Origin of the sequence: Acetomicrobium flavidum, from assembly GCF_900129645.1 — a bacterium.
Classification (GTDB): Bacteria; Synergistota; Synergistia; order Synergistales; family Acetomicrobiaceae; genus Acetomicrobium; species Acetomicrobium flavidum.
In genome coordinates this window covers 1911370-1969040 of sequence record NZ_FSQZ01000001.1, presented here as the reverse complement: position 1 = coordinate 1969040, position 57671 = coordinate 1911370, and the positions used below count along the sequence as shown (strand labels likewise).

The window sequence follows — 57671 nt, the reverse complement described above, 5'->3', positions numbered from 1 at the left end:
GTTTTCACCCTTGATGACACGCCTCAAAAGCGCCTCCAAAGAGCAACGGTAGCTGCTGGGTTTAACGCCCATGTCGCTGTAGATCTTCCGCCAGTTTGCGATCCTCGGATGTTTTGACAGCTCCTCTGTTTTAAATAAGCCATGCTCTTGCACGATTCGCGGCAGATTTTTCTTTAACGCTTCCACATAGTCATTTTTCTCTTCTACTACCACGCAAGCATAAAGCCAACCAATATGGGTGCCGGGATAATTTTCCAATATCTCCGGTGCGATCGTGATCTTCATGATTTCCTCCTGTTAGAAGTTCGTAACTGGGGTCACATCTTTAGTTTTGAATTTTGGCATTTTCGGACACCTCCGTTAGACCTTTAAAGGTATTCAGCCGGGAAATTCAAGGTTAAAGACGTGATCCCAATACAATTTACTGTCCAAGTAGCTTTAAAACTTCATCCTTGGATTTGGCGTCAAGTACAGCTTCGGCCGCGGCATCAAGCTTGGATTCGTCTGTGACGGAGCGTATCATCTTTTCATCAGAAGATGACAGGCCGAATTTGCGGCGCAGTTGTTTTATAAGCAGATCTTGTTTGCCCTGTTTTATCAGCTTCTCTGCCAGAGATGGCATAAGCTCTTCACCTCCAAGTTCTTTTACTATCCGTTGCATGGTGTCTTGGTCTACATCAAGAGTATAATACAAATAAAGAAGAAGTATTATCTTTTCCTCTTTGGACAGTTCTGCTATAACAGCTACACCTTTAATGTTTTCTATATCTCTCATGGCGACAAGCTTCATTAATTGCAGACTTTTATATAAAAAAGGAGTGGTTTTTGCCTTTTCTTCAATTTCCTCGTTAGATAGTTTGGTTAGATCCACTAATACGTAGTTGAACTCAGGGATGTAAGGTTTTATGGATTCGTTTAAGCTGTCGAACTGCCCTTGAAAATGGGTCGTCACGTTCCAATTATTAGAAGTCCGCAGATGAAAGCGGGATCCTTCTTTTAATGGAATCGCTAAGTTTTTGCAACATATGCTGTTTCCCCTTGACGATCAAAAGTAATATGGCTACAATGTTATCACGAACAGGGGGTGTTTGGATTGAGGCGCGTTTGCGATTCGTCAATTAGGGTAAGAATAGACAGCGACACAAAAGAGCGAGCATCAAAAGCGCTGGACAGGATGGGCCTTTCGATCTCTGATGCTGTGCGTTTGCTATTGGTTCGAATAGCCGAAGATGGTCGATTTCCCTTCGATCTAGAGGTACCAAACGCCAGAACGAGAAAGGCAATGGTCGAGCTTGAAGAAGGAGGCGGAATATCTAAAACTTCCATCAAAGATGCGTTTGCAGATTTAGGACTCTAAATGTTAGATATTCGATACTCTTCGCAGTTCAAAAAGGATATTCGTCGTCTAAAAAGGCAGGGCAAAGATTTGGAAAAATTACGAGAGGCGATTTTGCTCCTTGCCAAAGGAGAAGCTTTGCTAGCACATTATTTAGATCACTCTTTACGTGGGCAGTGGAATAAGTATCGAGAAATTCATATTGATAACGATTGGCTTCTTATATACAGAAAAACAGAAAAAGAGCTGCTTTTAGTTTCAACCGGTTCACATTCAGAACTTTTTGATCGATAGGAATAAGATCTTTTATCCTCATTCAGTCGTAGCGAAACAAATAGAACTAACCTATTGTATTAAAATTCAAGATCCGATTCCTAAATCCTGCGATATGAAATGACAATAAAATAATAACCTTAAAGTTTTAAGAATTCATCGACAGAAATGCCGACCTGGCGCAAGATGTTCTTCAAAGTTCCTCGCTTCAACTCTTTATGATCCGGTATAGTTATGGTCATTTTAGAGGGCTTCTCTCTGCGTAATATCATATGACTTCCCGATTGCCTAACGAAGACAAAATCAATCTTCTCCAGCTTTTTCGCTACATCTTTTCCCGAGAGGTTAGGCAGTTTGCTCATCAGAAAGGGATATCTCTACAACATCGACAATAACATCGCTTTGCGGGATTTCATCGCCAAATTGCTCAGAAACTTCTATCCACCCCTTGATGGCTTCCTTCACATTCGCAAGCGCTTCTTCGTAGGTATCGCCTTCGCTAATGCACCCAGGAAGCGAAGGGACATACACAGTATAACCGCCCTCTTCCGCAGGCTCGAAGATAACTTTATAAGCTCGAGTTTTACCCATCGTCTCAATACCTCTCTTCAATCACAGTCACAAGCTTACCCCCCATTTATGGGATAACTGGGGTCACATCTTTAGTTTTGAATCTTGGCATTTTCGGACACCTCCGTTAACCTTTAAAGGTATTCAGCCGGGAAATTCAAGATTAAAGACGCGACCCCAATACATGATCCCAATACAATTTCTAGTTTAATTCCATTACTGTAATATCTTCAAAACTTCGTCTTTGGATTTGGCGTCAAGCACAGCTTCTGCTGCTGCGTCAAGTTTGGATTCGTCGGTAACGGAGCGGATCATCTTTTCTTCTTTGGGCGTTATGTTAAATTTACGGCGAAGGAACTTTATAAGCAGCTCCTGTTTGCCTTCTATTTTGCCCTTTTCTTCGCCTCTTTTTTCCCCTTGTTTTATCAGCTTCTCTGCCAAAGATGGCATGAGCTCTTCACCTCCAAGTTCTTTTACTATCCGTTGCATGGTGTCTTGGTCTACGTCGAGAGTGTAGAATAAATAAAGGATCAGTATTATCCTTTCCTCTTCAGGCAAGTTAATTATAACAGTTATCTTCGTGATTCCTTCTATGTCATGTAAGGCTACAAGCTTCATGATAATTAAGCTTGCCATCAACGAGGAAATGCCATTTCACTTCATGTATAATTATTAATAAGGTGGATATGAGGCCCACATTAACCGCACGACGGGAATATCCGATGGTAATAGTTTATGGTAGATGGAGTAACATTAGATAAGTTCAACTTGTTATCATAAAATTCAAGATCCAAACCCCATTTCGTAAAAGGAAGAGATATCATGTTCACGAATGAAAATAATATTGAAGAAAGAATACAAGAACTTCCAAATGATTTAAAAAAAGAAGTCCTTGATTATGTGGAATTTTTACTCAATCAATATAAAAGTAAGGATATCAAAAAAGCAAATAGTTTCAAAGTTGACTGCGAAGGCGGATTATCTGACCCAAACATAAAAATAAGTTCTGTTGACCTTCAGCATAAAGCTTTAAATTGGAGATAAGATCGATGTTTTTAATAGATACAAATATATTTTGGAAATTCTTTTAGCTCAAGACAAAAATGGATTGTGCAAAAGCTTCCTAACGGACAACATTAGAGATCTACTGATGTGTAGTGGGACCGTTGCCTTTAAATTTCTAAGCGCCTCCACTGAAGATGCCCATAATAAGCGCTGATTTTGGCAACAAAAGTCATTTGGTTAAATAAAATATTAACATTTAATGATAGGGTGACAGTTCCGGATAATTAGGTTAAAATAATAATGGACGGAGGAGTGGCTCATGGTCGGTTGTTCTGTAACGGGAATTGATCCGACCTCAAAATGCCGCCTCCGTCTTTTTATATAAACCCATCGGTGTCAGCTAACCAAAAATTTACCCTTGAGATCATCGCATCCTGACATATCGTGTGTTAAATTGCTGAACTATATTTCAAGATTAAATATTCGACCCCAAATATTTTAACGACAAACAATATGCCATGCTTTAATACTAACGTAACCAAAAATAATTTAATCTTTCTTTAAATGCTATTGAAGATATTTAGACCTGAAGTCAGCAGGAGTTAATATCTCAGGTTTATCAACCTTAATACATGTAAAGTCTTTATCACCAGTAATGAAAATGTCCACATCTTCGACTATCGCAGTATAAAGTACAGGATAATCATTTGCATCACGTATCTCAAATAACGTTTCATCAATTTCATCTGGAGTATATACGTATTCATAGCTCATTTTCATTAAAAGCTCTTCAACTACTTTTATCTTTGACGGGAATTTACGTTTGATAACTTCCTTTAATTCATCTACTATAAAAGACGATAACACTAATTGGTGCTCTGCGAATATATTCTCCATCATTTCATTCATTTGCGGATTAGGAAATAAAAGCAGCGATACAAGCACGTTTGTATCCAACATAATTCTCATACTATTTTTCCTTTCTTTCGCGGCGAAGTTCTTTTATCATGGCGACTACGTCGTTTGTGTCTTTTAATCCAACGCGTTGTGCCTCGCCGGCAAAAGCGGCCTGTGCCTTCCTTAAGGCCTCCATCGATGCATTAAGAATGTATATCTTTCCTTCTTCCTCGACAAATAAGATCTTGTCGCCCTCCTTGACCCCCAATTTGCGGCGTATATCGATAGGAATGGTAACCTGCCCCTTTGAGGTGATCTTTGCGATCTCCATATCTTATCCCTCCCTTCTGATTAATGAAATCCTTACTTTCCTTACATTTGCAGTATACTCAAACTGGAGGGAAATATCAATAGTCCGATCTTATACTTTTCCCACATTAGGCGTCTTAACGTCATTGTTGTAACGATTGCGGGGTTGTGGGGTCACATCTTTAGTTTTGAATTTTGGCATTTTCGGACACCTCTGTTAACCTTTAAGGTATTCTGCCGGAAATTCAAGAATAAAGACCTAACCCCAATGCCGTGACCCCAATGCCGCTTTTGAAGGCATCCAGCCGGGAAATTCAAGATTAAAGATCCGACCCCAAAACTGTTCAGATTAAAGATCCGACCCCAAAACTGACGACCCCAAAACTGACCGCAATATTTCTATGAACCTAGGCACTACCTCGTAAATATCGCCGATGATCCCGATGTCGGCGTACCTGAAAATGGGAGCCGACGGGTCGAGGTTTATGGCGATGATTACCTCGGAGTCCCTCATTCCCGCCAGATGCTGCGGGCTTCCCGAGATACCGCAGGCGATATAAAGTTTTGGCTTGACCGTATTTCCGCTAAAGCCAACCTGATGTTCCTTTCCTATCCATCCTTCGTCCACCAGGGGCCTGCTTGATCCGACGACTCCTCCCAAAAGCTTTGCCAGCTCTTCAAGCATTTTGAAGTCCTCCGGCCTTTTAAGTCCCCTTCCGCCCGATACGATGACCTCGGCGTCGGCAAGGCCTATGCCTTCGATGATATGTTCGCATATCACCCTCCAGGAAGGGACGCTTGAAAGGGGCGTCATGTTGACGACTACGCCCTCCCTATTTTCGTCCCTACTAGCACGCTGCATGACCTTGTATCGCACCGTCGACATGCTGGGAGTGGTCTTGGTCTTTATGTGAGCCAAAATATTTCCCGTGAAGGCCGGCCTTGTCTGGATAAAGGTACCGTCTTCGTCTATGGAAAGGTCCGTGCAATCGGCCGTCAGTCCTGTCTGCAAATCTGCGGCAACTCTAGGGGCAAGGGACCTTCCTATGTGAGTCGATCCAAAGAGGATGGCGTAAGGGTTTATTTTCCTCGCCAGGGCAACCAGGTTTGCCTTATATAAAAACGGGTCGTAATTGTAAAAGGACGGGTCATCAAACAGGTAGACCTTCTTTGCGCCGTAATAGATTAACTCCTGCGCTTCGCCCCTTACATCCCTGCCCAAAAGCACCGCCGAGACCGTAAGGTCGCGGTTACCGCTTAACTCAATGGCCTTGCCCAAAAGCTCAAAGGCGACGGGATGAACCCTGCCCCTGCGCTGCTCGGCAAAGATAAGCATTTCCCTTTTATCGCTAACGGTCATATCAATCCCCTCGATTCAAGAACGGCCATGATCTCCTTTAATCCCCTCTCGGGGTCCTTGTATATTCGACCATTTCTTTGCCCCTCTTCGGGCACTTCTATCTTGTATACCCATGTCGGGGACCCGTTGAAGCCCAAAAGGCCTTCGTCGGCCTCGATCTCCTTGGCATCCATCTTTTTCACCTGGGCCTTTCGGGCATTGAGCTTTTCCCTGAACCCCGGGAGGCGTGGGGAGTTTATGTCCTTGGTGACAGAGACAAGCAATGGAGGGCTTGCCTCCACCTCGTATATCATGTTTTCAAGCTCTACCCTTGCCTTAAATTTTCCATCTTCGTAATCTAACCTTGACGTATAGGGCAGGTAGGGAATCCCAAGTCGCTCCGATACCTCGCCTCCCACCTGTCCCGTGTCGCCGTCTACCGTCTTTTCGCCGCAGATCACTATGTCGAAATCGCCCATGGCTTTTATCGCCTGCGAGAGGGCGTAAGAGGTCGCCAAGGTGTCAGAACCCGCAAACTTCTTGTCGGTGAGCAAAATGGCCTCGTCGACGCCCCTGGCTATGGTGTCCTTGAGGGCCTGCTCCGCGTCGCTCGGGCCCATGGATATGGCGGTCACCCTTCCACCATGGCGCTCTTTAAGCCTCACGGCCTCCTCTATTGCGTTGAGGTCAAATGGGTTGATCTCCTGCGGTGCCGAACTCCTGTCCACCACTCCCCTGGCTGCATCGAACTTCACCCTTTCTATGTCCGGCACGACCTTCGTCAGCACGATTATATTCATTGCTTGTTACCTCCAACTTTTTAACGATTATTGTAAATAATTACATAGTATAGCACAATGTAAAGCCAAGTCCATTTTCCCCCGCCAAAGCTTCAGGCGCTGCCATGGCCGATGCACTTCCAGGCCGATGAGGGCAGCTGCTTTGTGGGGAGGCGCAAAGTATAACTGCTCTGCTGGAAAAAATGACGTTTGTGTATTATGATTGTTGCTAATCACTTTATGATAAAGAAGGGAATTGATGTCATTTGAGCGAAAAGTATAACAAGATCACGCCGGAAATACTTGAAGAGCTTAAAAGCATCGTTGGACCGGATAACATGGCCACGGATGAGTCGGCCATCGAGGCCTATTCCTGCGATGAATCGGGCAAGGTTTACGCCAGGATGCCCGACGTAGTCGTAAAGCCTGAGAGTACACAGCAGGTATCGAACGTGATGAAGCTGGCCAACAGGGAAATGATACCCGTGACGGCAAGGGGTGCGGGAAGCGGAATCGCCGGGGGCGCCATTCCCATAAAAGGCGGAATACTTCTTTCCCTGGAGAGGATGAACAGGGTGCTTGAGATAGACAGGATAAACCGTGTCGCCGTCGTCGAGCCGGGCGTGGTAACAAACGACTTGTGCCAGATGGTCCTCAAGGAAGGCCTCATGTATGCCGGATACCCCATGAGCACGGAGACGAGCTTCATCGGCGGCAACATCGCCACCAATGCCGGCGGGGCCAAGGTCATCAGATACGGAAGCACGAGGCGACACGTCCTCGGGATAGAGGTCGTGCTTCCCACGGGAGACGTCCTGGAGCTGGGCGGCAGGATAAGAAAGCAGACCTGGGGCTACGACCTGCTTCAGATCATCATAGGCTCCGAGGGCACGCTCGGAGTGGTGACCAAGGCCATATTAAACCTTGAGCCGGCACCCGGAGACACCGTCACCTTCCTGGCGCCCTTCCCATCCATCGAGGAGGCCGTCGAGGCGGTCGCTGCGATCTTAAGGGCTGGGGTTGTATTAATGGCCTGCGAGTTCATGGATCAGCTTTCCACGAAGTGCGCCACCAAGTACCACAACACCACGTTTCCCATGCAGGATGAGGCGAAGGCATTCCTCATAATCCAGGTGGAGGGACAGACGCCCGAACAGCTGGACATGTACATAGAAAAGGTGGGCGAGACCTGCATGGAACACGGCGCCATGGAGGTCTTCACCGCCGAAAGCAGCACGGAGTCGCGAAACATCTGGAAGGTCAGGGAGAGCTTCGCCGAGGCCGTACGCGCTGTGGATCCCAACGCCTCCCTCAGCGGAGACATGGTCGTGCCTATGTCAAAGATATCTGAGATGGTGAAGGCCGTGGGAGAGACGGCAAGGAAATACGACATTACAATCGCCCTGGGAGGCCACATCGCTGACGGCAACATCCACCCCCTGTTTTTTAAGCCCGACCGCATCCCCCTTGAGGAATGGCCCGACTTCGTGGAGAACATAGTCGATGAGCTCATAGGCGTGGCCATAAGCTTGGGAGGAGTCGGAAGCGGCGAGCATGGCGTCGGTTTCTTAAAGAAACATACCTTCATGAAGTACGAGGCGAAAAGCAAGCTGGAGGTAATGCGAGGGATAAAAAAGGCCTTCGATCCCAACGGCATCTTAAACCCCGGCAAGCTCTTCGATTAAAGATCATTGGGGTCACATCTTTAGTTTTGAATTTTGGCATTTTCGGAAACCTCCGTTAACCTTTAAAGGTGTTCAGCCGGGAAATTCAAGATTAAAGACGTAACCCTGTGGCTCTTAAAGATCCGACCCTGTGGCCCACAAAGAGTCATGAGCCATATTGATGTATATATCATAATAGGTCATGTAACTTGCTTCTGCTGCTTTCTGCAAAGCACCAAGGTCAACCGAAAAGCCTTTCGGGAAAAGAGCGGCCCATCCGTAGGGCGAAGCATCCGACCAGGTCAACTTCTTGACCGTTTTGAATTTATCAAGGAGGTCAGCAAATGTATCGTCGTAATAGGACGATAAGGTAAGTATCTTTGAAATAGTTAGCGAGACCTTGTTTTCTAGGTCTTTGAAAAGGATATCGCCCGCTTCGAAAAGATTGACGGACAGCGTTAGGGTTGCCATATATAGGGCAAAATAACGCACAAGCCCGTTGAAGGCATCGTCGCGCCATCGGGCCAATGATGCCCTGATCGGCTCATCATCGCCAAAGCAAGGGTATATGTAAATGCCATCTTCAATGCCTTTTTCCCTTAAGTCAAAGGGGACCGATGATGAAGAAATCTTTAACTTAGAAGATAAAACGATGCACTTTTCGCGCATTTCTTGAAGCTCAAAGGCTTCTTCAAGCGAAGGGATGCCCTGTATGTCGCAGATGTTGATAGCGCAGCTCATCTCGGAAGCAGGAAATTTTCCGATGTATACCCTATCTCCTGATTCGCACTCTCCCGACTCACGCTCTTTGATCCACCTGTTCCATGAGTTGATCATTATTCCATCTTTCATCTCGAAATCTTCATTGCAAAGCAAATGCCCTGTGCTGTCGAAGTAATCTGCTAAGCATACATATACTCGGCCATCGATGATGCGCTCCTGCAGCCCGAGCGAATTTATGCGCTCTTCTGCTTCAATAAAGATCGCATACTGCTCATCTTTATTTAAAATTCCAAAATCTTCAACTTTGACAATGACGCCTTGCACAGCCTCTTCGTCTTGCGTCCTTTTATCCAACACGATTGGCCAGGCAACAGGATTTTCTTCCTCGGGCCGAATGATCTCGTAACCCATCTTCAAGATGGTTTGATACCACTCAAGCACAGCAAGGGCCTTTTTGTCTATCCAATTCCCCTCGATCAAAGGTATGGATGACATGAAAAGATTGGGCGGATCTTTCGGACAAAGCGCCCATCCTGCTTCGACGGCGCCGCTGTTTACGAGGGAGCGCACTTCCTCCAGCAAGGATTCTAAAGCAGTTTCAAACTCCTCGTCTCGAACATCAAGCAGGCCGTAATTGAAGTCTCTGCCATGCAAGAAATCGTCTCCGTCTTCGGGCGATTCAAACTTTGAGCATATCGCCGCGATCTTACTTTCCTCTCCTGAATTTACGAGAATTTGACGCATTAAATCCCAACCCCAAGGGATCGCCCTGTTTCCCTGCAACAAAAAATATTCCCTTACCATGGCGGGCAGTTCTGATTCAAGCATCTCATCCCATGTCCTAACAGTCCTTTCGTTTAAACTCAAAAGTAAGTCTGCCATTTCTTCCGAAAGCGGATAAGCTTCACGAGCAAAGGTCGTATCGACAGCCTGGGCAAGGCTTGAAGCCTGCAGGGCCATCAAAAGCCTTTTTAGTCGTTCGGTAAGCCAGTCAACTTCTAATTGCATTTCCCTCTGTCTGTTTCGCAGGTCATCGTTTATGCAATAAAAGAGAGAGGCCAAAAAGTGGACTTGTGGTTTTAATTCGTCAAACTTTTCCTTCACATACTCAAGTCCTTTGTCGCTATATTCCTTTGCTAAGGCTTCGTTCAAGCGTTTATATAAGCTTTTTACCGAATCACGACGAAATTCGGACCTATTTGCGGCCAGAACTTCCTTTACCCATTCTTTTACAGTTTTTTTAACCATGGGAGAAATATTTTTCAGATCAATTGATGATGACTTTAATGTACTCATTGCAATGCTCCTCTCATTTTATAACTTTGGCGTCAGGCGTTTTAGGATCAAAGGGAAAACATCCCCTTCGGCTATGCGGTCCAAAAACATAGACTATAACTGGGGTCACATCTTTAGTTTTGAATTTTGGCATTTTCGGAAAACTCCGTTAACCTTTAAAGGTGTTCAGCCGGGAAATTCAAGATCAAAGACGCGAGCCCCATTCATTACCGAGAATGCAATTTTATTCTATAATTATCAATGAGGTGAAGATAAATGTCCATATTGACTGCCTTCGTGGAAACAGCCATGCATGAGGCAAGGTACAAAATGCTCGAGGATGGCACGTTTTTTGGGGAAATTCCTTTCTGCCCCGGCGTGTGGGCAAACGAAAAGACCTTGGAATTATGCCGCGACGTACTGAGGGAGGTCCTTGAAGAATGGTTAATTTTAAAACTTCGAGACGGGGATTTTATCCCCACAATCGGCGGAATCGACCTTAACGTAATAACAAGTGAAGCATGAACTCGATAAATAGGCGTGAACTGATCAAACGTTTGAAAGCATTAGGTTTTAGCGGTCCATATTCCGGTGGACGTCATTCGTTTATGAAGCGCGGTCCTTTGAAGTTAAGGGTATCAAACCCTCACGTGGGGGATATCAGTATTCCACTGCTTAAAGAAATTTTAAGACAGGCGGGCATTTCTGAAGATGAGTGGGATAATGCAAGATAAGATCAACCTGCAAGATTAAAATTCAAGATCAAAGATGCGACCCCAAATTTGATGCACTGGCACGTGGGCAAACAAAAGACCTTAGAGACGTGTAGCGTTCAAGTCGTAAAATCTCGGCTGCCCAGGGGTAGGCCTTATCTCAATATTTTTAACTTAGCAAGGCTAAAAGTTTCGATATGACTTCGTTAACGAAATTATCATCGGCCCGTTCAATGAATCTTCCATTTCATGTTCGTGCCCGCCAATCTATGTTTCTAACGGCATCGGCAAGAACCACTCCGCTTTTCGGAGAGCGGCACTATATTGAGACAAAATAAAGCACTTTTATAGACGGTTGCATTTCAAGGTTTTCGGCAATCTCCCAGCTAGTTTAATTCCATTACTGTAATATCTTTAAAACTTCGTCCTTGGATTTGGCATCGAGCACGGCTTCAGCTGCGGCGTCAAGCTTGGATTCGTCGGTAACGGAGCGGATCATCTTTTCTTCTTTGGGCGTTATGTTAAATTTACGGCGAAGGAACTTTATAAGCAGCTCTTGTTTGCCCTCTATTTTACCTTCTACTTTTCCCTCTTTTTTGCCTTGTTTTATCAGCTTCTCTGCCAGAGACGGCATGAGCTCTTCACCTCCAAGTTCTTTTGCTATCCGTTGCATGGTGTCTTGGTCTACGTCGAGAGTGTAGAATAAATAAAGGATCAGTATTATCCTTTCCTCTTCAGACAAGCTTATTATAACAGTTATCCTCATGATTCCTTCTATGTCATGTAAGGCTACCAACTTCATTAAGAGTAAGCTTGCCATCAAAAAAGGCGTGTCTTCTGCCTTTTGTTCTATCTCGTCGTTGGGAATTTGAGTCAAGTCTACTAATACGTAGTTAAACTCAGGGATGTAAGGTTTTATGGATTCCCCTATATTTTGAAACTGCCCTTGAAAATGAGTCGTTACGTTCCAGCTCGAAGAGCCGTGATAGATGACCACGGGAATTACAGGTATCAGTGGTACATTTTTCTTTTTCTGCTCGTCCCACGTTACGGTCATATAGCTTAGTATTTGAAGTAAGACTCCGGGGTCAGGGTATGACTTGTGCTCGAATACAAAATAAAGCTGTCCTTTAGTATTTGATATATGGCATTCTACGGCTATATCCATGTAGTACTTGTTGTAGCCTTTGACCTTTTCTGTTGGAATGAGCTTGATTTCCTTTAGGTCTATCTGGCTTGAAATGTCTTTTGGGAGAAATTCCTTTATAAATTTTCTTACGTTTGCTTCGTCTGACATTACCCTTTTAAAAAGCCTGTCGTGGGGGTCTTTGGGCGTAAGGTCGTCTTTTGGCACAAGGGAAGCCTCCTTTGCGTTGAAAGTAAATGACGTAGTTTATTGTACATGAAATAACATAACCTTGAAACTGTTGGCAGGCCTTTAAAATACCCGGCAGGCTTTAAGGCTATAGGACAAGCATTCTATGTATCTGTCGGGCATAAGGATGCTGGTCAACTAATGCGAATAAGTGCTGAACAAACTGCAGAAATGAACCTAAATTCCGCGTTTTTTGCTCACCAAACGACTTCCACCGGATATTGAGAGATTTGAGAGTCAACCATTAGAATGGGCAACTCTTCTAATTGAGCTTGAGAAATTAGCAAGCGGTCAAAAGGATCCCGATGATAGTCAGGAAGGGATATCTTCGGGAAGTGGCGCATCAAAGTCGTTAGCGACAACCAGCTTCCCCTTTGCGCTTCCCGGAATGCGCTGTGCTGTCTGTCTTTCTATCGGCACCAGTCGGGCGACAGGTTTGCCTGCCCTTGCAATGATGACTTCTTTGCCTTCTTCCACTTGGACTAAGAGCTTGGAAAGGTTGGTTTTGGCTTCATGAACATTTACCTTGAGCAACATCAAGACTCACCCCCTTTTAGGAGTATAGATTATAATTGGGGTCACATCTTTAGTTTTGAATTTTGGCATTATCGGACACCTCCGTTAACCTTTAAAGGTGTTCAGCCGGGAAATTCAAGGAAAATTCAAGATTAAAGATCCGACCCTCATTATTACGACCCCCATTCCTACACCAAAAATTCAAGATTAAAGATCCGACCCCCATTATTACGACCCCCATCCCTACGCCAAAAATTCAAAATTAAAGACTTGACCCCGGGGTTACTGGCCCATGCCGAAGTACTTGAAGCCGCGGGATTCCATGTCCTTTTTCTTATATATATTGCGCAGGTCGAAAAAGTAGGGCTGGCGCAGCAGTTCCTTTACCCTGTTTAAATCCAGGCTTCTAAACTGGTTCCATTCCGTGATGATGACCAAGGCGTCGCTTCCTTCCATGGTCTCGTATTCGTTTTGACAATAAATGATCCTGTCTTCAATGTTTTTGAGCCTCCATTTGGCTTCCCTATGGGCTGTCGGGTCGTAGACCTTAAAGGTGGCACCTTTTTGGGCGAGCTCGTTTAGTATGGTTATGGAGGGCGCCTCGCGCATGTCGTCGGTGTTCGGCTTAAAGGCAAGCCCAAGCACTGCCAATTGCTTTCCGGATAAGTCTCCCAAGACGCGCTCTATCTTTTGTGCGGCCAAAAGCTTTTGGCGTTCGTTTGCCTCGACGGTCTGTTCAACCAAGCTTAAAGTCACGCCGAATTTACGCGCCATCTCGGCAAAGGCCCTGGTGTCCTTAGGAAAGCAGCTTCCGCCGTAGCCCGGCCCTGGGTGCAGAAACTTGGGCCCGATGCGGCCGTCCATGCCCATGGCCCTCGCGACGTCCTGCACGTTTGCCCCCACGTGCTCGCAAAGGTTTGCCACCTCGTTTATGAAGGTCACCTTCATCGCCAAAAAGGCGTTTGAGGCGTACTTTATCATCTCGGCCGTCTCTATGTTCGTCTCGACGAAGGGCGTCTCGTTTAAGTACAATACCCTGTAGACCTGCTTCATCACCTCAAGGGCACGCTCGGAGTCCGTGCCGATGACCACCCTGTCGGGGTGGGTGAAGTCGTGCACGGCCGAGCCTTCCCGCAGGAATTCGGGGTTTGAGACGACGTCAAACTCAAAGCTTGCCCCTCTTTTTGCAAGTTCTTCGTTTATCCATTCTTTGACCTTCTTGCCCGTCCCAATGGGCACAGTGCTTTTGTTCACGATGACCTTGTAGCCGTTCATGTAGCGGGCGATGTCGCGAGCGACCTGCTCCACGTACGTGAGGTCCGCGCTTCCGTCGTCTGCGGGAGGCGTTCCCACGGCGATAAATATCACGTCGCAGCTTTCGACGGCCTGCCTTAAGTCGGTGGTAAACTCAAGCCTCTTGTAGTAGACGTTTCTTTCGACTATCGGCTCTAAGCCCGGCTCAAAGATGGGGATCACGCCGCGCTTAAGGCTTTCGATCTTTTCTTCGTCTTTGTCCACGCATATCACATTTAGCCCGAAATCGGACAAACAGCTTCCCGAAACAAGACCAACGTAACCCGTCCCAACGACGGCTATCCTGTTCATAAAGGTCCACTCCTTGCCTTTTAAACTTTATAATATTTCCTGTACCACTCCACGAACTTTGCCAAGCCTTCCTCTATTGGAGTCTCGGGCTTGAAACCGATGGCTTTTTCAAGGTCAGCCACGTCGGCGTAAGTCATTATAACGTCGCCCGGCTGCATGTCCAAGTATATCTTTTGGGCCTCTTTGCCAAGACAATTTTCGAGGGCGGCAATGAACCTTGAAAGCATCACAGGGCTGTTGTTTCCCAGGTTATAAACCTTGTAGGGGGCAAAGCTTTCGCTTATCGGGCCTGCCTTTTCGTTCCAGTCAGGGTTTGGCTTTGGCACAAGGCTAATAAGGCGGTAAAGGGCTTTTACCACGTCGTCTATGTAGGTAAAGTCGCGGCTCATCCTGCCGTGGTTGAAGACTTTAATAGGCTTTCCTGCCAAGATGTCGCGGGTGAAGGAAAAGTAAGCCATATCTGGCCTTCCCCAGGGGCCGTAGACGGTAAAAAGCCGCACCCCCGTCGAGGGGATGCCGTAAAGGTGAGCGTAGGTGTGGGCCATCAATTCGTTTGCCTTTTTCGTGGCGGCATATAAGCTCACGGGGTGGTCCGTGTTGTGTTCCGTCGAAAAGGGGACGGTCTTATTGCCGCCGTAAACGGAGCTTGACGAGGCAAAAAGCAGGTGTTTAACAGGATAACTTCGACAGGCTTCAAGGACGTTTACGAACCCCACCAGGTTTGAATCCACGTAGGCGTAAGGGTTTTCAAGGGAATAGCGCACCCCCGCCTGGGCAGCCAAGTTTACCACGTATTCGGGCCTGCAAGCGGCAAAAATTTCGTCCACGACAGACTTTTCCTTTAAATCAGCGCGGTAAAAGACGAAATTGTTGTACGTGCGCAGTACATCCAGGCGGTCTTCCTTGAGCTTGGGGTCATAGTAGCTGTTTAAGTTGTCTAAGCCAACGACGAAATGTCCCCGCTCAAGCATGAACTTGGCTAGGTGAAAGCCGATAAACCCGGCAGCGCCGGTAATCAAGATTTTTGACTGTATAGGTAAGATGTCGGTCATTTGGTGGTCTCCTTTGGTTAAATCTAAATTAGGCCTTTATGGGGCGCAAAGTTTGCAAAATGGGTATTGCTGTAATGCTTAAGACATAGTGCAGCCACAAAGGGAAATTAGACATCTTTGCCGGCTTCGTTAGCCTGTTAAATTAAAATTCAAGATTCAAGATGCGGCCCCTTATCGCACACTTCATCTAATACTTGCTCGAGCTTATTTGCCAGAACGCTTATAGAATGATATTTCTCCACATATTCCCGCCCACGCTTCCCCATAGCCTGCCGCTCTTCAGGCTGCATCACATAAAGCTTAATTATGGCTTTGGCTAAAGCCTCGGGATCTTCAGGGGGAACAGTAAAGCCACAACTACTAATACTAACAGGATCGTAATCTACTGCTGCAGAGCATACAATCGGCTTGGACGCAGCCATATAGTCGAACAGCTTAAGAATGCTTCCACTGTACTTGCCAAATGTAGAATCCTTTGTTAAGACCAAGACATCCGCTTCTTCTAGCACATCAGCTACTTTATCCTTAGGAACAGGTTGGCGAAACTTCACATTATTCAATTTCATCTCTTCAGCCTGTTGTATTAATTTACCCTTCTCCGGACCATCCCCCACCAGGTGAAAATTAATATTAGCATATCCTTGATCTTGGACAATTTTAGCTGCTTCAAGCAACACGTTTAATGCATTAGTTATACTATGCGCACCTAGGTATATAACTCGAAAATCGTTTCTATCCTTATTATTAACCATGTTGTTATTATATCTGGAAATAACAACACCATTGGGGATCCACACTATTTTCTTTTCATTAATCCCATACCGAGCGATATATTCTTTCATTTGTGTGCCAAGAACGATAACGCGGTCTGATCTAACGTACAAAAACTTTTCAAGTTTTCGCAGCAATTTGACAACGAGATTAGTTTCACTCATGGCACCCATATCAACAAGAACTTGTGGCCACAGGTCTCTAACTTCAAAAATAAACCTGGCTTTATGTTTGCGGGCCAGCCGCCAGCCGGCCAAAGCCGCAAAGGGATGCATGGAAGACCCGATGACCACGTCAGGTTTAGGCAGGCCCCGGTCGCACCTCAATACCCGCCAACCGTAGGAAATCATGTTCACCACTCTGCGCCAGTCGTTTTTGCTGTAGGGCGTGGTATTGATCCACACAAAACGCACCCCGTCATATTCCTCAACCCTGATTTTCTCCTTGGGATCTATTTTCATATACCGGTGAGTATGATGGTCAAAACCGGAGGCAAAAATCGTTACATCGTGTCCTTTTTTAACAAGCTCACTGGCCAAATCAAAATGCCTGGTGCCCCCAGGCATATCTGGGCTAATGGCATAATGGTTCAATATCCAAAGCGTTTTTCCCACTTAGCTGCCTCCTTACAACAAAATCATTTGCCTGTATTTATAAGATAACTTGCGATCTTCACAGCGCTATGTCCATCGCCGTAAGGGTTTTCTTCAGCGCCGCTAAATGACCCCAGCCTTGACATTACGGCATCAGCTATCTCGCCGACAGAAAGGGGAGGAACTACTAAATTCCACCCCAGCTCGACCAATTCCACCCATTCCGTCTCCTCCCGCAAGGTAACGCAGGGCACGTGGTAGAAAAATGCCTCCTTTTGCACGCCGCCGGAATCTGTAGCGATGAGTTGGGCGTTTTTTTCAAGCATCACCATATCAAGATAGCCAACCGGCTCAGTCAGGCAAATGCTTGAAGCCACCTTATCGTACATACCGCTTTTTATCAACGCCTCACGGGTTCGCGGATGTAAAGGTAAGACCACCTTTATTTCACAGGCTATTTCGCATAAAGCGTCAAATATAACCCGAAGCCTTACGGGATCATCCGTGTTTTCGGCGCGGTGCACGGTGGCAAGGATGTATTCCTTAAGCTTTAACCCCAATTTATTTAATATTTTACTTTGCCGCTCGGCCTTTTTGCCATAATAAAGGGCAGCATCATACATCACGTCTCCGACTAATTTAATCCTTTCTTCGGGGATTCCCTCGTGCCGCAAGTTCATAACGGCCGTCTTCGTGGGAGCAAAGAGCAAATCCGAGGCATGATCCGTAAGGACCCTGTTGATCTCCTCAGGCATACGGCGATTAAATGAGCGCAGGCCCGCCTCAACGTGTGCCACCGGAATATGAAGCTTGACGGCCGCCAGCGCACCGGCCAGCGTGGAGTTTGTGTCGCCGTAAACCAGGGCCCAGCCAGGTTTTTCTTCTAGCAAAACTTTTTCGATGGCCTGTAGCATTTTCCCAGTCTGCTCGCCATGCGTGCCGGAACCGATACCCAGGTTGTAATCGGGCCTTGGGATTTCAAGCTCTTCAAAGAACACATCAGACATATTTGCGTCGTAATGCTGACCCGTATGCACCAAGATTTCATTGACGCCTTCTGCTGACTTCAGCACCCGCGATACTGCGGCAGCCTTGATGAACTGCGGGCGGGCACCGACGATTGTAATGATTTTCATTTAATTTCCCCCAATGTTAAAACATTTCCACCAGCTTTTTCACAACAAAATCTATCGCAAATTCTTTTTCAACCTTTTTCCTATCTTTAATCCCTGCATCACTTAGCAACCCGAGATCTTTATACAATCGTTTGATGGCACTTGCTAAAGCTTCATTATTAGCGGCTCTAACTTTATCTAGTCTGCCAAATTTTTTGAAATACCGTTAATTATCTTTATCTTGAAAAACAACCATCGACCATTAAATTCCGTGATCTAACGTTTCATACGGATTACCTTAGCATAAACCTCTTCCATTTGAGATACATTTTTAGACCATTCGTAGTTTTCCTGAACATGCAATCTCCCATTTAAGCCCATCTGCTCTCTTAAATCACGATCCCGAACAAGCTTTATTATCGCTTCGGCCGTGCCCGAAACATCCTCTCGCCATACAATTAAGCCAGTCTTATTTGCCACCACCACTTCCGGCAGACCTCCGACATCTGACACTATTACAGGCAATCCACAAGCCGAAGCTTCAATTATGGCTACTCCGAAGCTTTCGCTTTCATACCTGCTTACTGCAACGTAGATATCCATCGAGTTTAAGTATTTTGGAACCTCTTCATGAGGAACCTTGCCGCAAAAGGTGGTTATATCCGCTATATTAAGCTCTCGTGCGAGATTTTTAAGCTTAGTTTCATCGGGCCCTCCGCCTACGATCAAAAGACGCAATTTAGCTGCATCTTTATAGTTACCTTTTATCATAGATTCTCTTGCAAGCGCAAAGGCACGGATTAAAATATCAATGCCATACTTGGGAGCCAATGTTTTTACGGTTCCTACGACGATTTCTTCCTTATCTGGGCGTTGGTCGCTAATTTTATTAAATTTCCTCGTATCTATCCCAAAGGGGATGACACTGATGTTTGGCGTGGGAAAAAGGGACAGAGTCTGATCCTTCATTACGTGACTGGTCGAGCATAACCAATCTGCTGCCCTAAGATTGCGGACTATAATTTTTCTGTGTACCGGTGATTTAAGTGGAAAGTCATAAACATCGCTGCCCCACACAGATAAGATATAAGGATGAAAACCGCTTAATCGACCCAAAGTTCCGTAACCGCTGGCATAGTGGGCATGTAAGATATCCGGTTTAATTTGATTAATTAGCGACCTCACTATTATATAATTAAAATAATAACCAGTAGGGGCAGGAATTTTAAGGTTATATATTTTTGCATTGGGATTAATTACGTCTGGACCAAGCTGATGCATAGTAATTAAATAAACTTTATGTCCCCTTTCAGACATAGCGTTTACCCATCGAACAGTATGAATAGATGATGCCCCTGCAAGAAAACATATTTTCATTGAATATCTTGTCCTTTCGTAATAAATATCTTAAGTAGCTTATACAATTAAACACTTATATAATCAAACAAATGAAGAAGAACATCAGTTTTTATTTTTTTGTAGGACCATCTTATTGGGATTAATTGCACCTCTTTTTAATATCATACTTAATATTAAAAAAGACATTGCCAATATCACTATTGTTATAAATACTGCGTTGTATATAAAATCTACAAAACCACCTGTAACAATTGATGGTATTTTTACGCTAAAGTAAGTAAATAAACCCAAAGTAAGCGGATTTTTGGGTAATCTTAAAAATAAAATATAAACAAATTGGATAAAAAAACCTACATAAAGAGTCCCAATCATTACTCCAAGCCATCCAAAATTCGCATACGCTTCTCCAATGAAGAGTGTATTCATAACTCCAGCAGTACCAGCTTCAATTCCCCGAGGATTAATAATGCTCATAACAATCCTGGCAGAGCGTATGCTTTCAACATCAAAAAGAGATAGAATAGATTGTGGAAAACTTCGACCGTATAAAAATGGTTCAATTCTTGGAAAAATATCAAAATGATAAAACAAGGGGGTTATTTGTCCTAGTATAATTCTTCCAATTGGGCCCGAATTGATCGAAAATAAATCAGCTAAATTAGCTATGCCTCCTAATGCAATATACATAAACGTAATTAAAATAAATACAACTATAACAACAATTAATAATACTCTCTTTGATATATTACCCTTTATTAAAACATTAAGAAATAAGAAGCTTATTATATACATTAATACAGGGGCTTTTGCAAGATTATATGTATATGCAAAAAAAGAACATATGAATAAAAATATAAATAGTAATTTCCACCTTCTTATTGAATACATTTTATAATAACTATAAGCTATATATGATAAAAAAGGCGTTAATCCTAATGCTAGAATATTTCTTATATATACATTGCCACCAAAACCTCGCGACGCGCTTATTCTTAATTGTGCTAGATATAAACTATCTTTACCACTTAATACATCCAACAAAGGTATTTTGCCAATAACAAAGAATATATATAATATTGATATAAAAGATATTGCAGAAAAAAAGCACATAGTATAATATACCGCACTATCATATTTGCTCATTATTGATTTAATAGGCCTTTGAACATACGAAAAAAATTCTCTTCGAGATTTAAATTTTGTAATCAATGAAAATAACACCATAGAGAGAGGCAGCATTATCATTACATACATTACAGACAAATACGTAATTAATCTAATATTAGAATCAGTAATCTTACTTAATAAGTAATGATTATCTAATCTAAATATTGCTATATTCACTCCAATGAAACACTGTAAAACTAGCTGATAATAAAATATAAGCGATATCATATTTATCTTAAAAATGGAAAGCGTTCCTGCAGCTTTTTTAAATAGTATAATTGATAATATAAGAGTAACCGCTGATATTAATATAAATGACATATAATAATCACTTCCATTAACTTTTAATGATTCATTAAAATGAACATCATACTTTATACATCCCTATTCAAGAGACTAATATCAACATACATAAGCATTTTTGAAATATATTGTTTAATGTATATCATTGCATTAACATGACAACCATAAACCAGAGCTTTGCTAAACTATATAGCAATATTGTTAAAATGCTATCGCTGTTCATCAATGATACTACTATGGCAATCTCAATCCAATAAACGTCGATATAAACATTAACATAATTTTTACAATTATGTCGTCGCTTTTTTAAAGACACACACATTGTAAAGCCTTTGTCGTAGTTCGATTCCAGTATACATCAATATTTATAAATAATTAATGAGCGTTTTTCTTAACACCCTCGTCACACATCTCTATCATCTTGGCATACAGATAACTTACTTGTTAGTATTTTTGCAGCAGTTTTAGGCCTCTCTAGCCATGTGTGTTGCTCTCTGATCTGCATAACCTGCCGTCGTTTCTTAACCAGCTCAGCAGGATTGTCCCGTAGCCAACGCAATAGATGCCTGGCTTCATCGACATTATTAACAACCCAACCAATATTATTTGCAGCAACAAATCTTGCAGCTTCAGTTCCGGCAGTTGTAAGCACGGGCAGTCCATATCCAAGGGACTCGAGTAATTTTACAGGAACGGCAAAGTCAAGATATGAATATGGAGTCCATAATAAGAGAAACAAATCTGCTTGCTCATAGAATTTGGCGAGCTCATCTCCGCTGGCATGAACTATCGAAACTCTTGCATTATCGCCTATGCAATAATATTCTTTAACTTTTTCCCACTCCTTAAGTCTACAACAAATGGTAAGGCGAATATTAGGTTCGCTTTTGGCTAAATCTATCATTGGCTTGAGGTTGTAAGTTGGTGGCATAACTCCCCCCACATAAAAAAGATGCAGATCAGATGTTTTAAGTTTATGATTCGTACTATTATGGACTATGCAGCCCGGGGGTAAGACTCCAAGACGTTCTTCAGACCAAGACGTAGGAAGCACTTTAGCCATACTGTAAGATGGAACAAATAGTACATCTACTGTTTTTTTGTACATCATCCAATCGTACTTATAAAACTGAATAGCAACTATTCTTTTGTACCAGCTCACCTGTTTCTTGTAAACTTCAAATTTCCAGTGTATATCTCTATAATACAACCCGATTGGAATGCCTGCGGCTTTCATTGTAGAAAAAAGCCCAAAGTCAATTTTTGGCGTAATCGGGAAATGATTCGGTTCTGTTAGGAGAGTAGGCATAGAAGTTGATTCGCTATAAACGAAGGAAAATTTTCTTCCTTTAGAAAGTTGTTCCCTAACCATGTTTGCCTGTTGTTTACGCTCTTTTGCATATCCAGCTACTAACTCTACATCATATCCCAATGCTCTAAATGCTTGCAGCATTTGGTACGGACGTACTTGGCTGCCGGATCTCCCGTTATCAACAATTGGAAATGGGTGATGAAAAACCATGGCCTCGCTCATTTTTACCTCCAATGACATTGCACCTGATTACAACAATACTGTCCATACGTTTAAAAGAAACTCACGTACAACTAAACCATCAAAAATTTTCACAACAACATCATTGAGTTCAACCCCCCATCAACACCTTACCGTAAAGCTCCCTGTCCTTCTTTGAGAGCAAGCTGCTGTTATGCCATAACAACGTAAAGTCGCCATTAAACATTTTACACGTTTCTGCCAGCTTTTGGATCAATGACAGGGACTTTTCATGCGAAAGTCCCATATATTGGCATCCTAGCATGCTTCCTTCCATCACTATCAAGGGCCTTTCGCGCAAGGCTAAAGGTTTCCGCTGCAGGACGTCGTAAACGGGATACTCAAAACACACTCCGCAGCGAAATCCGACGTGATCCGCAAAGGTCAATGTGCTGTCGTAATCTAGCCCTGCTTCCTCCCACGCCCGCCACGTCGTGGGAGCCTCCCAGCGCAGGTAATGCTGCCTTCCGCCCCAAACGTCCTGGCAAATCCCCTCTTTTTCCGCAACCGAAATAAGCTTTTCAAACTCTTTCTTCACCTGATCCGCGCTTCGAAAACTATTATAGCTTGCGTGCAGCCCTATTTCATGTCCCCGCCCGCAGATCTTTTTCATGAGCTTTCTAATCCAGGGATCTTCAAGACGGTAAATTCCGTCGATTCTTCCTGCCGTATGGTCGGCGATGAAGTAAAAAGCGCTCCTTAAACCCTTTCGTTCGCTTGCGTCCATGATGAAATCAAAGGTATTGCTGATATCCGCATCGACGTTTCCCGTGCATACCTTTGCCAACGACATAAGCCTGCGCATCGAAAGTTGCACATCTTTTCTTTTTAAGACGTCTCCAGCGGCGGTCTTTAGCACCCTTAGCGGATTGTTGCCGGCGACGCTCAAAGGCCAATCTACGTCATGGCTGAGACATACTCTGTAGCTTCTTTTTTTACGCTCAAGGCCAGGCCAAAGCTTCTTAATGGACCACCACAAAATCTCCAGGTATTCATTTACTATCGGGCGCATTAAAAAGCCCTCACGATAGGCAAGCGATGCCCGGGCCGGAAAGCGCTCGTGCTCGTCTTTGACCGATTTAACGATCTCTTCGTATCGCGTGAGCATGAAAAAGGCGCTCCCAAAAATATCGAGACCCAATTTAACCTTAGAATCTTGAACATCTATATAATCGCCGTTATCCAATCTGCTTCCGTAGATGACCGGGATAATAGGGCTTACACATGCAATATCGACAGGAACCTGAGACAAATCAAATGTCTCCAACGGTTGAACCGGCAAAGAATCGTCCCTAAGCCATTTGTCCGTGGGAGTTTGAAATAATACGTCTGAGACGAGCAATTCGCGGCCCTCTGCGTCGTTCATGGTTATCAGGACGTCTTGTCGTTCCTCTGCCACGGAGCGATAATCCAGACCCAAGAACTCCTTTAGGATCACATGAAATGCATATAGTCGTTCATTTTCGTATGTTGGCGGATGTTTGATTAATAGTGTCAATGGTTGTTTCACCTCGTGAGTGAATGAAATATTTAAGCAGTCTCAAAAGTCTCTCTCTTTTTTATGTCTTCTTTTAATATATTTTGTGCTAGTAGATAAGTAATTAGATATACAATAGACATAGCAATAGAGTACAAACCTACGGCTAAATAAGAAGACAAATTAAAGAAATCAGAAATTCCGAAAGCTGCAAAAACTAAAATCACCCTAAATAAATCTAACATGAATGCTTTTTTTTGCCTCTCAAAAACAGAATATATTCTACTAATGGGAGTGAAAATGAACCTGGCGAAAACTAAAAAGGCAAGTATCTTGGCATATTCTCCAGCATCATACCACTTATAACCAAATACAAATGAAAATAAAAATGGTCCGAAAAACAGTAAAACTACAAGAGGAACCAATCCAATAACAACTAGTTTTTTGAATAATTTGTCAGTTAAGTCTTTTACTCTCTTAGGATTTCTCTTTCCAATACTTGCCACCTCCGCATAAAAAACATCTCCTATGGATTGGCCAATTAACACCATTGGGAGATTTACAACGGTATTAGCCAAACCATATAGGCCTAAAACCTGGCTTCCATAAAGAGAAGATATGAAAAAAACAGGCAATTGTATACCAGCCGTATTTAGTAATTGCGAAGGAGCCGAATATAATGGGAAATTTTTATATCTTTTTGCACACCATATTATTTGGTCTTTACTGATTTCCTTTATTAATCGTATGCTATTTCTAAAGAATGGCCTAGATAATGAACCTATTCCAGCACTTTCTTTTAAGATTTGTCCAAGAATCAAACCGACAGGACCGATTCTCAAGAAACCAAACAAAACGAAAGCCCCATTTCCAGTGACGCTTTGCCAAATCTTTGTCATCGAAATAGAGTGAAAATCCTTATTGCGATAAGCCCATTGTAAAAATATTCCATAGGAACCTACAAGTAATACACCTATAGGTATCAAATATCTATAATTAAAGAGTTTAGTAGCATTTAATGTATTTAAAATAGGCCTTCCAAATAGATAAAAAATAATATAAGTTATTATTGTAAAAATAAATAGAATGATAAAGCCTAAACACATAACATTAACAGCTTTTTCATCGCTTTCAGCGATAGTTATCCCCCATTCATATTTTAATGAGGCTATAATGGCCACTAATCCCAAGATAGAAATATATAATGTTAATATTCCATATTCATCTGGATTATAAAGACGTGTGATAACTGGTGAAAATAACGCATTAAGCATTTGAGCAAATGCTGTACTTGCACTAATCATTGCAACATTTTTAGCAAAGGTACTTTGGAATAGTTTTCTCAGATGAAGCAATAGACATCACTCCATGCAGGTATATTAATCATGATCCATTAGTTATAAATTACAATATCTTGTTATAATTATATTACATATAAAAACATATTGTTACACAATATTGTTATGGTATATATTTTCTCATTTTTTGCAATATATTCTTTATAATTCTCTTAGTGTAATTTTTAATATCTGTCGCAACTATATGACACTTATATATAAATGGTTCTATACTGTTATTTCTAGGATCAACTATTTCTGCGTATTGTTTAATATTATATTTTTTTAATGTATATCGTAATTCCATTTTTGGTGTTACAAACCATACTATACTTTCTTTTCCTCTGACAATAGTATCAATATTGTTAGCACTTTCTTTTCTATGTTCGCATATCAAGTCATCAATCAATAAACGGAACAAATTGACACCACTTTTTAATGCTGAATAATTCCATATACCCGGACGGGGATTAATTTCCATTATTTTATATAAATTGTCTCGTTTATCATACTTATACTCAGTGTTAGCTATCCCATAATAATTACTACTCTTTAATAGTTTTTCCGTTAACTTTTCGATCTCATCCACATATTTAGTTAAACCAGCAGTCATTGTTCCTGCTTCAGGTGGATACTGTGATAATTTATGTCCAATTGATATGCCTTTTAGGACTGCATTTTTATTTGAGTATGTGGTTGCAGTGTACAAATTTTCTACCCCTCCTGGAATGTATTCCTGTGCAATGAATAAGTCATTATATTTTTGAAAACATTTATTTAAGAATTGAATTGCATCACTATAGTTATTAAATATATTATTTCTCTTGCCCTGGATTGTATTAATGTAACATACCACATTAGATGGTTTTATTAATATAGGATATTCTAAAAGTTTAATATTATCAATATTGCATTGATCTATGAACATAGTATGAGGATATGGTATCTTTATGTTTTCGCATAATTGATACAGATTCTTTTTAATGGTTAATTTTTCAATAATATTCCAATCAGAGAAAGTGTACATATAATATTTTTCTAGCTCTTCTTTGTGTTTTGCTAAAGGCACCAACCATTCATCATTAGTCACAAATAGTATATTATTTCTTTCTTTATTTTTATTTCCAAAACATATCATGTATTCTAAAAATTTATCGACATATCTGGGGTTAGGAACAATCTTGTAGTATACTATTTTAGATTTAGAGCTGAAATGAGATCTATAATCAAATATATATGACATTATCCCGTATGTCTCATATATTGTTCTTGCTATACTATATCCATTAATATATCCGCCTAAAATTATAATGTTCGTATTATCCTTCAAATATATTCACCTCTTCCATTGAATAGCACATAATAATTAACATCATAAACTATCTACTCATCCTTAAATTGTTTAAATAACATTGAACAAGATAATCCGTTCGCTAACCACGCTTTTAAATCCCGTATATTTATATCCATTTTCGATGGTGGCCATAACATAGATAGTATAGATTTGACAAGCGATTCATTATTTTTGTTCTTTAATACATAGGATAGTTCTCTAATCGGAAATACCATCATTCCTTTTTTTCTTACAGGCACACGTGTACGAGGAATATCAAGGATACTAGATACCATCAGTGAGGCAAAACGATAACCATATTTGCTGGCAAGCGGGTAGGACGCCCAAAACTTAGGGTTTATTTCCATCAATACAAATGAGCCATCTCTTCTTTTTTTAAATTCAACTAATGCAATACCATTCCAATTTAACTTAGATAATAGGGCAATTGACATTCTCTCTAATTCTTCATTAGAATACAAACGAACTTTTGTTCCACTACCTCCGCTACGTGGGACAGATATTAACTCCTCGTGACAATAAATCTCCACAGGCTCGCCCTGTAGAAATAACAATCCGCAATCATAAGTATGAGTATCTCCATCTATAAACTCTTGCACTAAAATCTCGTCCCCGTCGCTTTCATCTTTGAGTTTTTTATATTTCTCCCAAAATTCTCCTTTTGATTTGACTACACTTGTAATGTTTTTACCAGCCTCTCTTGACGCTTTTAAAAAAACTGGATAAGGAAGGTGGGATATTACGTCATCACCATTAGAAAGTACTTCATTTGAAAAATCAAGAGGAATCTCTATGCCAATTTGCTTAGCTAAGTCTAGAGTTTTTCTTTTGTTTAATGCAATTTCTAGTGATTCTGAAGGTGGTAAGCAAAACCTCGTATAGTTGACAACAACTTTCCTGATCATACTTAATGCCGCCACAGAACGATACCCTACCGGGACAACCATGTCAGGAGTATGTTTTTTAATTAATTTTATTAATCCCTCTGCATATTCATTGATATTGTTATACACAACTTTATCTCGAATGTCACAATACCTAGATCTAAATATAGCACTTGTCTCCCTAGTACCTATTCCCAAAATTGCGACATCCAGATCCTGTTTTAACTCAGCGGCAATCTGCAAAGTATGCGAATAGTCTCCATCAAGCAGCATTATGACATGCTTCTTTTCCATGAAAAACATCCTTTCAAAAAACTAAATACGTAGATATCGCCATTCTCACTAAAACCACACTTTTTATAATTATTAAACGATACAAAGTTATGTGGATCAATATTTGCTTCTATAAAAATTAATGAAGACTGTTCAGTTAAATATTTTGCAATATAAAGTGCACGGTAATAAATTAATATTTTATGAAACCCTCTTCCTCTATAACTTGGATTTGTCCAAGCTGCATGGAACCACGCTCTTTTAGGTGGTAATGGATAATAAGTTACCTTTACACTATAAGGTCTATTGTTATAAAAAAGCCAAGCCATTGACGCAATACAGTCTTGATCAATTATACAAAACCCTATATGTTCATTATCTAAATATCGTTTAACCATTTCCGAATACCCTGGCCTCGATTTTTCAATTAGAGGAAGCATGTCGTATGAGATGACTGATAATAAATATGGGCAATGGTTTTTGCAACGTTCCGCAAGATGATCGATTACCACGGTAGGTGTTGAAATTAATAAACGATAATGGCATATTTTAGGAGTTAAAGAAGAGATTTTGCTTTTAAATTTTTCCATTTGCTCTCCTCATCATATTATTAAAAACTGATCAAGCAAGCTTAAATCGCCACAAAAACACTTTAATAAATAATCATCAATACCATCTTTTACTATAAAGATCTAATAAAGAAACATCTCCTATCGCTTAGTCACAGATATAATGGTATCTAAACATTTTGATAGAAGCACTTGAAGACCAACTTTTGAAAGCATGATTCCATTCACCTCATAAATTTCTTTACCGCCTCCGCCACTTCCCTCTTTATCTCCTCTCCTATCCCCGGCCAGATGGGGAGGCTTAAGACTTCGCCGCTCAGCCTTTCTGCGACAGGAAGCACGGGTGCGCTCTCCTTGTATAGGGGGAGCCTGTGTACAGGTACCGGGTAGTAGACCATGGTGCCGATGCCACGGTCGGCCAAGTTTTGTTGAAGCCGGTCTCTTTTGCCGTCCAAGACGCGAATCGTGTATTGGTGGTAGACGTGTTTTGATCGTGCGTCTTCGAAGGGGGTTATTATCCCAGGGATATCCTTTAGTAGATCGTTATACCTGTGGGCGGCCTTTCTTCTGGCTTCGTTTGCTTCGTCTATATAGGGAAGCTTTACCCGCAGTATCGCGGCCTGTATTTCGTCTAAGCGTGAGTTGTAGCCGACCGTTTCGTTGTAATATTTTTTCTTCGAGCCGTGGACTCGAAGCATCTTGGCCGTCTCTGCCACTTCGTCGTCGTTTGTAGCTATAAGGCCGCCGTCGCCAAAGGCGCCGAGGGTCTTTGAGGGAAAGAAGGAAAAACAACCCACGTAGCCTATGGTTCCAAGCTTTCGGCTTTTGTATTCTCCGCCAAAGGCCTGGGCAGTATCTTCTATGACCTTTAGGCCGTAGGCGTCAGCCAACTCCATGATGGGGTCCATGTCCGCAGCCTGGCCGTAAAGGTGCACGGGAATTATCGCTTTGGTGCGCTTCGTTATGGCCTGTTTTATGAGGTCGGGATTGATGTTAAAGGTGCGTTCGTCTATGTCCACGAACACGGGCGTCGCACCCAAAGCCGTGATGGACTCGGCCGTCGCAAAAAAGGTAAAAGGCGTCGTTATGACTTCGTCATTCTCCCCTATCCCTGCAGCCCTAAGGGCAATTACCAATGCATCGGTGCCCGAATTTACTCCTATGGCATGTTTTACGCCCAGGTAACTGGCGACTTCTTCCTCGAAGGCCTTTACGTTTGGTCCCATGATGAACTGGGCAGATCTCAGGACCTCCTCTATGGCCTTCATGTATTCGTTTAAGTGCTCGTTTATCTCAGGTTTTAGGTCCAAAACAGGGATCTTAAGCTCGTTCATGTCCTCACCTCATTTGATTCGAACTATGCACGCTTCGTTTTCCTTGCGGTATTCCTTCAGGCATTCAGGGCATAGGGCGTGTGCGTCGGTAAAGCGCAGCGGAACGCCGCACTCACAGGCCCAGCCGATGATCCTTGCAGGAACGCCCGCCACCAGCGCATAAGGTGGCACGTCTTTGGTGACGACGGCGCCGGCGGCGACAAAGGCCCATTCGCCTATCGTTACACCGCAGACTATTGTGGCGTTTGCGCCTATGGAGGCGTTTCTTTTTACCAATGTCTTTACGTAATCCTCGCTTGTGTTTCGTGGGTAGGCACAGCGTGGAGTCCTTACGTTGGTAAAGACCATGCTCGGGCCGCAAAAGACGTAGTCTTCGAGGATGACACCCTCATATACCGAGACGTTGTTTTGTATCTTCACGTGATTTCCTATCTTCACGTTTTTTGCCACGTAGACGTTTTGCCCGATCGAGCAGTGGGAGCCTATCTCGCAGTCACCGCTTATGTGGCAGAAATGCCATATCTTGGTGCCCTCTCCGATGCGCGCTCCGTCGTCTACGTAAGAAGATTCGTGCACAAAGTAATCGCTCACATCTTCACCCCCAGCTTGTTGCTTGCTTCTTCCAAAATTTTAACTACCCCAACGGCGCTTTCGCCATCCGAGTAGGGCCTTTGCCTGCTTTGGCAGCACTCTATAAAGTGTTTAAGCTCTAGCTTCAGCGGTTCGCTGTTTCCTTTATATACGACTTGCTGGCCTTCGTCTATGTTTTCTAATTTTGAATTTATGTATTTTTTATGAAGCGTCACCGTCTGGGCAATTTCGTCGTAGACGAGCATGCCCCTTTCAAATACGGCAGTTAATCTGCGGTGCTTTTCCGGCCAAAGCCAGGAGGCGTGAAGGTGTGCCGCTACTCCCTCGGGAAAGGCAAGGTGAAGGTATACGTCGTCTTCAATGCCATCCTGCAAAACGGGCTGGCCCACTACTTCGACTCTTTGTGGATTTCTTCCTACGAGGTCTAAAAACACGGCCACGTCGTGCACGCCAAGGCTCCAGAGGGCGTTTTCGCCCCTCCTTGCACGCCCCAGGTTTAACCTCTCCTGATGAAGGAAATACAACTTCCCCAAGGTATTTTTTAGGATGCAGTCTTTGATCCACCTTATGGCGGGCTGGTAAAGAAGGAGATGCCCTACCATGATTATGCGGCCTGAAGTTTTGGCTAGCGTTACAAGCTCTTCTGCTTGGCTTGCGTTTAGCGTGAAGGGCTTTTCGACGAATACGTCCTTGCCCTTTGAAAGGGCTATTTTTGTCATTTCGTAGTGGGTGGGCGCTGGCGTAGCTATTGCGACCGCGGATATGTCCAGCTTCCATAGGTCGTTTAAACCGGTAAGCAAATGCACGCCTTTGCAGTCTTTGCCTGCTTTATTTAAGCGGCCTTCGTCCTCGTCTACGACGGCAGAAAGCACGCCGAGTTCGTAAAAGTTTTTAACTAAATTTTTGCCCCAGTTTCCTGCGCCAATTACGGCAACTTTAATCAAGTCCTGCAAATTTGGTATCTCCTTTGGAAAAAAATTAAAGCAGATGAAGCTTCGGGCAGCTTTTAATGTCAACGCCGGTGACTTTTGAAATTATGTTTTTGGTGTCAAGTATGAGCGGTGAAGCTTCTAACACCAAATTGTAATCCACGCCCTTGGTGTGAGCACAAGTCACGACGACGGCGTCGACACTTTTAAGCAAATATTCGTCCAAGGTGCACGATTCAAAAGCTTTGCCCTTTAGTTTTACCAACCTGCAGTAGGGGTCAAAGTAGGTGACGTCTGCCCCCTTGGCCTCAAGCTGTTCCCACACCTTCAGAGCGGGCGATTCGCGCACGTCGTCTATGTCGCCCTTGTAGGCTATGCCTAAAAGTATGACCTTGCTTCCCCTTAGGGGCTTTCTTTCGTCGTTAAGCAAATCTTGCAGCCTAGCTGTCACGTATTCGGGCATGGAGTCGTTTATCTCGCCTGCCAGCTCTATGAGCCTCGTGTGATAGTCGACAGACCGCGCCTTGTAGGTCAGGTAAAAGGGATCTATGGGGATGCAGTGGCCTCCCACGCCCGGGCCGGGATAAAAGGGCATGAAGCCAAAGGGCTTGGTCGAAGCGGCCTCTATGACCTCCCAAATGTTTATGCCAAGCTTCCTGCACACGACGGCCATCTCGTTTGCCAGGGCGCAGTTTACTATGCGAAAGGTGTTTTCAAGTATCTTTGCCATCTCGGCTTCCTTTGGAGAAGATACGGCAAATACGGGAGCTTGTAAGACTGCCTCGTATAAGGCCTTGGCATGCCTAAGACACTCAGGGGTGCATCCGCCTACTACCTTGGGCGTGTTTTTGGTCTTATAAAGCAGGTTGCCGGGGTCCACGCGCTCGGGCGAATAGGCAAGGTAAAAGTCGCGGCCTACCTTCAAGCCGCCCTTGGAAAGCATGGGAAGAAGGACTTCTTCAGTGGTGCCCGGATAGGTCGTAGATTCAAGGACGACGAGCATATCTTCGTGCATGAACGAAGACAGAGTGTCAGCCGTATTTACGACGTAGCTTAAGTCAGGCTGCTTGAACTTGTCCAGAGGAGTTGGAACGCATATCGCCACGACATCGCATTCGCCGATGCGGGAAAAGTCGTCCGTGGCCGAAAGGTGCCCGTTTTTAGTCAAAGTGGCCAGGTCTTCGGGGACGACGTCTCCTATGTAGTTTTCGCCGCGGTTTATTTTATCCACCTTTTCGCGCTGGATGTCAAAGCCCAGTACGCGAAAGCCCGCCTTTGCCTTTTCCACCGCCAGTGGAAGGCCCACATACCCAAGCCCGATTACGCCGACTTTAGCAGATTTTGAAGTGATCCTTTCGTACAACGTTGACATAAGTTTTGCTTCTCCTTCCAATTTGGGGTCAAATCTTTAGTTTTGAATCCCTCACCCTACCCTCACTCACCCTTACCGCTCCACAGCTCTATCGCCTCTTCGAGCTTCAAGGCGGGTTTGTACCTTTCAAGCTCATCTTCGCTCAAAGTCAGGTAGCGTACTTTTCGGTGAAGCATGGGCTCGACCTTGTCTATCAGGTTTTGCAGGTAGGCTTTGTCCGCCTCTCCCACAAGGACGAGGTCAATTATACCCGAATCCATCCCCCTTGCGTAGTCGCCCACTATGTAGGCCGAATGTATGTCGCCAAGCTTTGACAATACTTGGGGGATGAGCTGGTCAATCCCGGTGAATTTACGCACCATGCTGTGTATCTCGGGAAATAGGGGGTGGCTGGTGTTTGCCCGATAAACTTTTGTCCTGCCTTCGTCAAAGGAAGTTAAAAGCCCTGCTTCGGAAAGCCTGTTTAGCTCTACCCGCACGGAATTGGTCGATTCGCCGAATTCGTCGGCAAGCTCTCTCAAGTACGACCTGCTTTCGGGGTTTAAGAAAAACTTTAAAAGCAGCTTTACCCTCGTCTGGGAGGTTATCAAAGAATCAAGCTTTACGTTCAATGAATTCACCTGCACACATGGTTATTTACGAGTAAAAATACTACTCATACATTTGCCTGTCAAGGGGGTGCGAAACGTCAAACGAATATTTTATGCCTACGTATAAACGCTATATAGATTATTTATTAATTTAATAATAAGATATTCCTGGAAGGAATTATACATATTCTGCATTAGTGGGGCTTGAAATATTTGCGACCCTATGGTATGGTTTTCACGTGCGCAAGAGAGCGCTCATGAAACTGGTATCGTAATTTAAAAATATTTTCCGAAAGGAGGTGAACGCCATGGATCACGCCCTCTTAGGAAAGATCATCGGCAACCTGTTGCGGAAAAGGCGCATGGAGCTCAACTACACTCAGCTTGACGTATGCAAGGCTGCATCCATCTCCCAGGGTCAGCTGTCCCGCATCGAAAACGGACTTCGCATTCCCTCTTTAGCGTTGCTACTCGATCTGTGCAAGAAGCTCAACTGGAATCTCAACATCGGAGATATAACAAAGTTCTTATCGGATGATAAGTCATCAGAGGAAAAGGAAGAAAACCAGGAAAAGGCAGAAAAGGAAGGCAGTAACGAGGACGGAGAGGACGCAGAGGAGCCTGTTTAGCACCGGCGTCCGTAAAGTGCGAAAATACAGTAGCGTGATGCGATATTCACGCTACTTTTTTTGACAGCACGTGAGAATTTCTATGGAGGTCATGAAATTGACAAAGGGATTTTTCGTAAAAGTACATGTGAAAGTCATAACCGACGAGAGGCTGGCCATATACGAGAAGATGGCCTACGTGGCCCTGTGTCGCTTCGCCGACAGAGAGGGCAAGTGCTTTCCCGGGCTGGACACCTTAGCCCATCTGGCGGGCTGCTCGCGGTCAAGGCTTTATGACGCCCTCAAAAAGCTCGAGGCCCTTGGTTACGTCCGCATAACGAAACGCGGCACATCCGGCAAAAGGCGTAGCAACCTCTATATTCTGCCGCTGCTTAACCCTTTTCTTTCCGACGCAGAAACGAAATGTGTCCCTCAGGAATGCGACAGCGATACGCCCGAAAGACATATAACTATATCCAATATTATTAAAGAACAAGATCCAGGGGAACACTTAGAGTACACGGCACGTACGCCGCAGGATGGACATGAGACGTTCACCTACGTGCCAAACCTTCTTCCTGAAACAAGATCCGAAACCCCCTCACCCGTTTGTTTGAATGATCTTAAAGCACCGAAGAAGGAAGACCCAAACACCTCGGAGGCAGACCAAAACGCGCCTCAGGATGAGGAGCCTTCCATCCTCAGGCATCCTCCCTACGAAGAGATCATAAAGTCTTACGTCAGGCACTTCCCCGACCGTGAGGTGCCTCCATTAAACGACGACACGCGTTTTTTGATGAAGATCGCAAGCATGGCCAATCACGAGCTTTTTGAGATCGACGGCTGGGAGAGGTATTTCGAGACGGTAAAGGGCCTGCCCTTTCTGATGGGCGAAAACCCCGCCGGATGGAGGCCACCGTTTAAATGGCTGATAAATCCGGAAAACATCAAGCACGTAAAGAAGGGATTTTTTGACCCCGACGGGCCTGTCAGCATCCTTCAGGAGGGCAAAGACATAAGGGACATAAAGGCAGACCTGCCCGAGGGGATCAAAAGCTACCTATTGAGCCTGTCAAGGCGAATGGAAGAAAAGATGAATCAAAAAAGGGGTGCATTGCTGTGAACGACACGGACTTCGAGGAATTTGCTAAAGCGATAGCGGGCTTGGCGGAATTGTACGGTCAAAGGCTGACCAGCAAAAAGGTGACGCTTTTCTTCGAGGCATGCAGGGAGCTTTCGCTTGCGCAGGTCGTTGAGGCGGTCAAAAGGCGCATGCGCTCCGAGAGGTTCTTTCCCTCCCCCGTCGAGCTGTTTGAGGCACTTTACGGCACCTTTGAGGATCAGGCCATGATGGCTTGGGGCGACGTATTGTGGGCAGTGACGCATTGCGGCGCAAGCAGGCCCGTGAAGTTTGCCGACTATCGCATACACTTCTCTCTTGATCACATGGGCGGCTGGCCGCGCGTCGCCCTGGCCGTCAAGGAGGGGCAAGGCTGGGTATTTAAGGACTTTAAGATGTGGTACGTCTTCGCGCTGAAGCGAGGCGTCAGCCCCGATGAAGTCAGGCCGTACCTTCCGGGAAACGGCCCGATTCCCTACGGTGTTACCGCGCAAGACATAGAAGCCCATGCCCAAGTTATCCCGGCAAAAGAAGGGACGTATCTGAGCAGGATGGGATTAAATTAAGCAATCTATTTATATATTTACTCGGCAGGCTCAAGGGCAGGTAAATTTACTGGGTTGCGTTTGGGTGCGGGGCCTTTGGTGTCGTAGGGTGAAAGATAGTACACGCGTAACGGCCTAGCATGACAAGGCAAGTCGACGAAAGTGGACAAACAAAGGTTCACTCTCATTTATGTCAAGGTCGCAGCATGACAAGGCAAGTTGCCGCAACAATCCGCAGACAGAAGTGAAATTTATAAATGTCAAATATTCCTTTAACTATGCGTATTGTGAAATGGATCTGTTTCCTCTATAGTAGATCCATCACGACAGGAAAGGAGGTGAAAACATGGCAGTTTATCAACCGATAGCCAGCCGTCTGACCCTTAGGCTTCAGACCGGTGCGGACGAATGGGGAAAGCCCAAATTGAAGAGCAAGTCCATCGCAGGCGTGGACGTAGGAGCCGATGCGTCAGACGTGTTGACCGTGGCTCAGGCCATAGCAAGCTTGCTGCCCTACGGCCTGGTAGAGGCGCAAAAGGTAGATACGGACCGCATAGCTTAACGTAGGTGCCGACGCATAGTTTAACGTAGGTGCCGACTTTTTAGTCAGGCAAATAACACGAAAAGGCTAAACGGACTGCTTGGGCTTGAAACTGACCGAATTGCCTGGCAGGCCGTGCGATCTTGCAAGTTTAAGGCGATTTAAGACGAGCAGTTTTAAGCTGACAAGTCTAAGGGTAACAAATCTAAGCTAATGAGTTTAAGGTTAGCAAGCTTAAGGTTAACAAATCTAAGGGTAAAAAGTTTAATGGTAATAAACTTAAGGTTAACTATTCTAAGCTAATAAGTTCAAGGGTAATAAGCTTAAACTAACAAGCTTAAGATTAACAAGATTAAGACTAACAAATCTAAGCTAATATGCTCATCAATAACAAGCTTAAACTTACAAGCTTAAGGCTTAATTGCATACGATAACGCAAAAAGCCGATGCTTCAGCCGCGCAAGCGCAAAGCGGAACATAATGACAGAATAATCGAAAAGGAGGTGAGAAACGTTGGAGCCAAAAAACGTAAGAAGGCTTAGGATGACCTTTGAGACCGAAGACGGGCCGTGGACTTTGTCTTTGTCCGAAGTAAAGGAAGGGTTGCTAGCCGAAGAAGTCGAGTCGGTCATGCAGACCATAATAAATAACAGCATATTCGGCATTCCCCCGACGGGGATCCTGAAGGCCGAACTGATAGAGACCGACACCACTCAGCTGGTGTAGATATAGATGACAAAAGGCCGCCCTTAAAGGTGGCCTTTTGACGGAAAGATTTCGGGCTGTTTTGCCCACGGGGGTTGCCTGCGCAGTGCAGTGCGTTTGCAGTTTGCAGGCGGGCTAGCGGCCTTACATAATGTGAGGCGGACGTAAGGAAAGCCGGGGTTGCTTAGAGACGCCCGCTAGGGCTTCAAGCTCCTGTAATTTAAGCGAAGGGAGGGAAATTTTTGGAGGAATTTATGACGTCCACTCTTCAGACGGGTTTTTCCATAGCGGTGGCGGCCTACCTGCTGATCCGCATGGAAAGACGTCTCGACGAGCTGGCGATAGCGATAAACAACCTCGAAAAGGGCGTGGCAAAATACTTCGGTGAGGTGTAATTGCAAGCCTACCTTGAAATTTTGCAGACTTTCGAGGCCTTTTTGCAAGTTTTTTGACCGTAATTGAAAAATGCAAGCGCTGGCGACGGCGCATAAATATAGATTAATATAGATGAAAGGAGATTTCATGAGAAAAAACGTTGCAGACTATATTTTCATGGTCGAAGGAGGATTCGTAGACAACCCGAAAGACCCCGGCGGCAGGACGAACTACGGCATCACCGCCGCCACCCTCGCCTCGGCCCGAGCCAAACTAAAAGACGCCGGGCTTCCCGAAGACGTAAAGGACCTCACAAAAGAGCAGGCGCTGGCGATCTACGAGAAATTTTACTGGAAACCTGCAGGGTGCGACCACATCCCCCGCCCCGTCGATTTAGCCGTCTTCGACGGATGCGTCAACTGCGGATTGAGGCAGGGCGTGAAGTTCCTGCAGGAGGCGCTTAACATGCTGGGCGAAGATTTGGCTGTCGACGGCATTTTTGGGCAAAAGACCATGCAGGCTGCCTGGAATCATGCTCTGCCCAAGACCAAAATCTTGTCCGCCTTGCTTTGGCGACGCACGAAATACTACAACGACATCGTCGCCCGAAATCCCGACCGGCGGGTCTTCCTTCACGGCTGGCTCAACCGCCTCGCCCGGCTCTGGAGCTGCGCCGTAGGGTGATATATATAATGAAGAAATTTATTTAGCCGCACCCGTGATCTTTGGGGTCTACCATTATAAAATCACTAAATAAGTGGTAGACCCCGCAATCGCTGCAATTGAAGGGATCAGCCTTTCTGTTCCTCCAACTTATTGAGAAAGGCCATTACATACGAAAGAAATTTGCCGAAATCGTCCAATTCATCGTGGATTGTGCGGTAAACTAACTTGCTATCAACTTCCCAATATACATGGACGAGGATGTTGCGCATTGCGGACATACGAGCCAGTTTGTCGGCAAAGTCTTCAGGGATGACGTTTAGCGAGGCAAGTGTTTTGAAGATATCTGCATAGGTCTTTGGCGCCTTAAAATTGCCCTTAAACTGATGCAACGAAAGCAAACGATTGCCTATGTTTATGCACGTCTCGATTGCGATTTGCAAGTAACGTTCCGTCGCTGCCTGCAAAGTTTCATCTTTTAGATATTCTTCCATAGGCTTTTGTCGAATCCTTTCAAGGCGACTTATGTATTCCTGTAACAATTCAATTTGATTCATTAATTTAATATCCATTGAAGGTTCCTCCGAAGCATGTATGAGTCTCTTGTAATGCTCCCGCAGAATCGGGTAAAAGTCCATGTAAGCACCCAAAACCTTAGCCTGGAAATCGACCAAGGCTTGAGGATCGTAAAGGACCAGGATGACTTTATCTTCTATTGCGCTAAATTGCAGGGTTAACGGTGCAACGTTTAGATTTACTAAGTCAAAGTCATCCGTGTGCATCAGCCGAGAGAGATCGATGTAAAGATTTGAATGAATCTTAAACATTTCCCATTCGCTTAAACCTTCACGGTACAAAACTGCTAGGTCGATATCGCTCAAAGGCGTGACCTCATCTCGACTCGCAGAGCCGAACAAAATCAGGGCCGCGACCTCTTTCCTGTAGGGCATTAGCGCATCCGGTGCCCTTTGAAGCTGTTTTAATATGAAATCAAAATCAAGCGGCCTTTCGCTCAAGCGCATTTGTTTAACTCCTTTTTAAATTATGATAACCGAGCAACCTTCGTGCTGGAGAGATGTGATTTAGCAGACCAATATTTTAAATATTTCGTCTTTGGAGATAGCGTCAAGCACGGCTTCGGCTGCTGCGTCGAGTTTGGATTCGTCGGTGACGGAGCGGATCGTCTTCTCGTCAGATGATGACAGGCCAAATTTGCGGCGCAGTTGTTTTATAAGCAGATCTTGTTTGCCCTTGATTATACCTTTAATCTCGCCTCTTTTTTCGCCTTCTATTTTGCCACTTTCTTCCCCTTGTTTTATCAATTTTTCTGCCAATGACGGCATGATTTCTTCACCCCCGAGTTCTTTTGCTATCCGTTGCATCGTGCCTTGGTCTGCGTCGAGAGTGTAAGACCGGCAGTAGATTCGACGAAACCCTATTACGTTCGCACCTTCAATCTTGAATATTGGTACTCTAAAAAACCTATTTTGTATTTTAATACATTAGCTTAAAATTCAAGATTAAAGATCCGACCCTCGAGGTTCTCGGATCTCGGGTATGAAGCTAATTGTGGGAAGAATGCACCTTCCCCATGGACCGCGGCTAGAAACATAGGCAAGCATTTCTCTTGCGCTGGAATAGAGGATGCTTGCTCCGGTTACAGTCAAAGATTTCAATAAAAAATCTTTATCCTCCGGCATTTCTGCTGTCCATTTAAATGAACCAAATACCACTATTTCGTATTCATAGAGAAGCTTCGTTTCTTCTGACGATCTCTCGGATTTGATTTCAAGCGAAACAGAACATTCTCTAAAATCATCTCCGCATTGAGGAATCGCCTTTACGGTCTTCAGCTTCGGAGCTCTGGCATCTTTTGGATTTTCATGTGGAATTGCTTCATAGTGGATAATGGGGAAAAACAGGCTCTTTAGCTTTAGCGGTGCATTATAAGCCTTAAGTAGGACTTGCTTTTCGCCGTCGCCAGTCATTGCCATTCTCCTTCTTCTCAAATCTACATTTTACACGTTAGAACCTAGGCCGCCACGGGTTTGAGGCTTTTGTCTTCATGAGAATGCGATTCCTGACTTAAAGTTTCATCATGAGCAACGTTTTCATATTCATTAAGGCAATCAAGAGACTGGAGAAGCTTGAACCATTCCTGTTGATAAAGCAAATCAGACCCTTTTGCTTTTTTGGGAGTTACGATAATTTTTATCTCTGCATTCACGGCTTTACTGAGCTCTACAAGAGTGTTAAGGGTAAAATTCTTTTCGACGTTGTCATTGAAGACCCTGCTTATGTAGGCTTCAGAAACCCCCATTCTATCCGCAAGTTCCTTTTGCGTAATTCCTTGACTTTCCATTATTGCGCTAATCTCTTCGAGAAATTGTAGCCTCAAATCCTCCATCCAGTAGGCTGGGTGTTGCTGCGCCTCTTCAAAAATTTTTTTGAACCTGCTCCCTACTTTTGCCATATATTATCACCCTTTAATCTTTAAATCTGATAGTATTTTCTTTCTTAGCCTTAAAATAATCATCTCGGTGTTTTTGCGCCTTACTGATTTCTTTGCGTGGCGTCTTGTCCTTTTCCTTTACAAAATAGTGAGTACAAATTATTCGGCGTCCAGCATCATAAAAATACAATAACCTGTATTTCCCAGATGATATTTGCCAGATGTCCTTATCGATCGAATGATGTACATTGCTTATTGGCAAATTACCCTTCGCTAAACCCTGAATTCTTCTAACCATTGCAGCACGCAAGTTTCCATCTTCTTTGTTTTTGGAATAGCTAATATCAAGAAGTTCCGCAATATCGCAACTTCCGTCATCTTTCTCCAGGGCATAAACGGAAAACACATCCTCATAGATCAACACATATACTAACATGACTTAACCTCTATGTTAAGTTCGTATATGCTACTATCTCGCATAAAAGTTTGACTGTCAAGAGGGCAAAAGGTGATTTTCCTATTTCGCCCATTTTTTCCGCCATTGCCAAATCTCCTAAAAATCCAATACTTCCATAGCACATCAGATAAACGAAGAACTTTTGTGCTGGAGAGATGTGATTTAGCAGACCAATATTTTAAATATTTCGTCTTTCGATTTAGCGTCAAGCACGGCTTCGGCTGCTGCGTCAAGCTTGGATTCGTCAGTGACGGAGCGGATCGTCTTTTCGTCAGATGATGACAAACCGAATTTTCGGCGCAGTTGTTTTATAAGCAGATCTTGTTTGCCTTTAATTTCGCCTTCTTTTTTTACCTTGTTGCTTGCCCTGTTTTATAAGCTTTTCTGTCACAGACGGCATAACTTTTTCACCTCCAAGTTCTTTTACTATCCGTTGCATGGTGTCTTGATCTATGTCGAGAGCATAAGACAGGCAGGAGATTCGACGGAGCCCTATTGTGTTCGCACCATTAATTTCGGGTTTTGGTGCTTTAGTAAACTTATTTCTTGTATTTTTAAAACATTAGCATAGAATTCAAGATTAAAGATCCGACCCTCGAAATTACATTTCCCTGAGCCAGCGCTTGAAGAAAACATCTGTAAATTGATAGCCTCCGTCCGTCTTTTCTAAGACCTCTTCCTCCAAAAGGCGGGTAATTGCCCGCTGGACGCTCGAGGCCGAACCGAGGTTGTGTTTTCGCAAGAAGTCGCTCGAAAAAGGTCGCACCTGAGTATCTTCTTCTTTGGCCAGGGCCACGAGAAGCTGACGGGCCTTTAGGGTTAGCATATCCCAAAGGCCTTGAAAGGCGTGGGCTTCCCTCATGAAGACCTCCTGCAATGCTGCCGTGATACTTTCTTTTGTAATGATCTTTTCCTGCTGATTTCTGTCCCAAAGGATGTGGCACAAAAGCTGCGTATAATAAGGATGATCATCAGCTGCGTGCAAAATCTCCCTTACGACATCCGGACCCGTTTGAAAGCCAGTCTCCTCGAAACGCGTTTGTATGAACTTTGCAAATTCGTCCTCGGGGATCTTTTCCAGCGGAAAGTGCTTGCCGAACCTATAAAACGGACGGTTTTTATTCCGAAAAAGCTCCTGCATGAGGTGGCGCTTGCTTCCCATGAAGATATATGAGACGTCTTCGTGCATTTGAAAGTGAGTCCTCATCTGGCGCTCTATTTGGCCCTTTACATCCCAGCTCGTTATCTCCTGAAACTCGTCGAAAACCGCCACTGCTCTTTTGCCCGTTTGCGAGCTCACGGTCGCTACGGCCTCAAAGAGATCATCAAGCAAAGGCGCCTTATCTGCGCTGGGGTCAAATTCAAACTCCACCTCGACGTCGACCTTTTCTCCCTTCATAACAACCTTTGGCACCAACCTGGGAAGCAGGTCCCTGATTTTTTTAAGCATATTTTGAATTCTGCCGCCGTGAAGGCGCGCTACTTCCTTGGCGTAGGCTGCGATGAACGTCTCTTGCGACGTCACCTTAAACAAATCTAAGTAAAAAGTAAGCAAGCCTTCGGCCTTAACGCGGTCTAAGACCTCGAGGATCAAAGAGGTCTTCCCGTAGCGCCTCGGGGAAAAGACGATCACGTTCTGGCCTGACGCGATGTCATTTATTAGTTCTGCAATCTCCGCCTCTCTGTCGGCGAAATACTTGCCGCGAACTACTTTGCCGTACACGAAGGGATTTTCCATGATTTACCTTCCACCTTTTATTGCTTATTACGCATTCATTGTTACGCTAAATGCGTTACGCAGTTTGCGTAACGATTATATGCTAATGAAGATCACGTAACAAGTGGGAGAATTTGAGAAGTATAAAATATGAGGAATATGGCCAAAATTCTCTATACCGATAAGAAATTGATTTGCTACGTTATTGGTAAATTACAAAACATCGGTATTATATTTTGACTTTCAGTATATTCAAGAACCCCTTTGTTGCTTTTCAAGGGATTCAACGAAAAATTCAAGATTCAAGATCCGACCCCCGAGGTTATGCTCGAGGAGGACGACCCTCGAGGATTCCCTCACTTGATTTTCCTTGCCGGTACCCCGACATACGTGCCAGGCTCTGTTATGTTCCTAGTTACTACCGCACCTGCTCCGATGATGCAATTGCCTGTAATAGCTATATTGTTTATTACTGCGCTTCCGATGCCTATCCATGTACCCTTTCCAACACTTACAGTCCCGGCCAGATTAGCACCTGGTGAGATATGCACGTAATCGCCTATTTTATTATCATGATCTATTGTTGCTCCGGTATTGATTATGCAACCTTTACCTATCTTGGTACAGCAGTTGATTACAGCCCCTGCCATGATGACCGTTCCCATCCCTACCTCCACCAGCTTGCCCAAAACAGCACTAGGATGAATCAACACAGGTACACTTGCTCCTAATGACGTCAATTCCTCTAATACCTTTTCTCTCGTAACGTTATTGCCAATTGCCACGAATATATCGTAGTCTTTTATATACCTAAAGGCATTTTCTGATCTATCTATTACATCAATATCTAACGAAGACTTGATGTTTTCATCCTGATCCAAAAAAGCAATATATTCCCATTTATTCATCTTTAAGGCAACGTCGGCAACGACCTTGCCGTGACCGCTTGCGCCAATAATCAAGAGCCCCTTTTTGGTATTATAATTTATTTTCATGTAATTGACCTACCTGCTGACTGCCTCTAAACGGCTCCATCGTCGCCCTGCCCTCTTGGCTAATTCCCTCTCTTTTTAAAACCTTCATGATAGTCAAAATTATGATCTTCAAGTCCAAAAGAAAGCTAAGGTTATCGACATATTCAACATCGTAGTTAAATTTCTCTTCCCAACTTATGGCGTTACGACCGTTTACCTGCGCCCAACCCGTTAGACCCGGCCGAACTTCGTGGCGTCGCCTTTGGTGTTCGTTATATAAAGGGAGATATTCTATCAACAACGGCCTGGGCCCCACAATGGACATATCTCCTTTTAGGATGTTAAAAAGCTCTGGCAATTCATCCAAAGACGACGCTCGCAGGAACTTGCCGAAATCTGTCAGCCTCACTTCGTCGGGCAGCAATTCGCCCTTTTCATCTCTTTCGTCGGTCATGGTACGAAACTTATATAGGGTAAATATCTTTTCGTTCATGCCAGGTCTTTGCTGTTTGAATATAACAGGACTTCCAAGCTTTATCCTAACGAGCAGAGCGATAAGCAGCAAAATCGGGCTTAATATGACAATGGCTGCCAATGACAACATAAAATCCAAAGGTCTTTTGAAATAACGTCTGTAAAGGCCGTAATTTTTTTGTGGCCTTAATTCCGCCTCACTCGGCATCTCATCTCCAAACCCCTTTAATTATTTCACATACCCTATTTAGGTCGTCGTCCGTCATTTTCGTGTCGCTCGGCAAACATAAGCTGTGTTCGAAGATCTTTTGGGATACTCCGCTTCCCCAAAAGTCGCAATCCTTGTAAAGGGGCTGCATGTGCATGGGCTTCCATATGGGCCTCGATTCGATGTTTTCCCGCTCCAGGGCCTCAAGGATTTCTAAAGGCTTGATCTTGCCGGATAAGGTGATGCAGCTCAGCCAAAAGTTGGGCTCGTTCCAGTCATTTACGGGCATCATTTCAAGCCCTTCGAGGTGGCTCAAGTTTTCTTTGTAAAATTCAAAGATGTGCTTTTTTTGGATTAACCTTCGGTCCAAAACCTTTAACTGGCCCCTGCCGATGCCCGCCAATACGTTACTCATCCTGTAGTTGTAGCCAAGCTCGCTGTGTTCGTAGTGTCGTGCCTTGTCCCTGGCCTGCGTGGACCAAAATCTGACTTTGGATATCCTTTCTTCGTCGTCTGAGACGAGCATTCCCCCACCCGACGTCGTGATGATCTTGTTGCCGTTGAAGGAAAACACGCCGTATTTGCCAAAGGTGCCCGTGTATTTGCCCTTATACTTCGTGCCCAGGCTTTCGGCGGCGTCTTCTATTAAAGTTACGTTGTGGTCCCGGCATATCCTCATGATTGGGTCTAAGTCTGCGGACAAGCCGTAAAGATGAGTCAGTATGACCGCCTTTGGATTGGGGTATTTCTTGAAGGCGTCCTCCAGGGCCTGGGGGTCCATGTTCCAGGTCTTAAAGTCGCTGTCTATGAACACGGGGGTCGCGTTTTGATATATGATTGGGTTGGCCGTGGCGGAAAAGGTGAGGGACTGGCAAAAAACGATGTCGTCTTTTTCCACTCCCGCGGCCTTCAGCGCCATGTGAATGGCGGCAGTCCCTGAAGAAAGCGCCGCGGCGTGCTTTGCGCCGACCCAGGCGGCAAGCTCTTTTTCAAAGGCGTCCACGTTTGGCCCCAGGGGGGCGATCCAGTTGGTGTCAAAGGCTTCTTTCACGTATTGCAATTCGTAGCCTTCACCGCTCATATGGGGCGACGAAAGCCATATCTTTTTCGGCAACTTTATCCCTCGCTTTTATGTTTGATAATTTGTCCTACATGGTTTAATGTCCTATATTTTAGCATATCGCAATGCTCACCGGAAATGTAGGATTCACAGCGCACTACCAACACGGGCTGCGTGTTTGAGGCACGCACCAAGACCCAACCGTCTTTCAAGTGAGCTCGAACGCCGTCGATGGTTATGACCTCCTTGACGTCGGGCCAGGCGGATATGGCCTCTCGAACCTGGCTAACTATGCCTTCCTTTTCGTCGTCGGGACAGGCTATGCGAATTTCGGGGGTCGCAAAGGTCGCAGGAAGATCCGTAAACAATCTCGAAAAGGTGACGCTTGGGTCGCCAAGCTTTGCATAGGCAAAGCATTCAACCAACCTGCAGGCGGCGTATACGGCGTCATCATAGCCGAAGTAGCGGTCTGCAAAGAACATGTGTCCGCTCATCTCTCCTGCAAGGAGCGCACCGCTTTCTTTCATCTTCGCCTTTATGAGGGAATGGCCCGTCTTCCACATCAAGGGTTTCCCTCCGGCCCTTTTTATGGCCTCAAACACTGCCTTGGAGCATTTGACCTCTCCCATGATGACGGCGCCAGGGTTTTGCTCGAGTATCTTTTTCGCGTAAAGGTAAAGCAATTTATCGCCTCGAACGACGTTGCCACTTTCGTCGACCACGCCTATCCTGTCGCCATCTCCATCGAAGGCAATGCCGAAATCTGCCTTACTGTTTGCGACTTCATTCTTCAGGTCCTTCAAGGTATCTTCAACTGTGGGATCAGGGTGATGGTTGGGAAAGCTGCCATCAGGCTCTATATATAATCCAAGGACTTCACATCCCAGCGATTCGAGCACATCTCTGGCGACAGGCCCGGCTGTGCCGTTTCCTCCGTCGATGACGACCTTTGGCGTCGCCTGTGCCACTACCTTCCCATCTGTGCGCAACAGAAGTTCATTTTTATATGACGTCACGATGTCTTCTTCTGATATTTCAGGCGCCGGTCCAGGAGCGGCCTTTTCGTACAGCAGGGCAAGCTCGCCAAGTTTTTTAAGTTCCTCGCCATAAAGGGTGTCGCTTCCCAGACATATCTTAAAGCCGTCGTATTCCGGCGGGTTATGGCTTCCCGTCACGGCTATGCCGCCGGCCACATCTAAGGCACAAGTTGCGTAATATACGATAGGAGTGGTCACCATGCCCAAGTATAAAGGATGGAGCCCTCCATCCGAAAGGCCATGGCATAGAGCTTTTGCCAGGCTAAATGAGGCCATGCGGCAGTCGTGGCCCACGGCCACAGTGGTTTTGTCGTCTATACGGTGACATCTTAATCTTGCGTAATCCGCGTAGGCCCTGCCGAGGCAGTAAGAAAGCTTTGGGGTTAGCTCCTCGCCTACGATCCCCCTGATGTCGTATTCCCTTATTACTGCAGATAGCACTTGGGATAGGTCTTTGGTCATCAGCGTCACTCCGTCCTCTTGTAGTCGTCTTCTATCCTAATTATGTCGTCCTCACCTACATATTCGCCATTTTGGACCTCGATTATTTCAAGTGGGATCTTGCCGGGGTTTACCAGGCGATGGGGCGTGCTTTTGGGTATAAAGGTACTTTCTCCTTCGTGTACGTAAATTTCTTTGCCGCCAATGACCGCTAGGGCCGTGCCCCGCACCACTACCCAATGCTCGGTCCTGTGATGGTGATACTGCAGGCTTAGCTTGGCGTCCGGGTTTATGACGATGTGTTTTATCTTGAACCTGTCTCCCTGGTGCAGTATCTGATACGTCCCCCAGGGTCGGGCGTTTATTGGTGCCTCGGTGGCCTCGCGGCGGCCCTGGTCTTTCAGGTAATTTACGACGTCCCGGACGGCCTGAGAAGAGCCTCTTTTTGCGACGAGCAAGGCATCCGGGGTATCTGCTATGACCAAGTCATTTACATCAAGGCCTACGACCAGACGGCCGTTTGCGTATATCAGGTTGTTTTTGCCGCCTATGGTGTGAACGTCTCCTTTTTTGACGTTTCCGTCTTCGTCTTTTTCCATGGTCTCATACAAGGCGTCCCAGGAGCCAATGTCAGACCAACCGCAATCTAATGGCACTACTGCAACGTCTTTTTCTTTTTCCATGACGGCGTAGTCTATGGAAATTGAAGGCAGGTCTTCAAAGCTTGAAATTAAGCTGTCGTAACCTTCAGAGGCAGGGTTGCCTATTTGTGGGATGTCACTTTTTAAGGCTTCCATGATCCTTTTTGCCTTAAACAGAAAAAACCCACCGTTCCAGAGGTAGTTTCCTCTTTCAAGGTATGTTTTAGCTTTTTCCTCGTCTGGCTTTTCGACGAACCTTGAAACGATCTTATAAGGTAGGCCTTTGGACCTTTCTTCGTCTATCTCTACGTAGCCAAAGCCCGTATCGGCCCTGGTGGGCTTAACGCCAAATACAACTATATGACCCTCGCTGGCTGCCTGGCGTCCCAAATTTATGGCCTTCTTAAAGGCCTCGTCGTCCTTTACTATGTGGTCGCTTGGAGATACGAAGATCAAGTCTTCAGGGTCTGCGCCACTTTTTAGCAAATATGCCAGCCCAAGAGCTATGGCAGGGCAGGTATTTTTTGCCATTGGTTCTGCTATTATGGGATCGTGGTCAAACTTTACGACCGTCTTCATCTGATGGCGTAAAAGTGCGCTGCACTGGTCAGAAGCGACGATATAGAGGTTGGAAGGCTGTGCTATCTTTGTCATCCTTCTTACCGTTTGCTGAAACAGGTTTTCTTCGCCTGCCAGGGACAAAAACTGCTTGGGCAGCTCCTCCCGCGACCAGGGCCACAGGCGGGTGCCGCTTCCGCCGGCGAGGATCAATATATAAAGATTATTCATTTCTTGTGACCACCTCCAAAGCTAGTAGGCGCCCTTGCCAAAAAGGGCTACCGGGACGGTGCGGGCAAGGATGTAAAGGTCAAGCCACACGGACCAGTTGCGGACATAGTATGCGTCCAATGCGACGCGCTCTTCATAAGAGACATCGTTGCGTCCTGACACTTGCCATAATCCCGTTATTCCAGGCTTAACTTTAGTATAAAGGGAGTAGTATTTTCCGTATTTCTCTATCTCATTTTGAACGATTGGCCTTGGACCCACAACGCTCATCTCTCCTTTGATGACGTTAAAGACCTGAGGCAATTCGTCAAGGCTTGTCTTTCTTAGGAACCTGCCGACGCGGGTCACCCGTGGGTCGTCTCGCAATTTTTGATCCCTGTCCCATTCTTCCTTAAGCTCCGGATGCCTTGCTAAATATTCTTTTAAAACGACATCGGCATTTTCAACCATGGTCCTGAACTTCCATGCTTTGAAGGGCTTGCCGCCCTTACCGTACCTTGTCTGTTTGTAAAATACAGGCCCCTTTGAATCGAGCTTTATAAGCAGGGCTATAAAAGGTATAAGAAGTGCCGAAACCACAAGGGCAACTGCCGCTACCATCGCATCCATAATGGCCTTGGCGATTTTGGGACCTGAGCGCAAAAGCTGCTGGCGCACCTCTAGGCCCAATATGCCACCAAAGTCCCTCGGCAAGACGCCAAGGCTTGCAAAGCCAAAAAGGTCGGGGATGTAGATCACATGGTGAAAATACGAGGCGTTTTCTTCCCAAACTTGAAGCAACCTTTCCCTATTTAAACCCGGCATGGCCATTATCGCCCATCTAATATTGCACTTCTTGGCAAGATGGGGGGCAAGTTCCAAGCTTCCTATTACTGACACGCCTTTAATAGATTTGCCATGTTTTTCAAGATCGTCATCCAGGATCGCTACGGGCTTTATGCCCAGCGCTTTCGTATTTCTTAATATCTTAACGATTTCAGCTCCGGTCTTGGCGGCACCCATAACGACAGCAGAAACTCCCCACCAGCTTTTACTGCCAAAAAAGTATCGAATAGCCGCCCGGGCTAAGGGCACAAATAAAAGGGCCAGAATCCAAGCGATGAAAAATATGGCACGGGAATAGATGAAACCTACCCTGGAAAGAAATATCCAAACGGAAAGTATGGTAAAAACCAAAGATGTTGCGATGAATGTCCGACGCAGCTCCTCGACGGCCGTAATGCCAACGCTGGGATAAAGGCCTGAGACTAGATATGCCAGTGCAAACAAAAAAATTGCAGGCCACAGCTCGATGTAAGCTCTAGTCACAAGTGCGCTCGGCGGAAGTAGGAATTCAGGAGTCCATTTTCTTAAATAATAGGCGAGCAAAACGGCAAAAAATATCGCCGCAAGGTCGCTTAAGCAGTAAAGCCCGGACATGATCCAGGATTCAGCCAAAGATGTTGTATCGCCTATTTTATAAATATCTATCTCTCTGATATTTACATTTGACAACTCTCTAGCCACCTTTATCGGGACTTAAACGTCTCCCAAGCTTCATCAACAAAGCTTATAAACTCCCTTTTAAAGCGATCCCTTGAAAAACGCAAAGACTTTTCTCGTATCTTTGCAGGAATAAAGCGGTCCTTTATATCTTCAAACCTCTGTATCGCTTCAATGATGCTTGATGTGGTTTGAGCGTCAAAAAATAGGCCTGTCTCACCTTCAGTTACAGTCTCAAGCGCACCGCCTTTTCCGTAAGCAATGACAGGTGTGCCGCAGGCTTGTGCTTCTACGGGCACGATGCCAAAGTCCTCCTCGGCTGCAAAGACAAAGGCTTTGGCCCGCTGCATGTAATTTCGAAGCACCTCAAAGGGCTGATATCCCAAAAGTTCGACGTTTGCCCCCGATTTAGATTTTACCTTATCGAAATCCGGGCCGTCACCTATGATGTAGAGGCGTTTATCGGGCATGAGAGAAAATGCCTCTGCTATCAAGTCGATCTTCTTGTAGGGAACCATGCGTGATGCCGTTAGGAAAAAGTCCTCTTTTTGTTCGCAGAGCGTGAAGGAATTGACGTCGACAGGAGGATATATTACCGTCGCTTCCCTGCGGTATACCTTCCAAATTCTCCTGGCGATGAAGCGGGAATTGGCGAGGAAATGATCGACTCCGTTAGCAGTCCTCAAATCCCACATCCGAAGCTTATGGAGTTCTCTCTTTGCAAGCCACCCCTTTAAGCCGCGGTCAAGGCCCGTCTCTTTTAAATACTGATGCTGAAGATCCCAGGCATACCGCATGGGAGAGTGGACATAGCTTATATGAAGCTGATCAGGCCCGGTTATGACGCCTTTTGCCACGGCGTGTGAGCTTGAGATGACTATATCGTAGCCTGAAAGGTCAAGCTGCTCCACTGCCAATGGCATAAAAGGCAAGTAAGTCCTGTATTTCTTTTTGGCAAAGGGAAGTTTTTGTATAAAAGACGTCTTCACGGGCTTATCCTTTAAAAAGCTTCGTTCATTCTTGGGAATAAAGTCCACAATGGCGAAAAGATCCGCCTCGGGGAAGCAATTTATGATCTCCTCTAGCACCCGTTCTGCTCCTGCATACGTGACAAGCCAATCGTGAACGATGGCAACTTTACTCAATGTGTATGTTCCCTCCAAACAGATCATCACAAGTTAGCGGCTTCCTTGAGCACGCTCCAAGTAATTTCTGCAGTTCTATCCCAACTAAATAGCTTAGCACGAACAAGGCCCTTCTGCGACAGCTCTTTTCGCAAATTGTCGTCTTCTATAAGGCGCTTAATGCCTTCAGCTATGGCATCTACATCATAAGGATCCACCATAAGCGCAGCATCGCCAACCACCTCTGGAAGAGATGTCACGTTAGATGTCAACACCGGCGTGCCGCAGGCCATTGCCTCAAGGGGAGGAAGGCCAAAGCCTTCATACAAAGATACGTATATTAATGCGATAGCCCCAGAATATAATGTAGGAAGATATTCATCTGGTACATATCCGGGCATGCACACTTTTGGAGGTAGTTCATCAAGCGAAGTGTTTTTAAAAATTATATCCTTTCCTTTAGCTCCCGCCACCACTAACCAAATGTCCCGGGGCAAACGCGAGTATATAGTGCTCCATGCCTCAAGTAATCTCTGCATGTTTTTTCGAGGCTCAATGGTCGCCACTGTAAGAATATATCTAAAATCTGAAATTCCGAGTGCATCCTTAACTTGGTCTATTTCCTCAAAAGATTTAGGTCGAAAACGTTCATCGATGCCATTGTAAATGACAACAACCTTATTAGGCTTCAATGACGCAATATCACATATCCTACTTTTTGTAAACTCAGATACAGCAATGACCTTTTGCGCCTTATGAACCAAACGAGGGATCAAAAATTGATACCATCTTGCAAACCTGGGATTCAGCCACTCGGGGTGATCTAACGGTGTAATATCGTGAATTGTTACAACTTGTCTCTCCACCATTAGTGGCCCTGTGTTGGAAGGACTAAAAAGGAAATTCCCCCTTAATCTTCTAGGCAAGACAAACTGTTCCCAAATGTGGCCAGCAATTCCGTGCAAAGGTTTCTTAGGTGTAATGGGATGTAATTCGCTTTGCAGTCTTTCCAATAATTCTAAAGTATATCTTTGAACTCCTGACAAAGACGAGGAAAGCACCCGAGTATTTATACAAATCTTATTCAAAAAAGTCATCACCTCAAAATTTGATTTATTGTGTTATGATAACAGCATTTGTCGATTGTTACATAAGTAATTATAGGTGTCCACAAGGGGGGAAAACTAATATCAGGGATTGATGTACAATGAGCTATTAACAAAGTCAAGAGAGACCAATAAGTATAATTACATATATTACTATACTTATCACAATGTATCTTTGTTATTCCTCTAATAACGCTATATATTAGCATAATGAATGATGTAACACCTATTATTCCGATAGTGCTTAAAAGTGTAGTTATTAAACTAGAAGAACGACTCGATCCCAAACCAGCTCCTAGGCCATATGTAGATACGAAAATTTTTAATGCATAGATATCAGCAGCAGTTCTATGGACAAAAGAATCAGATTCTGTATCTTTAATTAAAGCTGATGAAAACATTTTGCCAATAACAGAAAAACTACCTTCATTTACAGTATAGCCAGAATGAATATCGTCAACATTAATATTTACATGTTTATGGGATATTGTAATGCAAAGAGTAATAACAAATAAAATAATAACACCAATGAAGTAATTAAGCCACTGTTTAGTGTATATGTTTTTACGACTGCTATGGAAGGGTTTATATTTGAATAGCAATATAATATTTCCAATTAATAAGCTTAAATAACCCGTCGTAGAAAATGTCCACATTAATAAATCAAATATTACAAGCAATAATATAAGTAAGAAAATTTGTTTATTTTTACTTAACGATTTTTTTAAATACACTGACAATAAACCTACTTCAATTGATGCCAAATAAGCTCCAGCAAATGATGGTTCTGAAAAAGAACTTACAAGCCGCCGAATGGACCCAATGTACTGATCATATCCTTGGTAATAAGAAATATTATTATTAAATATAATATATGGAAATTTGAGAATCAAATATGAAGACAATACTTGCCATATGCCCAAAAAGCACACTATTATGATAGCTAATTTTATACCAATTGTAACATAATAAAGAGAATGGTTTTCATCAATAAGCAAAACATATATTATAACAGCCATGTTCAAGGTTAAGTAAATTGCTTGCGCTAAATTACTAAAAGTCCACTCAAGAGTTGCATGATGTTTATATTGTAAATCAAGTCCCAATCTAGGATTATATACTTCCACCCCTTGGAACAGATATGGTAACAAAAAAGCAGATATCACAGACCACATCCAAAATACAAAAAGTGTGTATGTTAAATATTTCATATTGGAATTGATAAGCAGTAAATTACGGTGACTAAATAATATGATTAATAATCTTAACAACATACATATAGCTACAAAGTAATATGGAGATAATCCATATTGAAAATTATTGATAGATCCATTTAACACAGAAGATGCATGCAGCACTGATACTGATATTAACAGAGTAATCAAATACTTAGGTTTAAATATCAATATGATAAATGCTAGTGGAATAATCAAGTAACCGATATAGGTAATATTAATAAATATATTCATTATATTAACACTCCCCAAAACTAACACACTTTATCATAATAAATTATGCAAATTTCCAATTAACAAATAGACATATTTTCTTAAGCGCGGTTGTAATAATACATAAAATATCCAATATAAGCAAGATATACTAGTTATAGTAATAAAATGAACAATATGCGAAAGTCCAGTAAGCTTTTGACTAATAAATATATATGCTACAATGTAAAACAGAGAACCTACCGCTAGTGATAAAAAAGTGTCCTTTAGCTCTTTATATAAATTTAAAGCATATGTTATAAATAAGCATAAAACAATAGAATTTACACTAAGGCCCAATCCCAAAACCATAGGACCTAAGTTTTTATAAAATAATAGCTTTATTCCTACATCAATCAATATTGAAATGCTAGTATATATTAGCACTTCTGTATTGCGCAATTGCGAATTCAACACTCTTATAAAATAATACGATAACACTTGAGCCCACATGCCTATCGAAAAGCCTAGTAATATCTTTGAAGTTACTTCCACTGATTCTTGATCAAATGCTCCTCTGGCATATAGTATATGAACTATGTCGATATTGTTGCAAGCTAGAAATATAGAAACTGGAATCATGAAGATCAAAACAATATTAGCTATTTGTCCGACCTTTTGACGCACTAAGTTTGAATCCAGACCACTCATAGTAGATAGCCCAACCATACCCAACGGTGCTGCGATCAATATTACACCGCTTTCCGTAATGAATTTAGCGTAATCTACAGCAGGTATTGCTGCACTTCCGATTAAAGATGCAACAATCCTTTCAACTGCTATATTGCCTTGGATCAAGAATGGAATTATTAGCACAGGCCGAACATAACGCCAAAAAGTGGTAAAAACATCTCTAGCAACATTTTGAGAAAAAGCCGTTCTAAAATGCAGCGATCCAAACTTGCGCAAACCACTCAAAAGCCACAACAAGTAAAACAGATATGCAAAAACAAACCCCCAGGCTAAAAATAAGGGATTTTTAAAGTAAATCGCAAGTAGTGAACCAGAAATTAATCCAACGCTTTGTATGGTAGAACGTAAAGAAACAGTCAAATACCTACCATGGGCCATTTCCAGATAGGCCATAAGCATTCCCAGTATATATAAAGGAACAGCCAATGCCATGACGTGAAGCATGGAAGCCGTTAAGGCTTTGGTTGTATCATCCATCCCTGGAGCCAAGATCTTAACCCACCAAGAAGATCCCAAGTAAAGAAACAAGAAAATGATCCCTGCAAGCAACAGAAAGAGCATCACAGTAACGGTTAAAAAAGCCCTAGCCCTTTTTGGATCTTCTTTAGCATACCTGACATATAGCGGGACAAAACCGGCTTCCAAGCTATTCGTCAAAAAAAATTCTATCGGCATGAGCGTAGCGGTTTGTGCAACGCGATAGGCTGCCACATAAGTTCCCGTGCCAAAAAGTGCTGCCATTAGAATTTCCCTTAAAAAACCAATGAGTTTACCAATAACACTACCAGAAGAAAGCACTAAAAATGCCCTAAACAAAAACGCAACCTCCTATAGCGACGGGACAGGGGTTTTAATTAAATCAAACATATGAACCCTTTACCGTGCTTTCGTATACTTGATAAGTTTGCAGAGCTGTATTACTCCACGTAAACTTTGCTGCTTGTGTTAAACCCGCAGATTTCAATCTTAATGCTAAATGTTCATCAATCAATATTTGATATATAGCATCAGCAATCTCCTCAGCGGAGTTGGGGTCTACTAGAATAGCAGCATCTCCTACGACCTCAGGTAGAGAAGATACATTAGAAGTTACAACAGGTGCGCCACAGGCCATAGCCTCAAGGGGAGGCAAACCGAATCCCTCCCAGAGAGAAGGAAAGACAAAAACGTCAGCTCCCGAATATAGGAGGGGTAATTCTTCTTGAGGCAAATATCCCAGAAAGCGGATCTTGTTTCTGATGGGTTTGTCGAGATTTTGATATTTCACTTCAAAGGCTTTATTTTTCCACCCCCTTCCTCCCCCAAAGATCAAATCCGGTGCTTGTTTCACTCCCATCTTTTTACACAAGATCGAGTAAGCATCGAGCAATTTAGTCGCATTTTTTCTCGGCTCCAACGTTCCCAAAAATAAGATATATCGTCCTAATGAATGTTTTTGCTTGAAAGCATTTAACGAATGTATATCCGCTATAGGCCTATAAATATCATGATTCACGCCGAGAGGTATAACTACTATTTTTTCTTCAGGATACTTATAAAAATCAACTATATCTTTTTTAGTGCTAAATGACGGAACGATAACCCGGTCTGCAATATCCAAAGAAAATCGCAGACAAGCCTTTAATGTAATATAGTTTTTGAGTTCTATTGTTCTTGGGAATCGAAGAAAGGCTAGATCGTGAACGGTCAAAACTGTCTTGGCTCCTCTAATTGGAAAGGCTGTAAAATTGGTAAAATGAGCCACATCTGCCGCGGCCATCAGTGGTCGAGAAGCTTTCTCACCAAAGCACTTAGATAAGAGTGAGAGAGAAACCCTAGGCAAAGGAGCATAAAAATGATAATGCGTTTTTGGCCTTTCTTTCCACCCAAGCGGTAGATCGGGTTTCCTAGATTTTAGACTAAAAGAAAACAATGAAAATTCGTCTTCTGAGATATTAAGAAACTCTTCCAACAAATGATAACAATACCATCCAATGCCTGTTTTTTGCTTCACTAGAGGAGAGCAGTCAAAGGCGATCTTCACGACAGCACCTCACCAATCTTCAATTTAGCGTCATTTGTAACTTGACCTCGAACACTAATAAATATAATATATTTGGCAGTTTTATACACCAATACAACGTAAAAGTCTCGACACGCTTTAACTCTCAACTGTTCTTATTACTAAATTGGGGTGAAAAAATATTAAAGGTTTTTTTTGGACCGCCATTACCTTTTTTATCCTAGTTCAACTTTTTTTTCAACAGCAAATTTACGCAATGTCTCCATCAAATGGAGGCATTACGGGTCTTTGGGAGTACCCGACCGCCGAAATCTTGGATGACGGGCAAGGAAGGTTCGGCTACACCGATGCAAACCCTTACATCACATATTACCTTGCATTGGGGTACCTTCCAAACGTTGAGCTCAACTTTCGAATCACGCACGTCACTAATGCCCCCTTAAACTTGGAAAAGTACCCTCGTTTTGGCAGTTATAAGGACCATGAGTTTGACGTCAAATACCTTCTCTTGCCTCAGGAAGGCATCAGGCCAGCCATAGCGGCGGGCATCATGGACATTAGCACGACAGAGCATTTCAAGTCATATTATGTGGTTGGTACGTATAATATAGGCCAATTTGCATTCACGGGAGGCTGGGCCTCCGATCGTATGGGGGGCGTCTTTGGGGGGATATCGTGGCAGCCCTACGATTGGCTCGAACTAAAGGGCGAATACGGATCTATGGACTACAGCGACGACATATTTAGCGGGAAACGCCCCATAACAGAAGTCGAAGCCGATTACAACTACGGGGCCATCATTAAAACTTCCTGGGCTGATGTAAGCGTGAGCTATCAAAGGGGGGACGAGTTGTGCATTGCTATTTATCGTCCCTTTGATTTGCATGACCGCCCGATCTTTGGCAATAAGAAACGGCCCTATCAAGATGCTCCTTTAGATAATCTAAAATCATGGACAGAAGTCGATATTCTAGATCTAGTAAGCGAGCTTTCCGTGGCCATTTCAAACCGTTTAGGTGTTAGGAATGTAGAGGTAAAAGCCGACAAAGCAAGTAAAAATTTATTAATAAGCTATGAAAATGTTGGATACAGCTCGGAAGCCGAAGCCATGGCAAGGGTCCTGTATCTGGCCTCGCATATGATACCCTGGGATACCAATACTTTGGTGCTAAGAGCCTGCGTTCGGGGAAAACCCGTGACCAACGTCGAAATTCCAGGTGAACACTGCGCGCTATTGAGGTTAAATGCGCTTAGAAAGGAATACTCTCAAGAGGCAATGGCTTATTGGGCAAATCCGACCTTGAAAGAAGACAATGGCGAAACTTGGAATTACAAAACTGATCTGACTGCCCAGGATAAAGACGAACATACTTACAAGGCTTACGTTGCCTACGAGCCAAGGATCTTGCGGTCAGACTACGAAGATTATGACGCTCGCTGGAGCGTCGACGTGACTTATGAATGGAACTCCACCCATGGTCAGGGAGGTGTCTTTGACATTCGCATCCCCATAAAAAGACATGGCAAGGAAGAAGACTTCGCGTATGAACCATGGACCAACGAAAAGACAAGAATATGGCAGGCAGTATTCAGCAACATGGAGCGCATTGATAAGAACACTTTTGAGCTTTACGAAGCCGGATGGCTTGACGCTCTGTGGTTCGGCGGAAATTACTGGAGACGTACTTATTTCGATAATGGTCGTTATTTCACAGGAATAAGGCTTGGGCTGGTACACGAACGAGACCCCGAGGGCTTTGCATCCTTGGCAGATGACCCTATCTGTCTGTATCATGACGGATGTGAGAACATCGACTTGGAAAACGATGGCTGGATGGGAGCTGCTTTGTTTCAAGTTGGATATCACGAATCTCGCTACGATTTGGATCTCATGGCCGAGATCGGTAAATTTGTAGACGATGATGATAGCGGCTTCAAATTGTCGATGATGAGACATTGGGACGATGTT

At 43.9% G+C, this 57671-nt stretch carries 61 protein-coding genes (2 of these 61 only partly in view); 14 read left to right on the top strand and 47 right to left on the bottom strand.

Translation table 11 applies throughout. The features are described 5' to 3' along the window. On the bottom strand, positions 1-285 hold the 5' portion of the coding sequence (locus BUQ78_RS09705) for a B3/B4 domain-containing protein (protein ID WP_074200079.1). Its footprint begins 423 nt before the window's first position; the window shows 285 of its 708 coding nt (coding positions 1-285); the start codon lies at positions 283-285; its stop codon lies beyond the left edge, outside the window. A 136-nt stretch (positions 286-421) separates the two neighbouring features. Further along, positions 422-976: a DUF4351 domain-containing protein gene (locus tag BUQ78_RS09970; RefSeq protein ID WP_318259656.1), complete on the bottom strand. Its 555-nt coding sequence runs from the start codon at positions 974-976 to the stop codon at positions 422-424. Between the two features lie 117 nt (positions 977-1093). On the opposite strand from BUQ78_RS09970, the gene BUQ78_RS09690 reads away from it, so the two are divergent. After that, positions 1094-1357 carry a type II toxin-antitoxin system RelB/DinJ family antitoxin gene (locus BUQ78_RS09690; RefSeq protein ID WP_014807016.1) on the top strand — a complete coding sequence of 88 codons (264 nt, stop codon included), beginning with the start codon at positions 1094-1096 and terminating at the stop codon, positions 1355-1357. After that, positions 1358-1630: a type II toxin-antitoxin system YafQ family toxin gene (locus BUQ78_RS09685; protein ID WP_014807017.1), complete on the top strand. Its 273-nt coding sequence runs from the start codon at positions 1358-1360 to the stop codon at positions 1628-1630. Between the two features lie 119 nt (positions 1631-1749). On the opposite strand, the gene BUQ78_RS09680 is transcribed toward BUQ78_RS09685, so the two are convergent. The 3 genes from BUQ78_RS09680 to BUQ78_RS10155 all read right to left on the bottom strand — a co-directional run bounded on the left by BUQ78_RS09680 (position 1750) and on the right by BUQ78_RS10155 (position 2797). After that, a complete protein-coding gene (locus BUQ78_RS09680) occupies positions 1750-1971 on the bottom strand; it encodes a type II toxin-antitoxin system HicA family toxin (protein ID WP_074200078.1) in 222 nt (73 codons plus the stop codon). Then, positions 1955-2200 (bottom strand): type II toxin-antitoxin system HicB family antitoxin, encoded by a 246-nt coding sequence (locus BUQ78_RS09675; RefSeq protein ID WP_014807019.1) that lies wholly within the window; start codon positions 2198-2200, stop codon positions 1955-1957. The genes BUQ78_RS09680 and BUQ78_RS09675 overlap by 17 nt, the downstream gene beginning before the upstream one ends. 195 nt (positions 2201-2395) lie before the next feature. Further along, positions 2396-2797, bottom strand: a complete 402-nt coding sequence (locus BUQ78_RS10155; protein WP_318259621.1) for a DUF4351 domain-containing protein — start codon at positions 2795-2797, stop codon at positions 2396-2398. 204 nt (positions 2798-3001) lie between these two features. Between BUQ78_RS10155 and BUQ78_RS09665 the strand changes: the two genes are divergently transcribed. Beyond that, positions 3002-3223 (top strand): DUF2281 domain-containing protein, encoded by a 222-nt coding sequence (locus BUQ78_RS09665; RefSeq protein WP_074200077.1) that lies wholly within the window; start codon positions 3002-3004, stop codon positions 3221-3223. A gap of 528 nt (positions 3224-3751) precedes the next feature. Here BUQ78_RS09665 and BUQ78_RS09660 read toward each other — a convergent pair. The 4 genes from BUQ78_RS09660 to BUQ78_RS09645 all read right to left on the bottom strand — a co-directional run bounded on the left by BUQ78_RS09660 (position 3752) and on the right by BUQ78_RS09645 (position 6529). Next, complete coding sequence (locus tag BUQ78_RS09660; protein WP_074200076.1) at positions 3752-4153, bottom strand: putative toxin-antitoxin system toxin component, PIN family; 402 nt, start codon at positions 4151-4153, stop codon at positions 3752-3754. 1 nt (position 4154) lies between these two features. Beyond that, positions 4155-4412, bottom strand: coding sequence for an AbrB/MazE/SpoVT family DNA-binding domain-containing protein (locus BUQ78_RS09655; protein ID WP_074200075.1), 258 nt, complete (start codon positions 4410-4412; stop codon positions 4155-4157). A 327-nt stretch (positions 4413-4739) separates the two neighbouring features. Next, positions 4740-5750 carry an electron transfer flavoprotein subunit alpha/FixB family protein gene (locus BUQ78_RS09650; protein WP_074200074.1) on the bottom strand — a complete coding sequence of 337 codons (1011 nt, stop codon included), beginning with the start codon at positions 5748-5750 and terminating at the stop codon, positions 4740-4742. Then, a complete protein-coding gene (locus tag BUQ78_RS09645) occupies positions 5747-6529 on the bottom strand; it encodes an electron transfer flavoprotein subunit beta/FixA family protein (RefSeq protein WP_074200073.1) in 783 nt (260 codons plus the stop codon). The genes BUQ78_RS09650 and BUQ78_RS09645 overlap by 4 nt, the downstream gene beginning before the upstream one ends. A gap of 245 nt (positions 6530-6774) precedes the next feature. On the opposite strand from BUQ78_RS09645, the gene BUQ78_RS09640 reads away from it, so the two are divergent. Beyond that, complete coding sequence (locus BUQ78_RS09640; RefSeq protein WP_074200072.1) at positions 6775-8193, top strand: FAD-binding oxidoreductase; 1419 nt, start codon at positions 6775-6777, stop codon at positions 8191-8193. A 114-nt stretch (positions 8194-8307) separates the two neighbouring features. Here the strand turns inward: BUQ78_RS09640 and BUQ78_RS09635 are convergent, their stop codons facing one another. Then, positions 8308-10191 carry a hypothetical protein gene (locus tag BUQ78_RS09635; protein WP_074200071.1) on the bottom strand — a complete coding sequence of 628 codons (1884 nt, stop codon included), beginning with the start codon at positions 10189-10191 and terminating at the stop codon, positions 8308-8310. Between the two features lie 255 nt (positions 10192-10446). Here BUQ78_RS09635 and BUQ78_RS09630 point away from each other — a divergent pair, with 255 nt between their 5' ends. Further along, positions 10447-10695, top strand: coding sequence for a type II toxin-antitoxin system HicB family antitoxin (locus tag BUQ78_RS09630; RefSeq protein ID WP_200779712.1), 249 nt, complete (start codon positions 10447-10449; stop codon positions 10693-10695). Further along, positions 10692-10904 (top strand): type II toxin-antitoxin system HicA family toxin, encoded by a 213-nt coding sequence (locus tag BUQ78_RS09625; protein WP_074200070.1) that lies wholly within the window; start codon positions 10692-10694, stop codon positions 10902-10904. The genes BUQ78_RS09630 and BUQ78_RS09625 overlap by 4 nt, the downstream gene beginning before the upstream one ends. 379 nt (positions 10905-11283) lie before the next feature. Here the strand turns inward: BUQ78_RS09625 and BUQ78_RS09620 are convergent, their stop codons facing one another. The 19 genes from BUQ78_RS09620 to BUQ78_RS09530 all read right to left on the bottom strand — a co-directional run bounded on the left by BUQ78_RS09620 (position 11284) and on the right by BUQ78_RS09530 (position 33031). Next, the gene (locus BUQ78_RS09620) at positions 11284-12237 is read right to left on the bottom strand and encodes an Rpn family recombination-promoting nuclease/putative transposase (protein WP_074200069.1); all 954 of its coding nucleotides are present in this window, start codon (positions 12235-12237) and stop codon (positions 11284-11286) included. A 333-nt stretch (positions 12238-12570) separates the two neighbouring features. Beyond that, the gene (locus BUQ78_RS09610) at positions 12571-12795 is read right to left on the bottom strand and encodes a type II toxin-antitoxin system Phd/YefM family antitoxin (protein ID WP_074200068.1); all 225 of its coding nucleotides are present in this window, start codon (positions 12793-12795) and stop codon (positions 12571-12573) included. Positions 12796-13056: 261 nt separating this feature from the next. Beyond that, on the bottom strand, positions 13057-14379 hold the full coding sequence (locus BUQ78_RS09605; RefSeq protein ID WP_074200067.1) for a UDP-glucose dehydrogenase family protein: 1323 nt from the start codon (positions 14377-14379) through the stop codon (positions 13057-13059). 20 nt (positions 14380-14399) lie between these two features. After that, positions 14400-15431, bottom strand: a complete 1032-nt coding sequence (locus BUQ78_RS09600) for an NAD-dependent epimerase (RefSeq protein ID WP_318259619.1) — start codon at positions 15429-15431, stop codon at positions 14400-14402. Positions 15432-15580: 149 nt separating this feature from the next. Next, positions 15581-16816 carry a glycosyltransferase family 4 protein gene (locus tag BUQ78_RS09595; RefSeq protein WP_143228375.1) on the bottom strand — a complete coding sequence of 412 codons (1236 nt, stop codon included), beginning with the start codon at positions 16814-16816 and terminating at the stop codon, positions 15581-15583. A 23-nt stretch (positions 16817-16839) separates the two neighbouring features. After that, positions 16840-17931, bottom strand: a complete 1092-nt coding sequence (gene wecB / locus BUQ78_RS09590; protein ID WP_074200066.1) for a non-hydrolyzing UDP-N-acetylglucosamine 2-epimerase — start codon at positions 17929-17931, stop codon at positions 16840-16842. A 255-nt stretch (positions 17932-18186) separates the two neighbouring features. After that, positions 18187-19287 (bottom strand): glycosyltransferase, encoded by a 1101-nt coding sequence (locus BUQ78_RS09585; protein WP_074200065.1) that lies wholly within the window; start codon positions 19285-19287, stop codon positions 18187-18189. 84 nt (positions 19288-19371) lie between these two features. Continuing rightward, a complete protein-coding gene (locus BUQ78_RS09580) occupies positions 19372-20757 on the bottom strand; it encodes an O-antigen polymerase (RefSeq protein ID WP_074200064.1) in 1386 nt (461 codons plus the stop codon). Between the two features lie 385 nt (positions 20758-21142). Continuing rightward, entirely contained in the window at positions 21143-22273 is a 1131-nt protein-coding gene (locus tag BUQ78_RS09575) for a glycosyltransferase family protein (RefSeq protein WP_159432100.1), read from the bottom strand. Positions 22274-22382: 109 nt separating this feature from the next. Further along, positions 22383-23789, bottom strand: a complete 1407-nt coding sequence (locus tag BUQ78_RS09570) for a polysaccharide deacetylase family protein (protein ID WP_074200063.1) — start codon at positions 23787-23789, stop codon at positions 22383-22385. 32 nt (positions 23790-23821) lie between these two features. Beyond that, the gene (locus tag BUQ78_RS09565; RefSeq protein WP_074200062.1) at positions 23822-25123 is read right to left on the bottom strand and encodes a lipopolysaccharide biosynthesis protein; all 1302 of its coding nucleotides are present in this window, start codon (positions 25121-25123) and stop codon (positions 23822-23824) included. A 106-nt stretch (positions 25124-25229) separates the two neighbouring features. Next, positions 25230-26435, bottom strand: coding sequence for a carboxylate--amine ligase (locus BUQ78_RS09560; protein WP_074200061.1), 1206 nt, complete (start codon positions 26433-26435; stop codon positions 25230-25232). Positions 26436-26488: 53 nt separating this feature from the next. Continuing rightward, positions 26489-27637, bottom strand: a complete 1149-nt coding sequence (locus BUQ78_RS09555) for a carboxylate--amine ligase (protein ID WP_074200060.1) — start codon at positions 27635-27637, stop codon at positions 26489-26491. Next, positions 27616-28206: a GNAT family N-acetyltransferase gene (locus BUQ78_RS10010; protein ID WP_143228371.1), complete on the bottom strand. Its 591-nt coding sequence runs from the start codon at positions 28204-28206 to the stop codon at positions 27616-27618. The genes BUQ78_RS09555 and BUQ78_RS10010 overlap by 22 nt, the downstream gene beginning before the upstream one ends. 203 nt (positions 28207-28409) lie before the next feature. Further along, entirely contained in the window at positions 28410-29519 is a 1110-nt protein-coding gene (locus tag BUQ78_RS09550) for a DegT/DnrJ/EryC1/StrS family aminotransferase (RefSeq protein ID WP_074200059.1), read from the bottom strand. 9 nt (positions 29520-29528) lie between these two features. After that, on the bottom strand, positions 29529-30110 hold the full coding sequence (locus BUQ78_RS09545) for an acyltransferase (protein WP_074200058.1): 582 nt from the start codon (positions 30108-30110) through the stop codon (positions 29529-29531). Beyond that, positions 30107-31063, bottom strand: coding sequence for a Gfo/Idh/MocA family protein (locus tag BUQ78_RS09540; protein ID WP_084532346.1), 957 nt, complete (start codon positions 31061-31063; stop codon positions 30107-30109). Before BUQ78_RS09540 ends, BUQ78_RS09545 begins: the two co-directional genes overlap by 4 nt. A 25-nt stretch (positions 31064-31088) precedes the next feature. Then, entirely contained in the window at positions 31089-32411 is a 1323-nt protein-coding gene (locus BUQ78_RS09535) for a nucleotide sugar dehydrogenase (RefSeq protein ID WP_074200057.1), read from the bottom strand. A gap of 62 nt (positions 32412-32473) precedes the next feature. Next, the gene (locus BUQ78_RS09530; protein ID WP_318259617.1) at positions 32474-33031 is read right to left on the bottom strand and encodes a winged helix-turn-helix domain-containing protein; all 558 of its coding nucleotides are present in this window, start codon (positions 33029-33031) and stop codon (positions 32474-32476) included. Between the two features lie 278 nt (positions 33032-33309). Here BUQ78_RS09530 and BUQ78_RS09525 point away from each other — a divergent pair, with 278 nt between their 5' ends. From BUQ78_RS09525 to BUQ78_RS09495, 7 genes are all read left to right on the top strand, one after another. Then, positions 33310-33630: a helix-turn-helix domain-containing protein gene (locus BUQ78_RS09525; RefSeq protein WP_074200055.1), complete on the top strand. Its 321-nt coding sequence runs from the start codon at positions 33310-33312 to the stop codon at positions 33628-33630. A gap of 91 nt (positions 33631-33721) precedes the next feature. Further along, on the top strand, positions 33722-34732 hold the full coding sequence (locus BUQ78_RS09520; RefSeq protein WP_159432099.1) for a helix-turn-helix domain-containing protein: 1011 nt from the start codon (positions 33722-33724) through the stop codon (positions 34730-34732). Beyond that, positions 34729-35295 carry a hypothetical protein gene (locus tag BUQ78_RS09515; RefSeq protein WP_074200053.1) on the top strand — a complete coding sequence of 189 codons (567 nt, stop codon included), beginning with the start codon at positions 34729-34731 and terminating at the stop codon, positions 35293-35295. The genes BUQ78_RS09520 and BUQ78_RS09515 overlap by 4 nt, the downstream gene beginning before the upstream one ends. A gap of 325 nt (positions 35296-35620) precedes the next feature. Continuing rightward, positions 35621-35836 (top strand): DUF1659 domain-containing protein, encoded by a 216-nt coding sequence (locus BUQ78_RS09510; RefSeq protein WP_014807052.1) that lies wholly within the window; start codon positions 35621-35623, stop codon positions 35834-35836. Between the two features lie 492 nt (positions 35837-36328). After that, positions 36329-36541 carry a DUF2922 domain-containing protein gene (locus tag BUQ78_RS09505; protein WP_074200052.1) on the top strand — a complete coding sequence of 71 codons (213 nt, stop codon included), beginning with the start codon at positions 36329-36331 and terminating at the stop codon, positions 36539-36541. Between the two features lie 221 nt (positions 36542-36762). Then, on the top strand, positions 36763-36915 hold the full coding sequence (locus tag BUQ78_RS09500; RefSeq protein WP_404792192.1) for a YvrJ family protein: 153 nt from the start codon (positions 36763-36765) through the stop codon (positions 36913-36915). A gap of 127 nt (positions 36916-37042) precedes the next feature. Continuing rightward, positions 37043-37579, top strand: coding sequence for a glycoside hydrolase family 108 protein (locus tag BUQ78_RS09495; RefSeq protein ID WP_074200051.1), 537 nt, complete (start codon positions 37043-37045; stop codon positions 37577-37579). A gap of 107 nt (positions 37580-37686) precedes the next feature. Here BUQ78_RS09495 and hepT read toward each other — a convergent pair whose 3' ends face one another. From hepT to BUQ78_RS09405, 18 genes are all read right to left on the bottom strand, one after another. Next, the gene (gene hepT / locus BUQ78_RS09490; protein WP_074200050.1) at positions 37687-38580 is read right to left on the bottom strand and encodes a type VII toxin-antitoxin system HepT family RNase toxin; all 894 of its coding nucleotides are present in this window, start codon (positions 38578-38580) and stop codon (positions 37687-37689) included. A 60-nt stretch (positions 38581-38640) separates the two neighbouring features. Continuing rightward, entirely contained in the window at positions 38641-38901 is a 261-nt protein-coding gene (locus BUQ78_RS09485) for a DUF4351 domain-containing protein (RefSeq protein ID WP_074200049.1), read from the bottom strand. 177 nt (positions 38902-39078) lie between these two features. Further along, a complete protein-coding gene (locus tag BUQ78_RS09480; protein ID WP_074200048.1) occupies positions 39079-39546 on the bottom strand; it encodes a protein-export chaperone SecB in 468 nt (155 codons plus the stop codon). Between the two features lie 44 nt (positions 39547-39590). Further along, the gene (locus BUQ78_RS09475) at positions 39591-40031 is read right to left on the bottom strand and encodes a helix-turn-helix domain-containing protein (RefSeq protein ID WP_074200047.1); all 441 of its coding nucleotides are present in this window, start codon (positions 40029-40031) and stop codon (positions 39591-39593) included. A gap of 13 nt (positions 40032-40044) precedes the next feature. Continuing rightward, on the bottom strand, positions 40045-40446 hold the full coding sequence (locus BUQ78_RS09470) for a type II toxin-antitoxin system RelE/ParE family toxin (RefSeq protein WP_074200046.1): 402 nt from the start codon (positions 40444-40446) through the stop codon (positions 40045-40047). 183 nt (positions 40447-40629) lie between these two features. Beyond that, entirely contained in the window at positions 40630-40770 is a 141-nt protein-coding gene (locus BUQ78_RS10150; protein ID WP_404792239.1) for a hypothetical protein, read from the bottom strand. 298 nt (positions 40771-41068) lie between these two features. Further along, a complete protein-coding gene (locus tag BUQ78_RS09460; protein ID WP_074200045.1) occupies positions 41069-42205 on the bottom strand; it encodes an AAA family ATPase in 1137 nt (378 codons plus the stop codon). A gap of 335 nt (positions 42206-42540) precedes the next feature. Next, a complete protein-coding gene (locus BUQ78_RS09455; RefSeq protein ID WP_074200044.1) occupies positions 42541-43179 on the bottom strand; it encodes an acetyltransferase in 639 nt (212 codons plus the stop codon). After that, positions 43163-43840 (bottom strand): sugar transferase, encoded by a 678-nt coding sequence (locus BUQ78_RS09450; protein WP_074200043.1) that lies wholly within the window; start codon positions 43838-43840, stop codon positions 43163-43165. The genes BUQ78_RS09455 and BUQ78_RS09450 overlap by 17 nt, the downstream gene beginning before the upstream one ends. Before the next feature lies 1 nt (position 43841). Then, positions 43842-44954 (bottom strand): DegT/DnrJ/EryC1/StrS family aminotransferase, encoded by a 1113-nt coding sequence (locus BUQ78_RS09445; protein ID WP_143228367.1) that lies wholly within the window; start codon positions 44952-44954, stop codon positions 43842-43844. A 2-nt stretch (positions 44955-44956) separates the two neighbouring features. Continuing rightward, positions 44957-46399, bottom strand: coding sequence for a phosphomannomutase/phosphoglucomutase (locus tag BUQ78_RS09440; protein ID WP_074200228.1), 1443 nt, complete (start codon positions 46397-46399; stop codon positions 44957-44959). A 5-nt stretch (positions 46400-46404) separates the two neighbouring features. Further along, positions 46405-47808, bottom strand: coding sequence for a mannose-1-phosphate guanylyltransferase/mannose-6-phosphate isomerase (locus tag BUQ78_RS09435; protein ID WP_074200042.1), 1404 nt, complete (start codon positions 47806-47808; stop codon positions 46405-46407). Positions 47809-47829: 21 nt separating this feature from the next. After that, positions 47830-49302, bottom strand: a complete 1473-nt coding sequence (gene wbaP / locus BUQ78_RS09430; protein ID WP_084532342.1) for an undecaprenyl-phosphate galactose phosphotransferase WbaP — start codon at positions 49300-49302, stop codon at positions 47830-47832. Between the two features lie 14 nt (positions 49303-49316). Next, positions 49317-50462 carry a glycosyltransferase family 4 protein gene (locus tag BUQ78_RS09425; protein WP_074200041.1) on the bottom strand — a complete coding sequence of 382 codons (1146 nt, stop codon included), beginning with the start codon at positions 50460-50462 and terminating at the stop codon, positions 49317-49319. Beyond that, a complete protein-coding gene (locus BUQ78_RS09420; RefSeq protein WP_200779710.1) occupies positions 50462-51283 on the bottom strand; it encodes a glycosyltransferase family 4 protein in 822 nt (273 codons plus the stop codon). Before BUQ78_RS09420 ends, BUQ78_RS09425 begins: the two co-directional genes overlap by 1 nt. Before the next feature lie 227 nt (positions 51284-51510). After that, complete coding sequence (locus BUQ78_RS09415; RefSeq protein ID WP_074200039.1) at positions 51511-52989, bottom strand: hypothetical protein; 1479 nt, start codon at positions 52987-52989, stop codon at positions 51511-51513. Positions 52990-53022: 33 nt separating this feature from the next. Continuing rightward, positions 53023-54516, bottom strand: a complete 1494-nt coding sequence (murJ, locus tag BUQ78_RS09410) for a murein biosynthesis integral membrane protein MurJ (protein WP_074200038.1) — start codon at positions 54514-54516, stop codon at positions 53023-53025. 43 nt (positions 54517-54559) lie between these two features. After that, positions 54560-55723, bottom strand: coding sequence for a glycosyltransferase family 4 protein (locus BUQ78_RS09405; protein ID WP_074200037.1), 1164 nt, complete (start codon positions 55721-55723; stop codon positions 54560-54562). 235 nt (positions 55724-55958) lie between these two features. Between BUQ78_RS09405 and BUQ78_RS09400 the strand changes: the two genes are divergently transcribed. After that, positions 55959-57671, top strand: partial view of a YjbH domain-containing protein gene (locus tag BUQ78_RS09400; RefSeq protein WP_074200036.1) — the 5' portion only. Its footprint extends 327 nt past the window's final position; the window shows 1713 of its 2040 coding nt (coding positions 1-1713); it begins with the start codon at positions 55959-55961; the stop codon falls past the right edge of the window.

Bases quoted from the DNA above. Each gene is read 5' to 3' on its own strand.
- BUQ78_RS09585 (WP_074200065.1), bottom strand. From the start codon at position 19,287: ATGAAAATATGTTTTCTTGCAGGGGCATCATCTATTCATACTGTTCGA.
- BUQ78_RS09655 (WP_074200075.1), bottom strand. From the start codon at position 4,412: ATGGAGATCGCAAAGATCACCTCAAAGGGGCAGGTTACCATTCCTATC.
- BUQ78_RS09580 (WP_074200064.1), bottom strand. From the start codon at position 20,757: ATGTCATTTATATTAATATCAGCGGTTACTCTTATATTATCAATTATA.
- BUQ78_RS09440 (WP_074200228.1), bottom strand. From the start codon at position 46,399: ATGACCAAAGACCTATCCCAAGTGCTATCTGCAGTAATAAGGGAATAC.
- BUQ78_RS09635 (WP_074200071.1), bottom strand. From the start codon at position 10,191: ATGAGTACATTAAAGTCATCATCAATTGATCTGAAAAATATTTCTCCC.
- wecB (WP_074200066.1), bottom strand. From the start codon at position 17,931: ATGAAAATCATTACAATCGTCGGTGCCCGCCCGCAGTTCATCAAGGCT.
- BUQ78_RS09675 (WP_014807019.1), bottom strand. From the start codon at position 2,200: ATGGGTAAAACTCGAGCTTATAAAGTTATCTTCGAGCCTGCGGAAGAG.
- BUQ78_RS09575 (WP_159432100.1), bottom strand. From the start codon at position 22,273: ATGAGCGAGGCCATGGTTTTTCATCACCCATTTCCAATTGTTGATAAC.
- BUQ78_RS09475 (WP_074200047.1), bottom strand. From the start codon at position 40,031: ATGGCAAAAGTAGGGAGCAGGTTCAAAAAAATTTTTGAAGAGGCGCAG.
- BUQ78_RS09650 (WP_074200074.1), bottom strand. From the start codon at position 5,750: ATGACCGTTAGCGATAAAAGGGAAATGCTTATCTTTGCCGAGCAGCGC.
- BUQ78_RS09425 (WP_074200041.1), bottom strand. From the start codon at position 50,462: ATGATCTGTTTGGAGGGAACATACACATTGAGTAAAGTTGCCATCGTT.
- BUQ78_RS09455 (WP_074200044.1), bottom strand. From the start codon at position 43,179: ATGAAAATAAATTATAATACCAAAAAGGGGCTCTTGATTATTGGCGCA.
- BUQ78_RS09535 (WP_074200057.1), bottom strand. From the start codon at position 32,411: ATGTCAACGTTGTACGAAAGGATCACTTCAAAATCTGCTAAAGTCGGC.
- BUQ78_RS09470 (WP_074200046.1), bottom strand. From the start codon at position 40,446: ATGTTAGTATATGTGTTGATCTATGAGGATGTGTTTTCCGTTTATGCC.
- BUQ78_RS09495 (WP_074200051.1), top strand. From the start codon at position 37,043: ATGAGAAAAAACGTTGCAGACTATATTTTCATGGTCGAAGGAGGATTC.
- BUQ78_RS09645 (WP_074200073.1), bottom strand. From the start codon at position 6,529: ATGAATATAATCGTGCTGACGAAGGTCGTGCCGGACATAGAAAGGGTG.
- BUQ78_RS09555 (WP_074200060.1), bottom strand. From the start codon at position 27,637: ATGGAAAAGAAGCATGTCATAATGCTGCTTGATGGAGACTATTCGCAT.
- BUQ78_RS09415 (WP_074200039.1), bottom strand. From the start codon at position 52,989: ATGAATATATTTATTAATATTACCTATATCGGTTACTTGATTATTCCA.
- BUQ78_RS09550 (WP_074200059.1), bottom strand. From the start codon at position 29,519: ATGAACGAGCTTAAGATCCCTGTTTTGGACCTAAAACCTGAGATAAAC.
- BUQ78_RS09600 (WP_318259619.1), bottom strand. From the start codon at position 15,431: ATGACCGACATCTTACCTATACAGTCAAAAATCTTGATTACCGGCGCT.
- BUQ78_RS09450 (WP_074200043.1), bottom strand. From the start codon at position 43,840: ATGCCGAGTGAGGCGGAATTAAGGCCACAAAAAAATTACGGCCTTTAC.
- BUQ78_RS09510 (WP_014807052.1), top strand. From the start codon at position 35,621: ATGGCAGTTTATCAACCGATAGCCAGCCGTCTGACCCTTAGGCTTCAG.
- BUQ78_RS10010 (WP_143228371.1), bottom strand. From the start codon at position 28,206: ATGGAAAAATTTAAAAGCAAAATCTCTTCTTTAACTCCTAAAATATGC.
- BUQ78_RS09480 (WP_074200048.1), bottom strand. From the start codon at position 39,546: ATGACTGGCGACGGCGAAAAGCAAGTCCTACTTAAGGCTTATAATGCA.
- BUQ78_RS09660 (WP_074200076.1), bottom strand. From the start codon at position 4,153: ATGAGAATTATGTTGGATACAAACGTGCTTGTATCGCTGCTTTTATTT.
- BUQ78_RS09435 (WP_074200042.1), bottom strand. From the start codon at position 47,808: ATGAATAATCTTTATATATTGATCCTCGCCGGCGGAAGCGGCACCCGC.
- BUQ78_RS09665 (WP_074200077.1), top strand. From the start codon at position 3,002: ATGTTCACGAATGAAAATAATATTGAAGAAAGAATACAAGAACTTCCA.
- BUQ78_RS09525 (WP_074200055.1), top strand. From the start codon at position 33,310: ATGGATCACGCCCTCTTAGGAAAGATCATCGGCAACCTGTTGCGGAAA.
- BUQ78_RS09625 (WP_074200070.1), top strand. From the start codon at position 10,692: ATGAACTCGATAAATAGGCGTGAACTGATCAAACGTTTGAAAGCATTA.
- BUQ78_RS09605 (WP_074200067.1), bottom strand. From the start codon at position 14,379: ATGAACAGGATAGCCGTCGTTGGGACGGGTTACGTTGGTCTTGTTTCG.
- BUQ78_RS09610 (WP_074200068.1), bottom strand. From the start codon at position 12,795: ATGTTGCTCAAGGTAAATGTTCATGAAGCCAAAACCAACCTTTCCAAG.
- BUQ78_RS09460 (WP_074200045.1), bottom strand. From the start codon at position 42,205: ATGGAAAATCCCTTCGTGTACGGCAAAGTAGTTCGCGGCAAGTATTTC.
- BUQ78_RS09520 (WP_159432099.1), top strand. From the start codon at position 33,722: ATGAAATTGACAAAGGGATTTTTCGTAAAAGTACATGTGAAAGTCATA.
- BUQ78_RS09685 (WP_014807017.1), top strand. From the start codon at position 1,358: ATGTTAGATATTCGATACTCTTCGCAGTTCAAAAAGGATATTCGTCGT.
- BUQ78_RS10155 (WP_318259621.1), bottom strand. From the start codon at position 2,797: ATGAAGCTTGTAGCCTTACATGACATAGAAGGAATCACGAAGATAACT.
- BUQ78_RS09630 (WP_200779712.1), top strand. From the start codon at position 10,447: ATGTCCATATTGACTGCCTTCGTGGAAACAGCCATGCATGAGGCAAGG.
- BUQ78_RS09420 (WP_200779710.1), bottom strand. From the start codon at position 51,283: ATGGTGGAGAGACAAGTTGTAACAATTCACGATATTACACCGTTAGAT.
- BUQ78_RS09485 (WP_074200049.1), bottom strand. From the start codon at position 38,901: ATGCCGTCATTGGCAGAAAAATTGATAAAACAAGGGGAAGAAAGTGGC.
- hepT (WP_074200050.1), bottom strand. From the start codon at position 38,580: ATGCGCTTGAGCGAAAGGCCGCTTGATTTTGATTTCATATTAAAACAG.
- BUQ78_RS09680 (WP_074200078.1), bottom strand. From the start codon at position 1,971: ATGAGCAAACTGCCTAACCTCTCGGGAAAAGATGTAGCGAAAAAGCTG.